The sequence below is a fragment of the Halorubrum shenae genome (genome assembly GCF_051194165.1).
In the GTDB taxonomy this organism is placed as follows: Archaea; Halobacteriota; Halobacteria; order Halobacteriales; family Haloferacaceae; genus Halorubrum.
On the sequence record NZ_JBLZNI010000014.1, the window covers coordinates 1 to 55626 of the forward strand.

Sequence of the window (55626 nt, forward strand, 5' to 3'; positions counted from 1 at the left end):
ATCCGGGAGTATACTCCCACACACTTTCAGCCCACGGACATCGTGTCCGTGGGCTGTGTTGCTATACAGCGAGCGGTCGTGCCGGGCCTCACACCCGACCGCGTTTCAGGTGACGGAATTCTCAATATTGAGTTGCGTCCCCATAAGTTTATGAACAGTCTTGTTGAAGAGAAAGTAACGATGACCGTTCCGACACGATCAACTCGCGAGTTCGCGGTGCGCGTGTCCGATCGTGGACGACCACCGGTCCTCGACGGGAATGTACCGGAGCGGGTGATTTCGGTGCTGTTCGGAACGGGGATGGAGAAGTGGCGACGCGAGTGGGGTCGAGCGAATGGGACGGTACCAGACCGTGAAGCGGTTGTTTCTGTAAGCGATCTCGCGCGCGGTACCGCGGCCACTACGCAACTCGTACCTGACCGGCGGCTCGCCTACACGGTGCTCGGCGCGGGGGCCGATGTCGAGCGGATCCTCGATGTGGTTGGAGATCACGTAGCGGACGCTCGTGGTGTCGAGCCTGCCGTGATTATCGATGACATCGAGCCGCTGTTAGCCGAGCGTGGTCGAGACGCAGTGATCGCGCTCGTCGACGGGGTGTGTGCCCAGTTCGATGACCACGAAGGGACGGTCGTGATTGGGTGCTCGTTTACACAGCGGACCGCACCGGTCGTCGCGTCACTGTTCGATCCTGTTGACGATGTAGACCGAATTGATCACTCGATCGCTGCGGTCCTCGATAAGTTTCGACGGGATGATCCGACGACATTCGGCTACGTTTGTCGCCACTGGGCCGAAGCGCGAGTCGGGATTGAGCAGTGCGAACGAAACTATCCGCAGGCGAAGCAGGTCCACGCCGCAATTTCCGAACCGGAGACGACGCCGCGGACACTCGGCATGACGCTGTCGGGACTGGTTACGCTTGGTGTCTTGGATACTTGGAGCGAGACCGTCGGTCCGACGCGATACGATCTCACCGCGTACAGCGGTGCGCGTCTGTGGGCGCTCGGGGCGACGGTCGCGGTCGGCGAAGATGACGGGGCGTTTGCCGAGTGACGGTAGGCGTCTTTCCGTTACTCTGGACTTTTCTCCTCGTCTTCTTCGGTGGGTGACGGAGTTCCGAGGTCGTGAGAGACCACAGTACCGTCGGGTTTGAGAGTCACCGTCCCAAGCGTTGCCGTCTCACCGGCTCGGAAACGGTCGGCCACGGACTCGAACACGGACTGGCGATCGAGTCGCTCCCAGACCGTCTCGGCGACGAGTGACTGGAACTCTTCCGGATCGGTCCAACCGGAGTCGACGTCGGACGGGACACCGACGACGAACTGGAACTCCTCCTCAGTGAGACGGATTCCGACCCCGAACGTGTCTGTACACATATCCGGACGTTCGGGTTCCGTTTCTAAAGTATCGTCGGACGCGTCGATACGGGCTTGGTGCCGGCGCTATCTTGAGGGCAAGTTGCGTACGCTCTCCGGTCGGAACGTCCCGAAACCGGTAACCGGGTGCGATTGGAACCCGAGAGTCACACGGATGTCGACGGACCCGCGCGTCTCGCCAACTATCGGTCTCGTGGTCGCGGTGACCGCTGTGAGCGGCGGGGCGATTCTCGTCCGCCTCAGCGATGCGCCGAGCGCTGTCGCCGCGTTCTACCGAGTGCTCTTCACGACGCTGCCGCTGGTTCCAGTCGCGCTCTGGCGCTACCGGACACAGCTCGCCGGTATGACTCGCAGAGACATCGGATTTGCGACGGTTTCGGGAATCGCGCTCGCGTTACACTTCGCCGCGTGGTTCGAAAGTCTCACCTGGACGAGCGTCGCCGCGAGCGTCACGCTCGTCCAAGCACAGCCGGTGTTCGTCGTGCTCGGTGCGTGGCTCCTGTTGCGAGAGCGCGTCACGTCGCGTATGACCGTCGGTATTATCGTCGCCGTCGCGGGAATGGCAGCGATGTCGCTCGGCGATCTCCTCGGTGGCGTGCTGATCGGCCCGCGGCCGCTATACGGGAATGGACTGGCGCTTTTCGGTGCCGTGATGGCCGCCGGGTACGTACTCGCCGGTCGGTCAATTCGGCAGCGGGTCGCACTGGTGCCGTACGTAGTGGTCGTCTACGGCGTCTGCACGCTCTCGCTTCTCGCGATCGTCCTCGTTGAGGGACACGGACTGACGGGATACCCACCGAGTGAGTGGGCGCTCTTCGTCGGTCTCGCCGTCGGTCCGGGGCTGTTGGGACACACCGTGGTCAACTGGGCACTCGCGCACCTGGAGTCGAGCGTCGTCTCCGTGTCGCTACTCGGAGAACCGGTCGGGGCAACAGTCCTCGCGTTCGTGTTCCTCTCGGAATCTCCGACGATGTTCACGCTCGTCGGCGGCGCTGTCGTTCTCGCGGGGATCACGCTCACCACGACCGGAAGTGAGACGTGACTCTTCCAGTCAGCGACTCCTCGAACGAGGGTGTGACGTTCTCGAAGCCGATATTTGCGGATTAACCTTCAAATGCGGTTGGCGCCTATATTCCGTATGCGTAGCCGTTCCACCGTGACGTACGTCGGAGACGATCCGGAGGTGCGGGAGCGCGTGGCACGTGCGGTCGAGGCGGCGTGGGATGGCTCGCAGGCTCCGGAGTACGGAGTGGCGGCCACAGAGGTGCTACTGGAGGCGGTCGAGGACCCCGATCTGCGACCGCTGGCTGACTCCTGCGGGATCGTCACGACGACAGAGGCGGCAGGGAATTCTTTGGTCGCTGATCAACTCAAAGCGACGCCGGACAGCGTCCCCGTCATCGTGATACTCGAGGCGGAGACCGCCGAGGGGTTTCGTCTCGCACTTCGGACCGGCGTTGACGACGTCATCACCGGTCTCCCACTCGAACAGGCGGCAGCTGGTTCCGAGCCCGATCCGCTCACCGAGCGTCTGGCCGACTCGGTGAACCCGGGGCGGGTCCGATTCGGGTCTGACGACGCCGACCGGCTCCGAGAGGTCCTTCTGGACTCCGGATCGACGCTGATGAGCACACAGTCAGACGAGGTCGACACGAAGATCAGCTGGACCATCGAGAACGTCGGTGAACACGCTGAACTCGATCGGATCGTCTGTTACCTCCAGGAGAGTGAGACGTTCGATCCCGCGTACGCGTGGTGTCCTGAGGGCTGCGACGCTGCACCGCGCTCGCTCGATGACTTTCCTGAGCCCGGTCGGCTCTCGACGTTCGAGAACGTGGTCCGGTCGTCGGTTCCGTCGGAGCCGGTGGAGTGTTCGCCGACCGAGAGCGACTCGTCCTCCGAGGAGGAAGGTAATTCCCGAGCGACTGTCCACGTTCCGCTCGTCGCCGATTGGGACCTGCTTGGCGTGTTGGCTTTCGAGACCGACGCGTGGCGCGCGTGGACCGACGAGGAGGTGGACCTCTATCGGACGTTCGCCGATCTGATCGCGTACACCATCGCGCGCAATGATCGGCGGCTGGAACTCCGTCGCCGAACGGAGCAGCTCGAGCAGTTCAGTTCGGTCGTCTCCCACGATCTCAGAAACCCGCTCAATGTGCTATCGGGGTACTTAGACATGGCAAAGCCCGATATTTCGCCGTCGACGTACGAGGCGATGGACCGATCGGTGACGCGAATGGAATCGCTTATCGACAACCTCCTGATGTTGGCGAAACGCGGGGAAGCGATTGGGGAGACCGAGCCGACCTCCGTGGCTGGCGTCGCCGAGGAGGCCTGGCAGACGGTCTGTGCACCCGACGCGACGCTAACGATCGCAGACGATCTCGGACGGATACCTGCTGACCCCACCCGACTTCGGCAGGTCTTCGAGAACCTCTTTCGAAACGCCGTCGACCACGCCGGTCCGAGCGTTGCGATCGAGGTCGGCTCACTGACCGGTGAGGCCTGCAACGGAATATATGTCATCGACGACGGACCGGGCGTCCCGCTCGACACTCGGGAGTCTCTTTTTGATTCTGGGTTCTCGACCGCAGACAGCTCGGGCATCGGGCTCGCCATCGTCGACCGGATCGTGGACGCTCACGGCTGGGAGATCGATGTCCGCAACGACGACGGCGCGGTGTTTGAGATCGCCTTCGAGACGAAGATGGCCCCGAAGCCTGTCTGAATCACCGGAGCGGTCACCACTCCGCAATGCGCGCCCTCGATCCTGGCGCTACGGTTCGAACCGATCCATCGTCCGGCGGTGTCGATCCCGAAACATCCCCTCGAACCCGACTTTCGCGAACGGGCCCGCGGCGTCCCCCAGTAGACCGAAGGGAAGCCGGTACGAGACGGTGTCAACGAGTAATGTCTTCTCTCCGTCGGCGTAGAACGCGTGCGTATGCTCCCATTTCCGGAACGGTCCGCCGGACATCTCGTCGACGAAGCGGGCGCGATCGCCGGGGAGAGTCTCGCCCGCCGGGTCGCGCTCGGTGATTCGGGAGGTCCACCGCTGTCGCGGCCCGACGCCGAACGGGTGCATCGACATTCGTATTTCGGATCCCTCAGTGAGTACGTCCGGATCCGGGGTCCCATCCGGCCCTTCGACGCCCTCTATCCGGAGGTTCATCCAACCGGGTGTGAGTTCGCGGAGCCCATCGATTGTGGAGTGAAACGCCCACACTTCGTCGATGGGGGCCGGCACGCGGGTCGTCCGTCGGTACGTCGGCATACCCTATTTAGGAGACGAACGGGCAAAAACCCCCACTTCGGCGGCTACGTATCGGATTCGATCTGAGCGCGCCCGGCCGACCGAAACCCGCATACGGCCGCAACACCATCGAATCTGTAATGGAGCGAGGCGCGATCAACGTCGCAGATCTGGCCGGGGCGTTCGATCTCCAAGCGACCGTCGAGAGCGGCCAGAGCTACCTCTGGAACCGCGCCGACGGGGGAACTTACGAGACTCTCCACGCCTATGGCGGCGACGCGTGGTACGAAACGGTCGTCGACCCGATTCCGGGAGTGATCGACGAGCGGATTCCCGTTCGAGTGCGACAAGAGGGGGGCGTTCACGACGGAACGCTCCACTGGGAGTCGTCGGTCGACGCGGTCCCTCTCTTGACACACCTGTTCCGACTCGACGACGACCTCGACGCCGTCCTCGACGCGACCCCGAACCTCCCGCTCCTCGACCGCGCGTACGAGGCCTACGAGGGGATGCGACTCACGCGCGATCCGGTCTTTCCGTGTCTGATCTCATTCATTTGCTCAGCCCAGATGCGCGTCGCGCGGATCCATGGGATGCAGCGTCGGCTCCGGGAGACGTACGGCGACACGGTCGCGCTCGACGACCAGGAGTATCACGCGTTTCCGACCCCGGACCAGCTCGCGTCGCGAACGGAGGCGGAGCTTCGCGACCTCTCTTTGGGGTACCGCGCCCCCTATGTGCAGCGGACTGCCGAAATGGTCGCCTCCGGTGAGGCGAATCCCCGCGAGGCAGCGAATCTCCCCTACGAGGAGGCGCGAGAGTCGCTGACGCGGTTCGTCGGTGTCGGCGACAAGGTCGCCGACTGCGTCCTGTTGTTCTCGCTCGGGTTCCTCGAGGCGGTTCCGCTCGACACGTGGATCCGGACGACGATCGAGGAGTACTACCCGGAGTGCGAGCGGGGAAACTACACTGATACGTCGCGTGCGATCCGAGAGCGACTCGGCGGGGAGTTCGCCGGCTACGCGCAGACGTACGTCTTCTATTACCTCCGCGCGGGCGGCGAGTAGGCCGTCGGGAGTCGCTCTGCCGGGACCGACGCTGTGTCGCCCCCGGACCTGTCTGCCGAACTTTCATGCCGATTGGCGTGATACTGGGTCTCGTGATGGATTGCCGAGTCGTCGTCGAGGCCGCCGTTCCGGTGTACGACGTGGAGACCGCCGACGAAGCGGTCCGGATCGCCATCTCGAAGACGGGCGAGATGCTCAACCCGGACCTCAACTACGTCGAGATCGAGACTGGGAGCCGCACGTCGCCCGGCGGCGATGAGCTTCCGCCAGCGTTCGTCGCTGCCGACGAAGCCCTCGTCGCGCTCGAACTGGAGATGGACGTGTTCAACGTTGACCGCGAGGAGCACGCGAGCCGCGTCGCCCGCAAAGAGATCGGGCAACGCCTCCGGAACATCCCGCTGAAGGTGCTCGACGTCGAGGAGATGAAAGACAGTTCCGTTGAGGAGTCGCCGACGGAGAACCCAGAGAATGGCGACTCGACGCCTGACGACGCGATCGACCGCGATGTCGACGAGGACGCGACCGACTCTCGGGGCTGACTTTCGGGATACACAACTTCGCGACAGGGCGCTCGGCAGCCTCCTGCAGACGACGTTGCTACTCGGTGTGTCACTATCCGGTCGCCAAGCAGCGACGAAGGCTCAGTCTGCGGTCGGGGCCAGCGGCTCCGACTCGGACTCGTCCATCGGCTCGGTGATTCCTTCGGTCAGCTTAAAAACAGCGGCTTTGTGGTCGGTCTTCGATTTGTGAATCGATGTCGGTTTGACGCCGAGTTCTTCGTAAGCTTCGAGGTCGGTGTTCTCGTCCCAAAACTCGCACTGCTTTCGTACTTCCGCGAGGAGGCCGTGAAGGTGGATAAGCTCCTGCTTCTTCATGAGTACCAGTTCTTTGCTACCGGAGGTTTATATTACTATCCTGAGTCACGTTACCATGGGTAGTCCCGAGATTCCCGTTTCGGGCGTGGAGACGCGTCTTTTCGCGTTATCGATCGGGAAGGTTTCTCGCATGTGCGCCTGAGAAGAGCGCGCGATCGGAGTTTAGACCTACTGGAACTGTTTGACCGCCTCGAGATCGCGTTCGGTCCGCATGAACTCCGTCAGTCGTCGCGTCGCGTGACAGTCGGGACAGCTGAAGTTCGAACGAAGGCGCTGTAGCTCAGCAGGGTTGTCCTGCCACTCCTTGTTGCACTCCGGACAGACGAGTCTGACAAACGCATCCACCATAGACCGACGTACACCCGGCCGGGTTAAAAACGTACGTGGCGGCCCCGATTTGAGGCGTCGTATTCCGGGAGAGCCGCTGACGGACGGTGACCGACTCGAATCAGGCGGTCAGTCCCTCGCTCGCGTCGAGAAGTTCCTTGTACCGATTTCGGATGGTGACCTCGGAGATGTCGGCGACCGCGGACACCTCGCTCTGGGTCACCTTCTCGTTCGAGAGGAGCGCGGCCGCGTACACCGCAGAGGCGGCGAGTCCGACCGGTGACTTTCCGCTGGTAATCCCGTCTTCGCTGGCGCTATCGAGCAGTTCCCGGGCGCGCCGCTGGGTCTCCTCCGACAGATCGAGCCGCGAGACGAACCGGGGGACGTAGCTCTTCGGATCGGCGGGCTGGATCTCCAGCTTGAGCTCTCGGATCACGTACCGGTACGTCCGGGTGAGCTCCATCTTTTCGACACGCGAGACGGCAGTGAACTCGTCGAGGCTCCGGGGGTTCCCGACCTGCCGCGCGGCGGCGTACAGTGCCGCGGTCGCGACGCCCTCGATCGAACGGCCCGGCAGGAGGTTCTCGCTCAGTGCGCGGCGGTAGATGACGGAGGCGGTCTCGCGGACGTTGTCCGGGAGGCCGAGCGCCGAGGCCATGCGGTCGATCTCGCCGAGCGCCTGTTTCAGGTTGCGCTCCTTGGAGTCACGGGTACGGAACCGCTCGTTCCAGGTGCGCAGCCGCTGCATCTTCTGGCGCTGGCTGCTGGACAGCGACTTGCCGTAGGCGTCCTTGTCCTGCCAGCCGATGTTCGTCGAGAGCCCCTTGTCGTGCATCATGTTCGTCGTCGGGGCGCCCACGCGCGACTTGCTGTCTCGCTCGCTGGAGTCGAACGCGCGCCACTCCGGCCCGCGGTCGATCCCGTCCTGTTCGACGACGAGCCCGCAGTCGGTACAGACCGTCTCGCCGTGTTCCGTGTCGCTCACGAGGTTCCCGTCGCACTCCGGGCAGGTCGTGGTCTGCTCGTCTACCGACTCCGTCTCGTCGGCCGTCGATTCGGTCGACTCCGCGGTTCGGTCTCGCTCTGTCTCGCCGTCGTAGCCGCGTATGTGTGTTTCTGACATGGTGTTCATGATGGGTTCACCGATCGAACTCCCAACAGAAATACTGGCGTCGGGAGTCGACGATTCATTAACTATTAGTAAGCACCCAGAGTATATAAATGTTTCTGCTGGTATATCAGTTCTGATAGATAAAAACGCCTTGAATCCCGGTATGAGCGTGTGCTACGGGTATCCACTTCTTTCGGTGACCTGTCGGTGAGGCGCTGTGAATTCACCAGAGATATATAAATGGTGGTGGCTGTACCGGTCCGGCCGTTGGTCTTACGTGATCCGAACGAGAAACGGGAGCCCGACCCGCTGGAGGACGTGTGACGCCATCATCCCGCGCCACGCGATCGTCGGCGCACCGCCTACCTCCACCGCTCCAGGCCGCTCCCGACCGAGTCGGTCGAAATCGCCCGGCCTCCGCGTAGTATCCGCCGCCAGACGACGAGCGTCGCCGCGTCCCCGACTGGATTGGGCCAGCCGCCGCAGCCAAAGACACTTATTTTCGGGTCGAGTCGTTCGAGGTGATGTCCCCGACACTACTACAGGGAGGGGCCGGTGCGCTCTTCTTCCTGTTCGGCCTCCTCATGCTACTCGCACATCTCGGTATCATCGTCTGGATCTACTCAGACGCCCAACAGCGGAGTGACCAGCCCGCGTTCCTGTGGGCGCTCGTCGCGTTCTTCGCACCGCTTTTGGGGATCGTGTTGTACCTACTGCTCGGCCGAAATCAGTACTGACCTAGATACCGTACAGCTCACCGTATTTCGCTTCGACGTAGTCGGTAAAGGCGTCCGCCGAGAACTCCTCGCCGGTCGCGCGTTTCACCAGTTCGTTCGTCTCGTAGCGAGAGCCGTGGCGGTGGACGTTCTCGCCGAGCCACTCGCGGAGGTCGTCGAACTCGCCCGCCGCGATCGCGTTGTCAAGGTCGTCGATCTCGCGTTCGGCGGCCTCGAAGAGCTGAGCGGCCATCACGGACCCGAGCGAGTAGGTGGGGAAGTAGCCGAAGTTGCCGTGGCTCCAGTGGATGTCCTGCAGGCACCCCTCGGCGTCGGTGTCGGGTCGGATCCCGAGATACTCCTCGTACTTGTCGTTCCAGACCTCGGGCACGTCCTCGATCGCGAGGTCGCCGCGGACGAGGTCGCGCTCGATCTCGAACCGGACGACGACGTGGAGGTGGTAGGTGAGCTCGTCGGCCTCGACGCGGATGAGGTTGTCCTCGTGGACCTGATTGAACGCCTGATAGGCGTCCTCGACGGTGGCATCCTCGGTCTGCGGGAAGTACTTATTAAACGTCGGGAGGAACAGCTCCCAGAACGCGCGGCTGCGGCCGACGTGGTTCTCCCAGAGCCGCGACTGCGACTCGTGGACCGAGAGGTCTCGCGACTCGCCGAGGGGGGTCCCGAACTGTTCCTGCGGGAGCCCGAGGTTGTACTGCGCGTGGCCGAACTCGTGGATCGTCGAGCCGACGGCCCCCAACGGGTCGGACTCGTCGAACCGGGTGGTCACCCGACAGTCGAACTGGTTGCCCGCGGTGAACGGATGCGAGGAGACGTCGAGCCGACCGCGGTCGAAGTCGTAGCCGACCAGTTCGAGGGTCTCGCGCGCCAGCGCCTCCTGGTCCTCCTCGGCGAAGGTCCCCTCGAAGGTGTCGACCGCGAGGTCGGCGTCGGACTCGCGGATCGCGTCGATCATGGGGACGAGCGTCTCGCGGAGTTCGGTCAAGATCGCTTCAGCGCGTTCCATCGAGAGGCACGGCTCGTAGTCCTCGAACAGCACCTCGTAGGGGTCTCGATCGGGATCGATATGTTCGGCGTACTCGCGTTTCAACTCGACGTGCTTCTCGAGGTAGGGCGCGAACGTCTCGAAGTCGTCCTCGGCTTTCGCCTCCTCCCACGCCTGCAGCGCCTCCGTGCCCGTCTCGGAGATCTCCTCGACGAGCTCGACGGGGACGGAAGCGGCGCGCTCGTAGTCGCGGCGGACCTCCCGAACGACCGCCGCCTGCTCCTCGGTGAGGTCGGCGTCGGCGAGCTCGTCGAGCAGGTCGCCCGTCTCCTCGTCGGTGATCATGTCGTGTCGGATCGACGAGAGCGTCGAGAGCTGCTTCGACCGAGCGGGGGTGCCGCCCTCGGGCATCATCACCTGCTGGTCCCACCCGAGCACCCCGGCGGCGCTCCCGACCGTGTTCCAGCGCTGTACCCGGTCCAGAAGGGCGTCGTACGCGTCGGGGGCGTCAGCTCCGTCGTCGATCGCGGCTTCCGTTGCCATACCGCATCGATCGGCTGCGTCGGTTAAGAAGGGACCGGACGCGGAAGCGGGCGTTCTCGCTCGTTTCGCGGCGGTGGACGGGCCCGCGGCGGTGGACGGGCCCGCCCCGAGCGCGACCTATTTCTGCCCGGCCGTCGAACCACCGGCAACGAATGGAGATCGACGAGGACACCATCGACCTGCGATCCGACACGGTCACGACTCCCTCCGAGGCGATGCGCGAGGCCGCCCGCGACGCCGAGGTCGGCGACGACGTGTACCGCGGCGATCCGACGGTCAACGAGCTGGAACGTCGCGCCGCCGAGGCGGTCGGCACCGAGGCCGCGCTGTACGTCCCCTCGGGGACGATGGCCAACCAGATCGCCGTCCACGTCCACACCGACCCCGGACAGGAACTCCTCTTAGAGCGCGAGTCTCACATCTACCGGTGGGAGCTGGCGGGCGCCGCGAAGCTCTCTGGCGCGCAGACTCGGACGATCGACGCGGGCGATCGCTGCGTTCCGACGCCTGATGCCGTTCGGGAGGGGCTCGTCGAGGAGGACCTCCACCGCCCCGGTACCGGGCTCCTCTCGCTCGAAAACACCCATAACTACCGCGGCGGGGTCGCGGTCCCGGTCGAGGAGATCGCGGCAGCGGCCGAGGTCGCCAGCGACGCCGACGTGCCCGTCCACCTCGACGGCGCGCGCGTGTTCAACGCCGCGGTCGCGCTCGGCGTCGACGCGAGCGACATCGTCGAGCCGGTCGACAGCGTCACCTTCTGTCTCTCGAAGGGGCTGGGTGCGCCCGTCGGCTCGATCCTCGCCGGCGACGAGGCGTTCGTCGAGGCCGCGCGCCGCGTCCGGAAGCTGTTCGGCGGCGGGATGCGACAGGCCGGGATGATCGCCGCGCCCGGCCTCTTGGCCTTGGAGAACGTCGACCGCCTCGCGGACGACCACGCCAGCGCCGAGCGACTCGCCGCCGGCCTCGACGCGCTTCCGGGAGTCAACGCGCCTGAACCCGACACCAACATCGTCGTCGCGCACACCGACGACGCGGGTGTTCACGCGTCCGACCTCGTGACCGCCTGTAAAGACGCGGGCGTCGGCTGCGTGGAGTTCGACGAGTACACGACGCGGTTCACCACCCACCTCGACGTCGACCGCGACGATATCGACGCCGCGATCGACCGAATTGGGGACGTGTTCGCGGAGCTTTCGTAGGTTCGGAACTCCGAACTGCTCCGTGATTGCTTATAACTGGCTTCTGAGCGCTACTGTCATCCTCTTCTTCAACCGTTGTTTGGTCCGAAATGACCGATGGGGGGTGCGTACTGACCACCGTGTGTCTTATCAGGTAAATACAGACTGTGAGTGTTGTCCGAGATACATCGCGCGTAGCTTGCACAGAATCATCTCCCAATTCGATCAGAGTGGATCGTTCAGTAGGAAGTCTCGATAGGTGTAGTCCGTACATGACTCAGCGACACCGTCCATGTTACAACTCGTGATGCTCGTTTTATCAGTAAATTCAATAATATATAGAATAATTAGGATCTATGGGACAGGAGTCATTAAACGTCTATCGTACCTGTAAGCCAGTCGTGGATGCCGAGTATGACCCCGAAAGCGACATATCGCCGGTAGAAGCCACTATAGAAGCTCTCGCAGAAGCAGCTGGGGTCGATACGCTTGAACTTCCACCGATCTATGACTTCGTGGATCCTGACGCCATCAATCATCTCTTCGGAAAGCACAAGGGCGCATCCGAAGCGGAGACGTTGCTTAGTTTCCAGGTCAACAACTGGAATGTGTTCATTCGGGATGACGGTCGTATTCGAATCTGTGATAACACTCAACTCACCGATCCGAAACCAGTCTTCAACTGAAGCGGTAGCGCGGAGTCCCCTTCCTCAAGGAGCGAGTAGGGAGGGGAGGAGCGCGTTCGTATCAGTCATAAACACTACTCCACGCACCAAGCAGCCCAAGCCATCACCGGCCGTCTCGAACGCCGGTCAAAGGGGAAGAAGGTCAGCAAACCGACGTTCACCGCACCCACGGTGGGGCGGGGAATCCGCCTCGGTTCTCTTTTGAATCCGGTCGGGTACTTCAGTCCGTAGCCGACGGCACGGTCAACGCCGATGTGAGCAGCCCAGACGAGCGCGACCCAGATGAGAGGCGACACGCCGAGCCACACCCCGACTGCTCCGACCGCGACCGGCGCGAGGTACGTGTGGAACGCGTTGTAGACGGTACTGCCGACCCGAGGACCAGCAAGGTACGCGAGCATTGCGACGTCAGGAGCGAGCGCAAGGACCACGAACAGCCACAGCGGACCGCCGATCGTGAAATACGACGCAGTCGCCACAGCGCCGATCGCGACTCCTTCCAAGCGAAGTAGATACTGTGGTTTCATGACAGTAATACACGGATCGAGAATAAATACTCGTAGTGACCCGTGATAGCGCATTTCACTAACTCGGGATTTCGATACGGCTGGCTTCGAAGAGTCGATCGATGAGCCGGTGGCTCAGTAGTGTAGGGCGACCGCCGCTACGGTGCGGACGTTGAAAGGTGACCGCCCCACGCGAACGCGAGACGACCAGTTGTGTCGCACACCGGCGGCCGGTCGAGTGAAGGTCGGCCGCTCCGGTACTTAAACCCTCGTTCACGCGGCTCCGATCGTGTCAGTCTGACCGCCGAGTCAGTCGGGCCGGTGAACCTCGCCGTCGCGCTCGTCGGCGTCCTTCCGGCGCAGCGCGGCGGCGGCGTTGCTGGCGTCGTAGCCGAAGAACACGTCCTTCGCGTACGTCTCAGCGACCTCGATGGCGTGGATCAGGTCGTCGACATCGACGTTGACCGCGTATAGCTCCAGCGAGAACGGAGTCTCCGGGGGCGCGCCGTGGACGTCGTAGTCGCCGCCGAGCCGCGAGCGGAACCCGCGGGCGATGGTCTCCAGCCAGTAGGTCGTCGCGTATTCGGTGTCGTACAGCGGGACCACGAACTCGTCGACGTGTTCGGCGAGCCGGTCGAGGTCGAGCCCGGCCCGCGCCCGCAAATGGCCGGGGTATGGGTCGGGGTACAGCGTGAGCAACGTCCGACCGGGGACGCGCTCGGCGGCCTCGGCGACGAACTCGGTGATGACGTCGGCACGCCAGTCGCTCCAGTCCTCGCGATCGCTCTCGGCGAAGAGCCGTTCACAGCGATCACAGTGGCAGAACCCCTCCCGCGGGAATCCAACGTCGTCGAGGCGCACGTCGTCGTTCTCGGCGGCGCAGTCCTCGATGATCTCCAAGAGCCCCTCGCGGTACTCCGGGTGGGTCGGGCAGATGTACGCCCAGTCGAAGTAATCGCGGTCGCGCGTCGCCGGCTCGCCGCGCTCGTCGACCGGGACGAGATCGGGATTCTCGCTCGCCGCGGCGTTGTCCCCGAAACACGACACCATGTTCACGGCGCTCGGCAGCGGGGCGGCCGCCCGCCCGGTGACGTCTTTGACCTCGTAGAAGCCGAGATCGAACGGCTCCATCTCGACCTCGTCGGCGTTGCGCGTGACGACCCCGTACATGTGGGCCGCTACGGGAGTGACGGATAAAAACGGCGGGCATCCGCGCGGGAGGAGTCGGTCTGCGGACAGTTCGGGTGCGGACCGCAAACGGTCGGGTGCGGACCGCGAACGGTTCGGCGCAGATTGCGCGTCGATACGGTTACTGGACTTCGACCGGCTCCTTATCGCCGGCGAACAGGAAGTACGCGAGTGCGACCAGTGACAGGACCACGACGAGCTTTACTTTCTTGCTCATGGACGACAGAACGCAGGGCGGGCGCTAAAATCTACCGGAGACCGTGGGGATCAGCGGCGAGGTCGACGCTGATCGCCGACGGGATCTGTCCCCGTCAGACGTCGATGTGGTCGGCGATGTCGGCCCGGAGGATCGTCGAGCAGTAGTCGCAGCGGACGCCGTCGGCGACGACGTCGAACCGGGTCTCGATCGGCTCGCCCGCGTTCGTGATACAGTTGCGATTCGGACACGAGAGCACGCCCGTCACGCTGTCGGGGCGGGTAACGCGGTTCTTCTCGACCACCTCGAAGTCGCGAACGATGTTGATCGTCGCCTCGGGCGCGATGAGCGAGAGCACGTCGACTTCCGACTGCGAGAGCTCTCGTTCTTCGACCTTCACGATGTCCTTGCGGCCGAGTCGGTCCGACGGGACGTTCATCCCGACCGAAACGCCGTATCCCTCGGAGCCGTCGATACCCAAGATCGCGAGCACGTTGAGCGCCTGTCCGCCCTCGACGTGGTCGATCACGGTGCCGTCGCGGATCTTCGAGACGCGAAGCTCGTGCTCGCTCATCGGTCCACCTCGGTTCCCTCGGCCGCCTCGACGTTCTCGAGGAGGGTGTCGAGCAGGGCCATCCGCACCGGGATCCCGTTGTGTGCCTGCTCGAAGTAGCTCGCGTGGTCGGTCTCGTCGACGTCGGGCGCGATCTCGTCGACGCGCGGAAGCGGGTGCATCACGGTGAGATCGTCGGACGCGGCTTCGAGCGTCTCGGCGTCGATCTGATACTCGCCGGCGACGCGGTGGTACTCGTTCTCGTCCGGGAACCGCTCCTTCTGGATCCGGGTGACGTACAGCACGTCGAGCTCGCCGAGTACGTCCTCCAAATCGGTGTGTTCGCGCACCTGCGCGCCGGTCTCGTGGAGATCGAAGCGGACCGATCGCGGGAGCCGCAGCGATTCTGGACTGATAAAGTGTTGGTTGGCGTCGAAGTTCGTGAGCGCAGCCGCGAGCGAGTGGACGGTGCGGCCGTACTTCAGATCGCCCATGATACCGACGGTGAGGTCGTCGAGGCCGTGGTTCTCGCGGATCGTGTGGAGATCGAGGAGGGTCTGTGAGGGGTGCTGGCCGGCGCCGTCGCCCGCGTTGACGACGGGGACGGAGACGTGTTCGGCGGCCAGCGTCGCCGCGCCCTCGCTCGGGTGGCGGAGCACCATCGCGTCCGCGTAGCCCTCGATGACGCGCACGGTGTCGGAAAGCGACTCTCCCTTCGAGACCGACGAGGAGTCGACGTCGCCCATCCCGATCGTGTCGATCCCGAGGCGTTTGGCCGCGCTGTCGAAGCTCATCCGGGTGCGCGTGCTCGGCTCGAAGAAACAGAGCGCGAGCACGCGCCCGGCGTGCCGGTCCGCGTAGGCGGCGGGGTCGTCGGCGACCTCGCGGGCCCGGTCGAGCACCGCCTCGATGTCATCCCGCGAGAGCTGGGTCGCGGTGATGAGGTGGTCCTGACGCATCGTCGAAGAAGGAGGTCGGCAGTATCTTGAATCCCTCGGCTCGGCCACCGACGAGGGTGGTCACGTCCGTGTGGATCGCCGCGAGCGACCGCTTCGAGATTCGCAGAACGCGTGGCGCGTCAGCACGGTTCGCGTCCCCTCGCCTCACCGGCCACGCTTATAAACCGATCCGCGTCCAACGAGCATCCATGAGTGAGAATGATCCGGCCGACCTGCTCCCGAACGACCGCGTGAAACAGAGCGCCCTCGACGGCGACGTGACGCAACTCCACCGCGGGAACCAGTACGGCGAAGAAGGCGACACCTTCGAGATCGACGGCGTGACGTTCGAACTCACCGAGGTAACGGAGCGCACCCTCGGCGACATGACTGACGAGGACGCGAAGCGAGAGGGGTCGCCGTCGCTGGAGGCGTACAAAGAGCGGATGGTCCACGCACACGGCGGGAGCTTCGACTGGGACGACGACGCCGACGTGGTGCGACACCGGTTCAGTCGGGCGGAGTGAGCGACGCCCGCGTCCCCGGCACGCCCGGTGTCACCCGCCGAACGCGCCGAGACTCGACTGCAGCTCGCGGCTCGGCACTTCTTCGGTGAGTTCGTACCCCACTAGCTCCCGGGCGTCGACCGCGTACGTCGACCCGCCGCGGTCGAGCACGAGTACGCGCCCCTTCCAGCCGCGCACCGTTCCGGCCGCCATCGTTTCCGCGACGGGGCGCTCGTCGAGGTCGAGCCCGTCGTCGAACTCGAACCGCTCGATCGGGTCGAACCCCGCCAGCAGCGACTCCCACGCTGCCGCGTCCACGTCGCGGCCGAACCCCGCGACCTTCGTCGGGACGCGCACGCGATCGACGAGGCCGTCGCGCTCGGCCAGTTCGGCCTCGACCTCGCGCGCGATCCGCCCGTCCGGGTACGTCCGGATGTGCGCCGCGCGGTCGGCGCCCTGCTCGCGGAGCCGCGTCTCCAGCCGCCACAGGCGCGTGACGCCCACCTTCAACACGTCGGGCGCGAACGCCGCGAGGTACACCGCGTGCTCCTCGTGGCAGTCCATCTCGTCTTTTAAACACGTCCCCGTACAGCGGGCGCAGACCCAGACGTGCCGGTGCGCGTCGCAGTAGGGGGCGTCGTCGGCGCTGCAGGCGATATGCTCGCCGTCGTGGACGGTTCCCGCACAGCGGCGGTCGCCGAGCCCGAAGGCGAGTTCCGTGCCGGGGGTCGCCTCGACGAACTCGACCGCGCCGCCGCTAGCGACCGTGAGCCCTTCGCCCGACTCGTAGCCGACGACCTGCACACGCTCGCGTAGGGGAAGCCGCGACTTAGGCGCGTCGTCGTCGGAACGGGCGGGAGCGGGCGGTTCCGTCGCCACGTGTGTTTAAGCCGATACTCGTGCGATCTGATCGCATGCTTAGCGCCGCGCTCTCGATTGGCGACGCCGACGTCGACGCCGGGATCGACCTCGCGCTGACGGTTCGCAATATCGGCGATGCGCCCGAAACACTACGGTTCAGGACCGGACAGCGCGCCGACTTCGCGGCCTATCGGCTCGACGGGGAGGCCGAGAAGGTCGAGAAGATAGAGGAGGTCGAGGCGGACGGGGAGGACCCCGTCTGGCGGTACGGCACCGGTCGGATGTTCACGCAGGTGCTCGGGAGCGAGACGCTGGAGCCGGGCAAGTCGACGACCTACGAGGCGACGTGGGGGGACCCGCCGTCGGGATGGTATCGGTTCGTCGGCGAAGTGACCGCGGAGGACTGCGAGCTGACTGCGACCGCGACCGCCGAGATCGACTGAGTCGCCTCCGGCTACTCCGTATCGTCGACGTGAACCGCGCGCTCGACCGCCTCTTCGAGGCGCTCGCGGGTGCGGTGGCTGGGCTCTGCCTCCGTCCGCACCTCGATCAAGTGCGAGCCGTCCGCGTCGCGAGCTCGGGTGTACGCGTCGGCGAGGTCGTCGTCGACTGTCTCCGTCTCCTCGGCCGTCTCCGCCGAGCGCGCGTCGATCCGGGCGTACGACAGCCCGTGTAAGTCGGCCAGCGGCTCGAACTCGATACCGTGCGGCGTTTTAAAAGCCTCCGTGAACTCCGGCTCGAACGACTCGATCGGGAGCTTGTGGAAGATGCCGCCGCCGTCGTTGTTGATCAGGACGATCGTCGCGTCCACGTCGCAGCGGTCGAGCGCGAGCAGCCCGTTCGCGTCGTGGTACAGCGCCAGATCGCCGACGACGAGCGTGAGGTCGTCGGTCGTCGCGGAGCCGGCGCCCAGCGCGCTGGAGACGATCCCGTCGATGCCGGAGACGCCGCGGTTGCCGAGGGCGGTGACGCTCGTCGTCGTCGGCCCGACGAAGCGATCGAGGTCGCGGACGGGCATCGAGTTGGAGACGAACAACGTCGCGGGATCGGGGAGCGCGTCGGCGACGACCCGGAGCGCGTCGCCCTCGTGGAAGGGGAGGGGGTCGTCAGTGTCGTCGGCGGTCGGGCTGTTCCCGTCTTCCTCCCGACCGAGAATCCCCCGCGCGGTACGATCGACGTCCTCCCACTGCGCGCGCCAGTCGCCGTCGCCGTCCCCTCCGGCGACGAGCCGTGACAGGCGAGCGCAGAGGCGGCTCGGCTCGGCGACGACGAGGTCGGTCGCCGCGAACTCCGCCTCGCGCCAGCGCCCGGCGGGGTCGACCTGATACTGGTCGGCCCCCGTCCCGGCGAGGTACTTCCGGAGGCGCTTCGAGGTGGGCGACGCGCCGAGGCGGAGGACGAGGTCGGGATCGGTCCAGTCGGCGGCGCCGTCGCCCGTGGCGTCGCCCGGCTCCCCGGCGATCTCCGCCGAGAGGTACGCGTCGTACGCGCCGATCACGGGCGCGACCCGGGTGTGGCCGCCGAACCGGACGCCGGAGAGCGGGTCGGCGAGGATCGGGAACCCCGTCGCGTGCGACAGCGCCGTGACCGCCTCGGCGTCGAGCCCCGGCGGGTCCGCCGGACCGGCGACGATCAGCCCGCGGTCGGTCGTCGACAGCTCGTTCGCGATCCGCCGGAGTCCCTCGTCGCCCGGCTCGGGCGATCCGGGCGTGATGTCGACGTACGGGCCGTCGCGGCCGGCCTCGGCGACCGGATCGAGGTCGGCGGGCACGTCGTCGGGAACCCGAGTCGGCTCCAGCGGCTTTTTAAACGGAACGTTGAGGTGGACCGGCCCGGGGTCGGCGCCCTCGGCGGTCCCGACGGCGCGGGCGACGGTAGTCCGGAGCGAGCGGAGCGCGCGGTCGTTCGGCGCGGGCTCCGGAAGATCCTTATAAAACCGCACGGCATCGCCGTATAGCTTCTCCTGGTCCGCGGTCTGGTTCGCGCCCGAGTCGCGCAGTTCCGGGGGCCGATCAGCCGTGAGCGCGAGCAGGGGAACGCGCGCCTCGCTCGCCTCCATCACGGCCGGGTGATAGTTGGCGGCGGCGGTGCCGGAGGTGCATATCAGCGGTGTCACCGTCCCGGTCCGGCGCGCGCGGCCTAACGCGAAGTAGGCGGCCGAGCGCTCGTCCAACTGAGAGAAGACGCGCAGGTCGTCGGTGCGCGCGGCGGCCATCGTCAGCGGCGTCGAGCGGCTCCCGGGCGAGGCGACGACGGCGTCGACGCCCGCGGCGACGAGCTCGTCGACGAGGGCGCGCGCCCACAGCGTGTTCCGGTTCGGCGCGGTCATTGCCACCGCTTGGGCGTCGGGATTTAAATACTCCCGCGGGTCGGTCGCGTCGGCGGTGAGTTCGCCCTCTCGACTGCGACCTCACTTCCGGTCAAAGCGTGCGCGAGCCAGTGTCACATCGCGTCGAACCGGAGAGAGCCGACCGTCGTCACTCCGCCGGCTCTGGCTCGCTCGCGACCGCTGCATCTGTCACGCATATCCGGTATGCCTCCACGTCCTCGTAGGTCGCGCCCCAGCCGCCGACGGTCCACCGTTTGTCGCCGTCGTCGACGATGATGGACGCGGTTCCAGTCAGCGCCATCACGACCGGGGTGCTGTCGTCATCTCCCTTGTCGTTCGAGACCTCCTCGGCGTCGACGACCTTCCCGGAGAGGGTTACGGACCGGTCACTGTCGGTCTCGCGGCCTTCGATTTCCACAGAGAGGGGCTCGGCGGCCCGAATCCGGTCACGGTTCTCGAGGAGGAACTGTCTGATGTCCGCGTACCTCTTGGGTGCGGCCGTCTCGCCCTCGTACGCGACGGGAGTCGGGAGCCACATGAAAAGCAGGAAGTGCCAGAAAAACACGTACGTGAACGACCGGTTGCGGAGGATCAAGCCGTAGTCTTCGATCGCGGACGGGTTCGGAGCGAACGCCGTCCGGCGGAGGTCGGAGGTGAGTACGAACGGAGCGGGCTGCGAGAGGTGGTGTGCGACGCTCACGGCATCCTCGTAGTCGGTGTCTTCGAGCGTCTCGTCGCCGTCGCGACTGAGGATCGTGACGTTGACCGTGACGCCGCGGTCGCGGGCGTCGGTGAGGTCGCTCCGTAGCGCGTCGAACTGGTCGGGCGTGAGCGTCGCGTGGACCTGTATCTCGGCCTCACGGACGAAGGTCCGGGCCGCCTCGACGACCGTGTCGAACCGCTTGACGATGCTGACCGTCTGGGTGTCGACGGTCGGCCGCTCGTATCGCTCCGTGATCTCCGAGGCGGCCGACTCGAACTGGCTCGCGCGTTCGGTGAGCCCGGAGACGATCGCTTCCGGATCGGTCGCGCGCGCCTGAAACGTCTCCTGCTCGTACAGCTCCACGTACCCGAAGTTGTCGAGGTCGCGGAGCACATCGTAGATCCGCGCGTCGGGCACGTCACTGGCCTGTGCGACTTCGGTCGCGGACGCGCTCCCTAGTTCGAGAAGCGTGACGTACGCGTTCGCCTGATAATAAGAGAGATCCGCCACCTGGAGCGTCTCCAGGAGTTCCTCGGTATCCATAAACACTCGTTAACCACCTCAGTGTATAAAAACCCCGAGACGAGCCGCCGAGGCCCGAGCAGTCGCTCTGGGGGCCGTTGGCTCCCGAGGTTCGCCCGCATCCGAGGCGTGTCGGGCACGTTGACGCGACCGGAATCGGCTCACTCTACGTCGGCATAGGGAACGGGACCGTCGAGGAGGGGATCGTCGGTCGACGCCATCCACGCCTCCAGTTCGTCGCGGAGTCGGTCGAGGACCTCGACGTGATCCGGATCCGGGTCGCCCGCCATCGCCTCCGTCTCGAACGGCTTCCGATCGGAGGCCAGGTTCTCCGACTCGTGGGGGTCGGTCTCGAGATCGTACAGCTCTTCGGTCGGGCGCTGTGGGACGTGGAACTGCTCGTGAACCTCCCGGCCCGAGGCCGTCGGTGCGACGTCCATCGGGACGAACACCTTGGGGAGCACAGAGAAGTTGCGGACGTACTTGTACCGCTCCGTTCGGACCGCTCGAATCGGGTTGTATCGGTCGTGCCACGTCATCTCGGCGAAGATCTGGTCGCGTTCCTCGTGTGGTTCACCCCGGAGGAGCGGCGCGAACGACTCGCCCGAGACGTCTGTGGGGGGATCGATCCCGAGCAGGTCGAGCATCGTCGGCGTGAAGTCGACGTTGGTGACGAGCGCGTCGTGGACTTCGCCGCCCTCGACGGCGTCCGGCTGGTGGATCAGGAGCGCGGTCTCGATTCCGGGGTCGTAGCAGGTGCCCTTCGCCCGCGGGATCGCCAGGCCATGGTCGGTCGTGAACACGAACAGCGTTTCCTCGGCCAGACCAGCGTTGACGAGCGACTCCCGGTACTGTCCGACCGCCGGGTCGAGCACCTCCTCGATCAGCGCCCCCAAGTCGGCGGCGTCCTCGCGGACCCCCGGCGCGTCCGGGAGGTACGGAAAGTCGTCGAGGTCGATCGCGTCTGGGTCGGCGTCGTCGTACGTCCCGTCCGGGAGGTACTCTCGTCGGAACGGCCGATGCGGTTCCTCGATGCCGATCGAGACGAAGAACGGATCGTCGTCATCTGCGCGTTCGGCGAAGAAGTCGTCGACGACGTCGACGAGGCCGAGCGCCCGCTTCGTCTCGCTGTCGACGTAGTCGTAGCCGAGCCGCTCGGGCTCGTCGGGGACCTCGTGTTGAAAGCCGAGCAGGGCCGTCTCGTAGCCCACCTCTCGAAGGTGCTTCGGAAGCGTCTGCCAGTCGTCACCGAGCGCCCAGCCCATGTGCGCGAGACCCATGACGCCGTTCTCGTGGGGGTAGTAGCCAGTCATCATGCTGGACCGGCTCGGAGAGCAATGCGGGGCCGAACAGAAGCTGTTCGCCATCCGGGCGCCGTCGACCGCGATCCGATCGATGTTGGGGCTGTCGACGTCGGCCCCGTAACAGCCGAGGTGCTGTCCAAGGTCGTGACAGTGAACCAGTACGAGATTCGGGCGGGTCGACGAGTCCGTAGTGGAACTTTCTTCTGCCGACATACCGTTAATACGCTCCGATACCCGGATAAATGGCCGTGATTACGTCCCGTATCACCTCGGTCCTAATTAGTAACTATCACGGTAATTAATAAGAAAATTTGAAGTAAGTGGGCTCTCAGTTTTTGAACCACATGTCCAACGATCGATCCAGTACTACACGGCGGAGCGTACTGAAGACGACCGGTACCGCGTCGGTACTCGGAAGCGTCGCGCTTGCGGGCTGTTCTGGTGACGGCTCCGACGGGAGTGACGGCTCCGACGGGAGTGGCGGCTCGGACGGGAGTGACGGCTCGGACGGGAGTGACGGCTCCGACGGCGGAAGCGGCAACAACCTCGAGATAACGGGCGTCTGGTCCGGCGGTGAACAGGAGTCGTTCACCAAGGTGATGGATTACGTTGAGGAGGCGACGGGCATGGGATTGGAGTACTTCCCCCGTGACACCGACACCCTGCTCACCGGGACGCTGATGGACTACGAGTCTGGTGTGGCCTCCGCCGACATCGTCGTGATGCCTTCGCCAGCACGGATCATCTCGGACGCGGAGAACGGCCACCTCGCGCCGGTGGGCGACGCGTGGGACGCCGAGAACTTCGCGGTCGACCCGGAGCGGGTGACTGTCGACGGCGAGGTGTACGCCGCGCCGTTCAAGATGGACCTCAAACCCGGCTTCTGGTACCGGAAGTCGTTCTTCAACGAGAACGACCTCACCGAGCCGGAAACGTGGGACGAGTTCATGACGCTGCTCGACGACCTCTCGGCGATCGACGGCGTCGACGCACCCATCGCCTCCGGGAACGGTACCGGCTGGCCGCTGAGCGATATCACCGAAGGGTTCTTCATGCGACAGGAGGACGGTGCGTCGCTCCAGCAGGGCCTCATCGACGGCGACACCGACTTCACTGACGACCGAATCGCGACGGCGTTCGACGAGATCAAGATGCTCCACGACGAGGGGCACTTCAGCCAGACGCGGGACTTCGGCGTCCAGTACGAGTACTTCTGGGACAACAGCCTCCCGCTGTACTTCATGGGCTCGTTCACGCCGGCGCAGGACGCGGTTGAGGACCCGTCCGACCTCGGCGTGTTCCGGTTGCCCGGTGTGGACGGGATCTCCTCGTCCGTCAACTGGTTCACCGTGCCGACGTACTCGGAGAACGTCGACGCCGCCCGCGACGCCCTGAGTTCGTTCGTCTCCGCCGAGGGGCAGCAGGTGTGGGTCGAGGACGGCGGGTTCATCGCCTCTAACACCGCGGTGCCCGACGACGCGTACGACATCGAGGTCATGGCGAACCTACCCGACCTCGCCGCCGAGGTGACGGTCGTCCCCGACCTCGACGACGCGCTCGGGAACCCGTTCCAGCAGGAGTTCTGGTCGCAGCTCAAGGGACTGTGGGCGTCTCCGGACACGGCGACCGAGGACGTCACCAGCTCCCTCAACGACGCGTACCAAGAAACGATGAATAACTGACGATGGAATCGACGTCAATCGCGGACGACCGAGGCGAGCGGCGCGGGTCGCTGGCGCAGATGTTCGACCCCGAAGAGATCCGTCGCCGCAACCTCGTCTCGCTGGGGATGGACGTGCTTATCCTCGTGACGATCGGGTTCCTCTCGATCCTATTTACCAAGGGATTCTGGCCGATCGTCATCGGCACGATCCCGATGGCGACGCTGCTGTACTTCGGCTGGGCCTCCTCGAAGGCGTTCTTCGTCGCGCAGGTGCTCGCGATCGGCGTGGCGCTTCTCGGCACCGCGACCGGTGTGCTGCCGTACTGAGACACCGACGAATACTTTTTTGGCGTTATCTTCTCGCGTAGTCGCGTCCGTTCGTGAGTCGTTTTGCGCGGTCGAGGGGCAGAAGGTAGTCGGCAGAGATGCGAGCGGGGGAACGAAAACGAGCGGAAAAACGAACGCGTGTGACGAGATCGGGTCAGTCGGCGACTGCGGCCACCATCCCCTGCTTGTAGTACCGCTGGAGGGTGACGAACAGCAGGATCGGGACGATCATTGTCAGGACTGAGCCGGCGGCGACGAGCCCCCAGTCGATCTGGAGGCGGCCCTTCATCAGCGGGAGCACCTGCGGGGCGAGCTGGTTCTCACGGGACCGCATGAACACGAGCGGGAAGAAGAAGGAGTTCCACACCCACGTGAACTGAATGACCGCCACGGAGACGAGCGCCGGCGCGGAGTACGGCAACACGATCGACTTGAAGATCTGATATCGGGACGCGCCGTCGACCCGGGCAGCCTCCTCGAGCTCCTTGGGGAGCCCCAGAAGGAAGTTCCGGAGGAACATGACGACCCACCCCATCCCCCAACCGATGTGGACGAGGATGAGTCCCATGTACGTGTCGAACAGGCCGGTCGTCCGCAGCGTGTTGTAGTTACCCATCGCCACTAGCTCTGGCGGCGCGGCCATGACCACGATGAGCAGGAAGAACAGCGCGGTCTTCAGCGGGAAGTCGAAGCGAGCGAACGGGTACGCGACCATCGTTCCGAGCAGCGTCACGGCGAGCACGGACGGGATCGTGACGATCGCCGTGTTGATCATCGCCTGTCGCATCGGTCCAGACTGGAACGTCCACGCGCGGGCGTAGTTCTCGAAGGTGATCGTCATCCCCTCAAAGTTCCACCAGCCCTGAATTATCTGATCGAGCGGACGAACGGAGGCCATGAACAACCCGATGAGCGGGACGAGCCACAGCAGCGCGATCCCGATGGCGATCGCGTAATGCAGCGCGCGCGCGCCGCTCGGGACCGCTGCGCGAACGCGCTCGATCGGGTCGCGGTCGGAGGTCGGTGCGGTCTCCGGCGGCTCGTGGTACACGCGTCCGCCGTCGGTTCTCCGTTCGGTGTCGGCGTCGGTCGGATCGTCTGAGTGGTGTGTGTCAGTCATTGCTGATCAGTCCATTGACGCGATGTACCACGCCATCGGGAGCGCGATCACGAGTTCGATGAGCGCGACGACCATCGCTTTACTGTACTCAATGGGGACCGAGAACGCCGCCTGATACACCTCAAGTCCAAGCACCGAGAACACCCCGCCTGGACCGCCGGACGGGCCCCCGGCCGCGTAGACGATGGCGAAGATCCGGATCACCCAGATCATACTCATGATCACGACGACCGCCGTTACTGGCTTGACGAGCGGCCAGATAATGTCTTTAAACCGCCGGAACCGCCCGGCTCCGTCGACCCGGGCGGACTCCAACAGCGCGGGATCAATCCCGGCGAGCGCCGAACTGTACAGGAGCATGCTGAACCCGGTCTGTACCCAGACGCCGCCGAGGATGAGCGCGTAGATCGCGATCTGCGGCTCCTGAACCCAGTTCCGGACTTGTCCCCCGAGACCGATCGACCGGAGCAGCCCGTTGAACGCGCCGGCCTGCGGGTCGTAGACGAAAAGCAGCACGAGCCCGATCACGACGGTCGGCGTCGTGAAGGCCAGGAACACCATAGAGCGGAGGATGCTCCGACCGCGAAGGTCGGCGAACAACAGCGCGAGTCCGAGTCCGAGCAGCGTGCTGAGCGGGACGTGGACCACCATCCAGATGAGGTTCTGCGGGAGCGCCCCCATCGGATACTTTAATGATCGGAGGTTGCTCCAGTTGATGATCGCGTCGTCTTGGAAGGTCGCGATCCACGTCTCGAAGCCGGCGAACCGCGCGATGTCGAACCCGTCCCAAATAAAGAAACTTCCGACGGCCGAGTACAGCATCGGTCCGACGGAGAAGATGGCAAACAACGTGAGACCGGGAAGCATGAACACGAGGATCGCTTTGAGCTTCTCTCCGTTGACATCGCGGTCGAGCCGGTCCTCGAGATATGATTCGACGGACATGGTACTACGCCACCAGCTCCCCGTCCTCGTCATAGAGGTACACGTCCGCCGGATCGAACGTGAGGTGGACTCGGTCCCTCGACTCCGCGTCGGTCTGCGGGACCTTGACGATCACGACGGAGTCGCCGACGTTGACGTTGACCAAGACGTACTCACCGAGCGGTTCGACCGTCTTGACCGTGCCCGGCACGGTCCAGTCGGTATCGGGAGGCTCGGTCGACACGTCGATGTCTTCGGGACGGACGCCGAGAGACACGGTCGGAGACGATGTTTCCGACGGCATCGGGAGGGTGCTGCCCTCGTCGAGTTCGACGGTGCCGTCACGGTTCGTTCCCGCAAAGAGATTCATCGGCGGTGAGCCGATGAACTTCGCGACCCAGGTGGTCCGCGGCCGCTGGTACAGCTCCTCCGGATCGGCGACCTGACGGATCGTCCCGTCGTTCAACACGACGATTTTGTCTCCCATGCTCATCGCCTCTTCCTGATTGTGCGTGACGTAGACGGTCGTGATCCCGAGCTGGTTCTGAATCCGCTTGAGCTCGGAGCGCATCTCTAAGCGGAGCTTCGCGTCGAGGTTACTGAGCGGTTCGTCGAGGAGGAACACGGAGGGCTCGCGAATGATGGCCCGCGCGAGCGAGGTCCGCTGGCGCTGTCCGCCGGATATCTCTCCCGGATCGCTATCCATCTGATCCTCGATGTGTAACAGCTCTGCGACCTCAGCTATTCGCTCATCGCGCTCCTCCGGCGGAACCCCCCTGACTTTCAGCGGGTACTCGATGTTCTCCCGGACGGTCATGTGCGGGTACAGTGCGTAGTTCTGGAACACCATCGCGACGTTACGATCGGCCGGTGGCATCCTGTCGACGCGGTCGTCATCGAAGTATATCTCGCCTTCAGACAGGTCCTCGAGCCCCGCGATCATCCGGAGCGCAGTCGTCTTCCCACAGCCAGAGGGCCCGAGAAAAACCACGAACTCACCGTCATCCACCTCCATGTCCAGCTTGTAATTGGCGACGGTGTCACCCCCGTCGAAGTACTTGCTTACCGATCGCATGCTAATGCGGGTCATCGACTACCAGCCGGTATTCATTTATTACACTTATAATTAATCATAGAATATGGATATATATCCAGCCGATGGATCGCGTTAAACGTTCTCTTTTCGGCTAATTCAATAATTACTTAGCAATCCTTTCACTAAATGCGAAAGATGAGTCACGCCCTCTTCGACTACACGGCTTTTCTGCAGGTCTCCGGCGAACTCTTTCGGGCGGTCCAGCAACGGCAGCTCTTCGACGACGACAAGCGGTTCGTCGACGCAGAACCGCGTGTCCCTCCGGATCTGCTGTTCGAACGGTATCTGGCGGCGCAAAAGGAGCCCGACTTCGATCTTGAGTCGTTCGTCGAGGACAATTTCAGGCTGCCGGAGCTGGTCGCAACCGAACCGAATCTTGCGGCATCTCGGTCGATGGAGGACCACGTCTCGACACTGTGGGGGCCGTTGACCCGATCGTTCGATGACGTCGACTCGGCGGGCTCGACAATCATCTCATTACCGAATCCGCATGTCGTCCCCGGCGGACGCTTCCGCGAGATGTACTACTGGGACAGCTACTTCACTGCGGAAGGACTGGCAGCGGCCGATCGAACCGACTTGGTTGGGGGAATGGCAGAGAACATCGCGTCGCTTCTGGACCGATTCGGCTTCGTCCCGCTCGGGAACCGAGCGTACTACGACAGCCGGTCACAGGTCCCGTTGTTTTACCGCATGCTCCGCGTGTTGGAGCGCGACGAGGGGTTCGACGCTGTCGCCCCCCACGTGGACGCGCTCCAGACGGAACACGACTTCTGGATGGACGGGAGAGACCGCGTTGCCGGCGGCGATGGACCGACGGCGCACCGTCGAGCCGTCGGGATCGCCGACGAAACCGTACTCAACCGATACTGGGACGACCGCGCCCGCCCGCGACCGGAGTCATACTCCGAGGACCGCCGCCTCGCGGAGCGAGTCCCGGTCGACGATCGGCCAGCGCTGTTCCGGGACATCCGGGCCGCCTGCGAGTCCGGGTGGGACTTCAGCTCGCGGTGGCTGGCGGGCGACGACCTCACCACGATCCGGACGACTGACTTGGTGCCAGTCGATCTCAATGCCGTCCTTTTCGGTATGGAATCAGCTCTCGCGGAGTGGCTCCCACGGGTCGGGCGGACGAAGGCCGGCGAGCGGTACGCGGACCTGGCCGAGCGCCGTCGGGAGGCGATAAATCAGTTCTGTTGGGACGAAGACGCCGGCTTTTATGTCGACTACTCGTGGGTCGACGGGTGTCAGGCCGACCGGCTCACGCTCGCCGCCGTCGCGCCGCTTTTCACTGGGGCCGCGACCGAAGATCGGGCGGCAGCGGTCGCCGATCGGCTCCGCCGGGACTTCCTCCGACCCGGCGGACTGGTGACGACGCTCGAAGAGACCGGAGAGCAGTGGGACGCACCGCTCGGCTGGGCGCCGCTTCACTGGATGGCCGTCATCGGGCTGCGCCGGTACGGCCACGACGGCTTGGCCGACGAGATCGCGAGCCGTTGGATCCAGCTCGCGCGGAGTACCTTCGGGGAGACCGGCAGAATGGCTGAAAAGTACAACGTCCACACGGCCGGGAGTGCGACCGATCCGGGTGAGTACGAGCTCCAGTACGGGTTTGGCTGGACCAACGGGGTCGTCACGGCGTTGTCGGCACGGCAGTAGCCGACTTCGGATCGCTGTCGGATGACATGCGTCACGGTTCTGCAACGCTTATGAACGCCGAACGACTGCTATAGAACATGAGCGACGACGACGCCGTCGACGTCGAGGTCGAGTCCCCCGACGACGCCGCGGCCGACGCGGCGAGGACGAACGGCACCGCGGACGCGACCGCCGAGGGAACGAGCGACGAGTCGACCGACACAGACGACGCCCGCGACGGCGAGGCACTGGCCGCCGACGTCGCCGAACACGACGAGGCGCTCGCACGAGAGGTCGCGGCGCTGGAAGCGGACCTCGCGGAGACGCGCGAGGAACTGCTGGAGTCCGAAGCGGAGGTCGAGGAGCTGACGAGCAAGCTCGCCCGGGTCAAGGCCGACTTCAGCAACTACAAGCAGCGCGCCAAGCGGAAGCAAGACGAGATCCGCGAGCGCGCCTCCGAGGCGCTCGTCGAGCGCATCACGCCGGTCCGCAACGACCTCCTGCGCGCGCTCGACCAAGAGGAAGGGAGCGACCTCCGTCCCGGCGTCGAGTCGACGCTGGAGAAGTTCGACGAGGTGCTCGCCGACGAGGGCGTCGAGCCCATCGCCCCCGACCCCGGCGAGGAAGTCGACCCGGCCCGCCATCAGGTGATGCTCCGGGTCGAAAGCGACCAGCCCTCGGGATCCGTCCACGAAGTGTACGAGCCCGGCTACGAGATGGGCGACCGCGTGGTCAGCGAGGCGAAGGTCACCGTTAGCGCCGACGAGGAGTAGTCTCGGAAAGCCAACCGCTACACGTTCTCAACTGTGCGCCCGTACGCCGTCGCCAACTCGTCGAGCCCCGCGTCCGACTCCGCGGCGTGCGGCACCGACAGCGGCGAGACAGAAACCTCGCCGTCGACGACCGCCCGGCGGTCGGTCCCGACCGGGTCGGGGACGTCGTTATCGTTCATCTTCCCCCAGATCGGGTCCGAGAACGTCACACGGCCGTTTCCGTCGTGTGCCGCCTCCATCCCGTACCACGGTGACGGCGTGGTGACGCGCATCGGCGCCGGCCGATCGGGCTCACCGTCTGGGTCTGCGATCGGGGCGTTGACGTTGAGGTAGTCGACGCGGTCGAACGCGTCCGACGCGGTCGCCTCCCTGACGAGATACCGGGTCGCGCGGGCCGCGTTCGCGAACTCCGCCGGCTTCAGCTCCCGTTTCCACCAGTCTTCATCGCCCGGGACGTACATGGAGGTCGCCACCGCGGGCACGTCGAAGAAGGCCGCCTCGACCGCGGCGGAGACGGTTCCCGATCGACCGAGCGTGTACGCGCCAAGGTTCGCCCCCTCGTTACAGCCCGCGACCACGAGGTCCGCGTCCGGGACTAAGGCGTCGAGGCCCGCGACGACGCAATCGACCGGAGTGCCGTCGACGGCGTAGCCGAGTTCGTGGTCCGCGATATCGACGCCGTCTGAGAGCGTGCGCCCAGTCGACGACCGATCGCCGGTCGGGGCGACCGCAACCACGTCGTAGTCGGCCGATAAGGCGTCGTAGAGCGCTCTGAGGCCGCCGGCGTCGATCCCGTCGTCGTTCGTCAACAATACGCGTTCGACGGTCATAGCGACTTCTCGGGGATGTTCGGTCAAAAGTCCACCGTCGTGAGCAGGGAGCGGGGGGATCGCCCGCCGAGGGGCTGGCGAGCCAGCCGCGCCGAACGGAAAGGCCCACGTATCCCGGGGTCGATCGACCGGTATGGGATTCGGGGACACGGCGAAGAAGATCCAGACGCTCGCCGACAGGGCCGAGCGCACGTACCAGAAGATCAACGAGCTCCGCAGCGAGGTCGAGGAGACGCAGACGACCGTGGTCGACACCTCCGAGCGGGTCCAGCGGCTCGAAAACGAGATGGCCGAACAGCGGGCCGTCCTCGACGCGGTCGCGACCGAAGTCGGCGTCGACTTAGAGAGCGTGAGCACCGAGGCGCACATCACCGACGCCGAGGAGGCGGCCGCGGTGAAGGGAGGCGACGCCGGGGACGCCGAAGGCGACCCTGAAGAGCTCGCAGACGACGTCGAGGAGTAGCTGAAACGCTCCGGTCAGTCGTCGTCTTCTCTCCGCTCCTTACTCTCCTCGCTCGCCCGCGAGACCACATCGGCCGGCACGCCGGCGACCGTCGTTTCGGCCGGTACGTCCTCGGCGACGAGCGAGTTGGCGGCGACGCGGGCGCCCTCGCCGATCGTGACGCCCGGGAGGACGACCGCGCCTGCGCCGATCATCGCGCGGTCCTCGACGACCACGTCGCCGAGACGGTACTCGTCTTGGAGAAACTCGTGGCAGAGCAGCGTGGCGTCGTAGCCGACGATGGCATCGTTTCCGACCGTGATCCGCTCGGGCCAGAACACGTCCGGGGTGGACTCCAACCCCCACGAGACGCCGGCGCCGACGGTCACGCCGATCCGGCGCAACAGCCAGTTTTTCAGCCGGAGGCTCGGACAGATCCGGGCCAGTACGATCACGACGTAGTTGCGGACGACCGCGAGCGGCGACTTCGCGTCGGGCCACGACCACAGGGAGTTGCGGGGCCCCGGCGTCGGAAAGCGATCGAGGCCGTTGCTTCGGGGCGGTTCGGTATCGTCGCGCGTCGCGTCCGCGTCGTCGCGTGTCACGTCGCTTCGTTCGGACGGCGGATATAAAAGGGTCGTTGACGGGGCGCGCTACTCGCGCAGCTCCGCCATATGCTCGATCCGGCGCTCAACGAGGTCGGCCGTGCCGATGTCGTGGCGGATGCGGACCCGGTCGCCGGCGGCGGCGAGCGCGTCCTCGGCCTCGGCCTCCGCGGCCGCGATGGAGTCGCCGCGGCCGACGACCGCGAACGACCGGGAGGTCGTGGTGTAGAGCCCGTCGTCGCGCTCGTCGACGCTGGCGTAGTAGAGGAGCGCGTCGCCGACGCTCTCCTCGTCGACCGCGATCTTCGCGCCCGAATCGGGGTCGGTCGGATACCCCTCTGGTACGGCGTACTTGCAGACGGTCGCCTCGCCGGAGAAGGAGAGCTCCGGGAGGTCATCATCGTCGCGTGCCGCCGTGAGCACGTCGAGGAAGGCGGTCTCCAACACCGGGTGCGTGTTCATCGCCTCCGGGTCGCCGAAGCGCGCGTTGAACTCGACGACTTTCGGGCCCTCGGCGGTGAGCATGAACTGGCCGTAGAGAACGCCCTTATAATCGGGGAGCGCGTCGACGACCGCCTCCAACACGTCGACCGCGTCGTCGTAGTCGCCCTCGGCCATGAACGGCAGCGAGAGACCGGTAGCGGTGTACGACCCCATCCCGCCGGTGTTCGGCCCTTCGTCGCCCTCGTAGGCGCGCTTGTGGTCCTGCACCGCGGGCGTCGTGCGGAGCTCGCCGTTCGCGACGAACGCCTGGATCGTGAACTCCTCGCCGACGAGCCGCTCTTCCAACACGACGCGGTCGTAGTCGGAGTCCCGGAGGTACGCTTTGGCCTCCTCGGCAGTCACCTGATCGCCGATCACCTTCACCCCCTTCCCGCCGGTGAGGCCGGCCGGCTTCACCGCGAGGTCGGCGTCGGAGGCGTCGATGTACTCGCAGGCGGCCTCGATGTCGTCGAACACTTCGTAGTCGGGACAGCCGGGGATGTCGGCCTCGTCCATGAACTCGCGCTGGTACGCCTTGTCCGTCTCCAGCCGCGCCTCCTCGGCCTGCGGGCCGAAGGCGTACACGCCGGCCTCGTCAAGCGCGTCGGCGACGCCCGCCGCGAGCGCGGACTCCGGTCCGATAACCGCGAGGTCAGCGTCGACCGCGGTCGCGTAGTCCGCGACGGCCTCGGCGTCGGTCTCCTCGATCGTCTCGAACCCGTCTGCGAGCCGACGGATCCCCGGATTCCGGTTGCTCGCACAGGCGTACAGCGCGCAGTCATCTGCGACGGCGCGGGCGATCGCGTGCTCGCGTCCGCCGCCCCCCACTAGGAGTACGGTTTCCGTCATGTGCGACCGATCACTACACGGTAGTGTAAGCTTTACCCTATATCTGCGCATGGATATACACGATTGTGTGTGTCCTGCCCCACCGACCCTTGTGAGACGGGTTTTTGCCTCGCCGGGTCGAACCGTACGTATGTCACAGCCGACCGAGCGGAACCGCCTCGACGGGGAGGCGAGTCCGTATCTCCAGCAGCACGCCGACAACCCCGTCAACTGGCAGCCGTGGGGCGAGGAGGCCTTCGAGCGCGCCCGCGAACACGACGTGCCGGTGTTCGTCTCGATCGGCTACTCGTCGTGTCACTGGTGTCACGTGATGGCCGAGGAAAGCTTCGAGGACGAGTCGATCGCCGCGGCCCTCAACGAGAAGTTCGTCCCCGTCAAGGTCGACCGCGAGGAGCGACCCGACGTCGACAGCACCTTCATGACCGTCTCACAGCTCGTCACCGGCGGGGGCGGGTGGCCCCTCTCGGCGTGGTGTACGCCGGAGGGCGAGCCGTTCTACGTGGGGACCTACTTCCCGCCCGAACCGCGCCGGAACCAACCGGGGTTCCGCGACCTCTGCGAGCGCATCGCCGACTCGTGGGCGGACCCGGAACAGCGCGAGGAGATGCGGCGGCGCGCCGACCAGTGGGCCACGAGCGCCCGCGACGAGCTCGAGTCGGTGCCGGAGCCAGACACCGCGGGCAACGCCACCAGCGCGGACGCCCCGGGTCCCGACCTCCTGAACGATGCGGCCGCCGCCGCGATCCGCGGGTACGACGACGAGTACGGCGGGTTCGGGAGCGGCGGCGCGAAGTTCCCGATGCCCGGCCGGCTCGATGTCCTGCTCCGGGCGTACGCGCGAAGCGGGCACGACGCCGCCCTCACGGCCGCGACGGGCACCCTCGACGGGATGGCCCACGGCGGGATGTACGACCAGATCGGCGGGGGGTTCCACCGGTACGCGGTCGACCGCCAGTGGACGGTCCCGCACTTCGAGAAGATGTTGTACGACAACGCGGAGCTCCCGATGGCGTATCTCGACGCCTACCGACTCACGGGCGACGCCTCGTACGCCCGCGTCGCGAGCGAGACATTCGGGTTCCTCGACCGCGAACTCCGCCACGACGAGGGCGGATTCTTCAGCACGCTCGACGCCCGGAGCCGACCGCCGGCGAGCCGGCGCGGGGACGCGGGCTCCGACGAGAGTGATGCCGGCGCCGACGAGAGCGACGGCGATGAAGACGACGCCGCCGACGTCGCCGACGTGGAGGGCGCCTTTTACGTCTGGACGCCCGCCGAGGTCGACGCGGTCCTCAACGAGCCCGCGGCGTCGCTCGCGAAAGACCGGTACGGAATCGTATCGGGCGGGAACTTCGAGCGCGGCACGACCGTTCCCACGATCGCGGCGTCGGTCGCGGAGCTCGCCGACGACCACGATATGTCGACCGAGTCGGTTCGAGAGTCCCTGACGGAGGCCCGCGTCGCGCTCTTCGAGGCGCGCGAGTCGCGGCCCCGTCCCGCCCGCGACGAGAAGGTGCTCGCGTCGTGGAACGGCCGGGCGATCTCCGCGTTCGCCGCGGCCGGGCAGGTACTCGGCGAGCCGTACGCCGACATCGCGAGCGACGCGCTCGCGTTCTGCCGCGAGCGCCTGTACGACGAGCAAACCGGGGCACTCGCGCGGCGCTGGCTCGACGGCGACGTGCGCGGGCCGGGGTACCTCGACGACCACGCGTTCCTCGCGCGCGGTGCGCTCGACGCGTACTCGGCCACCGGCGACCCGGAGGCGCTCGGGTTCGCACTCGATCTGGCGAAGACGATCGTCTCGGAGTTTCACGACGCTGATGACGGGACGATATACTTCACCCGAGAGCCGGGCCAGGAGACCGAACAGGGCGACGACACCCTCTTCGCCCGGCCACAGGAGTTCACAGACCGGTCGACCCCGTCGAGCCTCGGCGTGGCGGCTGAGACGCTCGCGCTCCTCGACGGGTTCCGGACCGACCGCGAGTTCGCGGAGATCGCAGAACGGGTCGTGACGACCCACGCGGACCGAATCCGCGCGAGCCCGCTGGAGCACGTCTCGCTGGTGCGCGCCGCCGACCGCGTCGCATCCGGCGGGATCGAGGTGACGGTCGCCGCCGACGCGGTGCCGGACGCGTGGCGCGAAACGCTCGGAGAGCGCTACCTGCCGGGCGCGCTCGTCGCCCCGCGCCCGCCGACCGGAGACGGACTCGCGGAGTGGCTCGACCGGCTCGACATGGCGGACGCGCCGCCGATCTGGGCCGACCGCGACGCGGTCGACGGCGAGCCGACCGCCTACGTCTGTGAGGGGCGTACCTGCTCGCCGCCGGAGACCGACCTCGACGCGGCGCTGGAGTGGCTGGCGGCGCGCCGCAGATCGGAGTAGCGTCGCCGGAACGTCCGTCGTTCGAGCGGGAGACGGCACGTTTTACGCGCCTCGGTTCGGAGGCCGACCATGGAGCGGCACAATCTCCTCTATCGCTTATACGACGAGTTCGACGCGGAGACCCTCCGGGAGTACCAGTCGCTCGTGGACCTGTTCCCGCCGGTCGACTCGCGGGTAGCGCTGGAACACTGGGAGGACGCAGGCGAGGAACTTGAGCGGCTGAAACGCGAGATTCGGGAGGCCCTACCCGCGGGCGCCACCTTCGCGGAGGTCGCGGCCTACGCCGACCGCGAGGCGGCGTTCACCGCGCTCGACCTCCACGCGCGCTACGACCGCGCCGTCAACGCCCTCGTGTTGGACGTCGACGAGACGCTCCGGTCCGCGGGCGGCACGGACAACGAGATCCCCCGCGAGACGCTCCACATGCTGACGGAGCTGCACGACGCCGGCGTGCCGGTCGTCATCTGTACGGGCCAGACGCTGGAGAACGTGAAGGGGTTCATGATCCAGGGGCTCGGCAACGAAATCGTCCACTCGGGGAACTTCTCGATCGTCTACGAGTCCGGCAACGGCGTGTTCACGCCGGGGCACGGCTCGCACACGAAGCGCCTGCTGTACGAGGACCTCGACGAGCCGGTCCGCGGGACCTTCGACGCGGTGCGGTCGCGCGTGCTCCCCGACGCGCCCGAGAACGTCCGTCGCGGCTGTCACCTTCAAGGCAACGAGTTCAACGTCACTCTGAAGCCGAACTTCGAGACCGGCGGCGCGGACGCCGAGGTCGTGATCGACGATGGCCTCGTCCACCTGATCGGCCTGCTCGGCGAGGTGATCGTCGATCGGGTGTCGGACGGTCTCGACGTCGGCGATATCGACCTCGCCGCCCGCGGCGCCGCGTGGGCGCGCGCCCACTACGCGGCGGCCGACCCCGAGATCGGGGAGGTGATCGAGGCGACCGCGGTCGACGACCCAGCCGAAGCCGGAGAGATTCCGGAACCGGTCGCCGCGCTGTTCGACCGGATAGACGTCGGCTACTACCACGCTGACGCCGCGGAGATCACCTCGCTGGAGCTGGACAAGGTCGCGGGCGTCGAGGCGGCGCTCGACGTGCTCGACGTGCGGGACCCGTTCCTGCTGGTGATGGGCGATAGCAAGTCCGACCTCCGCGTGATGGAGTGGGTCGCCGAGCACGAGGCGGGAATCGCCGCGGCCCCGGAACACGCCTCCGCGGACGTGCTCTCGCACGTGCTCGACCGGGACGAGCTGGTGTTCGCGCGGGGACAGTCCGCGACGATGCTCCGGACCGTCTACGTCCTCAACCTACTGGCTCGAGTCGAGTAAGCCGCGGCGTAATTATATATCCGCGTCACGATCACACTTCCATGCACGATTTTGTCGTCGTGGGAGCGGGGCCGCCGGGGTCGCGGTTCGCCCGGCGCGCGGCCGAGAGCGGCCACGACGTCGTCGCCTTCGAGAAGGGGTCGATCGGGACCCCGCTGGCCTGCTCGGGACACGTCTCCGACGACGTGTGGGGGTACGTCCCGGACGAGGCCCGCGAGGAACTCCTCCAGAACCGGGTGTACGGCGCGCGCTTCCACGTCGGCGGGCCGGACTCACATGCCTACCCGTTTTATAAATCCGAGCCCGTCTCGAACGTGATCGACCGCGTCGGGCTCGACCGCACGCTCGCCGACTGCGCACGCGAGGCCGGCGCCGACGTGCGGGAGAACCACACGGTCGTCGGCGTCGACGAGCGCCCGGACCGGGTCGTCGTCGAGGTTCGGACGCCCGCGGGCGAGGTGGAGACCGTCGAGGCGCGGATGGTCGCCGGCTGCGACGGCCCGACCTCTCGCGTTCGGCGGTCGCTCGATCTCCCGGAGCCGGACGAACTGCTCCACGGGGTGCTCGCGTTCGACGACGCGCCCGACGACGGCGACCTCGTCGACGTCCACCTCACCGCCCCGACGTTCTTCGCGTGGCGGATCCCTCGCGGCGACGCGGGAGTCGAGTACGGGCTCGCCGCGCCGCCGAGCGACGACGTGTCCGCGATGTTCGACCGACTCACCGACGCCTACGACGTGACGACGGACCGGTTCTGTTCAGGGGCCATCCCCGTCGGCCCGCCGGAGCGGGTGACGACCGACCGGGCGTTTCTCATCGGCGACGCCGCCGCCCAGACCAAGCCGTTCACCGGTGGCGGAATTCTCTACGGAATGACCGCGGCGGACGTGGCTGCCGAGACGATCGACCCGAGAACCCCGGCGACGCTCACCGACTACGAGTCGGGGTGGCGGGACGCGATCGGCACCGAGATCCGGCTCGGCTCGGCGATCCGTCGGTGTTACTCCCTCCCCGAGCCGGTCCAGCGGGCCGGGCTGTGGGCGCTGTCGGGCGAGATCGGCGTCCACATGGATCGACCGACCTCCTTCTTCTCGCCGGGGCACCTCAAAAAGCTGCTCTCGCGGAGCGACCCCGCGGACGCGCCGCGATAATCAGTGGCCGCGGGGGGAACTACTCCTCGACGATGTCCGCGAACGAGACGTTCTCCCGGACGCTCGTGATCTCGACGGTCGGCTCGTCGCCCGGTGCGGAGTCCGGAACGATGACGACGTAGCCGCGCTCGATCTTCGCGATCCCGTCGCCCTTGTCGCCGAGCGTCTCGATCGTCACCTCACGCACGTCGCCCTCGGAGACGGGTGGACCGGAGGCTCCGGTGTTGCCGGCCGGTCCCGCTGTCGTCGACGCGGGGCTCCCGCCGGCGCCGTTACCGGCGACGGGTCGGTCCGTGACGCTGTCAGACGCCGCGGGTGGTGACTCCTCCTCGGTCGGTTGATCGCGCTGTATCAGTGCGATGCGGTACGTTTCGCCGGAGGTGACCCCTCCGTGTTCGATCTCGGACGACGGAATCGTGACGACGTGGTCTCCGTCGCGCTCCTCGACTTCTCCAGTGAACAGGCACGCGAGCGACTCGGTAATCTCGACCATAAGACAGATACAGCGTACCCGAATGAAAAACTCCCTATCTGCGGGCGACCGAAACTCGGTCCCCTCGATCCTTTTGAAGACGCCGATCCACGCTTGAGCGCGGCGGATTCAGGGTCGCTTCAGCGCGCCCTCGGCGTCGAAGAGGCTGTGGCTGTCCTTGGGCTCTCCGGGGTGCTCGCGGGCCGCGTCTGCATCGAACTCGACGCCGAGGCCGGCCTTGTCCGGCACTTCGATTGTCCCGTCTTCGACCTCGAAGTCGTGTTTCACGATCTCGTCGCCCCACGGCACGTCGCGGCTCATGTGTTCGAGCACTTCGAGGTTCTCGATGCCCGCACAGAGGTGGAGGCCGGCGGCCGTCGAGACGCCCGCGTTGGGGTTGTGCGGGGCGAACGTCATGTAGCGGGATTTCGCCATCTCGGCGGCGTGTTGAAGCTCGGCGAGGCTCCCGTAGTTGGTGAGGTCCGGTTGGATGATGTCACACGCCTGCTTCCGGATCAGGTCCTCCATCGTGGCGTTATTATAAATACGCTCCCCGGTCGCGACGGGCATGTTCACCTTGTCGTTCACGTCGGCCATGACCTCGCGATCCTCTAACTCGACCGGCTCTTCGAGGAACATGATGTCGTACTCTTCGAGGGCGTTCGCGACCTCGATGGCCCCACGCCGCGAGAAGCGTCCGTGGCAGTCGAGCGCGATACCCACGTCCCAGCCGACGGCGTCGCGGACGGCTTCGAGGAGCTCGGCGACCTCGTCGATCTGGGCGTTCGTGAGCGAGTACTCGTAGTGCGCGAAGGGGTCGCACTTTAACGCGGGGTACTCCTGCTCGTGGACCGCCTTCTTCGCGTGGTGCGCGTAGTTCTCGGGGGTGCGCTCGCCGATGTGCCACCCGTTGGCGTACACCGGGATCTCGTCGTGGACCTTCCCGCCGAGCAGCTTCCAGACCGGTTCGTCGTAGTGCTTCCCGGCGATGTCCCACAGCGCGATGTCGAACGCGGAGGCGACCGCGTTGATGAGCTTCCCGCCACGCCACGCGAACGGATACCGCGTCAGGCGGCGGTTGATCTGCTTGCGGTTCAGCGGGTCCTCGCCGATGAGGTAGTGTTTGTGCGACTCAGCGGTCGCCTCCAGCGCCGCCGTCAGTCCCTCGCCACTGAGCGCCTCGCCGACGCCCGTGATCCCCTCGTCCGTCTTGACTTGGACAAAGAACCAGTTGCGCCAGTCGGCGTCGACGACGAACGTCTCGACCTCGGTTATCTCCATATGCGAATTTTTACTCGAAATGTAATACCATTTTCGGAGTATCCGGTAGAAAAGCGGAAATGGGTGGGATAGAAACGACGAGTGATGCCACGAAACTACGAGTCGCTCCACGACCCGAACGCGGAGTACACAATGCGAGAACTCTCCGCCGAGACGATGGGGACAACGGGCTCGCGCGGCGGCGGGCGCGATGTCGAGATTACGGACGTGCAGACGACGATGGTCGACGGGAACTTCCCCTGGACCCTAGTCCGGGTGTACACGGACGCGGGTGTCGTCGGCACCGGAGAGGCCTACTGGGGCGCCGGCGTGCCGGAACTCATCGAGCGCATGAAGCCGTTCGTGATCGGCGAGAACCCGCTCGATATCGATCGGCTGTACGAACACCTCATCCAGAAGATGTCCGGCGAGGGCTCCATTGAGGGAGTCACCGTCACCGCGATCTCCGGGATCGAGGTGGCGTTACATGACGTGGCGGGTAAAATCCTCGACGTGCCCGCTTACCAGCTGCTCGGTGGCAAGTACCGCGACAAGATGCGCGTCTACTGCGACTGCCACACCGAGGAGGAGGCAGACCCGGAGGCGTGCGCCGACGAGGCCGAGCGCGTCGTCGACGACCTCGGCTACGACGCGTTAAAGTTCGACCTCGACGTGCCGAGCGGTTTCGAGAAGGACCGCGCGAACCGCCACCTGCGTCCCGGCGAGATACGGCATAAAGCGGAGATCGTCGAGAAAGTCACCGAGCGCGTGAAAGACAAGGCCGACGTCGCCTTCGACTGCCACTGGACGTTCTCGGGCGGCTCCGCACAACGCCTCGCGGACGCCATCGAGGAGTACGACGTGTGGTGGCTCGAAGACCCCGTGCCGCCGGAGAACCTCGAAGTGCAGGAGGAAGTGACGAAGAACACGGTCACGCCCATCGCGGTCGGCGAGAACCGCTACCGCGTCACGGAGCTGCGCCGACTCATCGAGAATCAGGCGGTCGACATCGTCGCGCCCGATCTGCCGAAGGTCGGCGGGATGCGCGAGACCCGCAAGATCGCGGACGTGGCGAACCAGTACTACGTGCCGGTTGCGATGCACAACGTCGCGTCACCGATCGCGACGATGGCGGCGACCCACGTCGGCGCCGCGATCCCGAACTCGCTCGCGATCGAGTACCATTCCTACGAGCTCGGGTGGTGGGAAGACCTCGTTGAGGAGGATGTCATCGAGGACGGCTACATCGAGGTGCCCGAGAAACCGGGGATCGGTCTCACGCTCGACATGGACACCGTCGAAGAACACATGGTCGAAGGCGAGACGCTCTTCGACGAAGCGTAGGCCGGAGTCAGGCTCACAGCACGGAGCCGTTTATCAGCGGTCGTCGTCGACGACGCGGTTCATTTTAAGCAGTAGTGGGAGCCACGCAAACTTTCAATTTGGCGGACGGACCGGTTGTCGCGGAGGGCGGCGAGTTCCACGGGGAGCCCGCAGAGCGAGTGGAACTGCGCTTCCAACCTGCCTTTAAATATGTCGAGAGCGTAGGGGAACGCGAAACAGTGCAGGCAGCACACAACGCCGTGTACGCCGCCCACGACCTCCCGCTATGACCGGGAGCAAGGGGCAGCCAACCGACGGAGACACCGGATCGGTCCCTCGAGAGCGGCGCGCGGTCGTCGCCAAGCGCGTCGAGTCCGGATCGGCGGAGTTGAGCGAGATCACCCAGCTCGCGGCCGCCGCGGGCTACGACGTGGTCGGCGAACTGACCCAGACCCGCACCGAGGACGCCGCGTTCATGTTCGGGAAGGGGAAGGTCGCGGAGCTCCGCGATCTGGTCCGCCGGACCGACGCCACCGCCGTGGTTATCGACAACGACGTGGGGCCGTACCAGACGTTCAACATCGGCGGCGAGCTCCCCGAAGGCGTCGAGGTGATCGACCGGTTCGCGCTCATCCTCGAGATCTTCGGCCAGCGCGCCAACACCCGGAAGGCGCAGCTCCAAGTCGAACTCGCCGGGCTGCGGTACGAGCTCCCGCGCGCCGAGGCGAAGGCGAGCCTCGCGAAGCGCGACGAGCGCCCGGGGTTCATGGGGCTCGGCGAGTACGACGAGAGCGTCGAGCGCGACATCAAACGCCAGATCTCAGAGATCCAAGACGAGCTGGAGTCGATCGCGGCCAAAGAGGAGGCGCGCCGCGAGCAGCGCCGCGACTCCGGGTTCGATCTGGTCGCGCTCGCGGGCTACACCAACGCCGGTAAGTCAACGCTGATGCGCCAGCTCGCGGCCGAGATCGACGTCGACGAGAACGCCGAGCGTCACCCCGACCTCGACACGACCGCCGAGTCGCAGGACATGTTGTTTACCACCCTCGGGACGACCACCCGTCGGGCCGAGATGGAGAAGCGCGACGTCCTCCTCACCGACACGGTCGGGTTCATCGCGGATCTCCCCCACTGGCTCGTCGAGTCGTTCGAGTCGACGCTCGACTCGGTGTACCGCGCCGACCTCGTGTTGCTCGTCGTCGACGCCAGCGAGCCGGTCGAGGAGATGCGCGAGAAGCTCGTCACGAGCCACGACACCCTTTATGAACGCAACGAGGCCCCGATCGTTACCGTGTTCAACAAGGTCGACCGGCTGGCGCCGGGCGAGCTGGCGGACAAGCGCGCTGCGCTCTCGGGAGTCGCGCCGGAGCCCGTCGCGGTCTCGGCGAAGACCGGCGCGGGCGTCGCGGAGCTTCGCGACCGCGTCGAGGCGGAGCTACCCGACTGGGAGCGCGAGCGGCTCGTCCTCCCGCTCTCCGACGACGCGATGAGCCTCGTCTCGTGGATCCACGACCACGGCCACGTCGAGGAGGAGACGTACGCGGACGACCAGGTCGCGCTCGACTTCGAGGCGAAGCCGTCGATCGTCGCGCGAGCCCGATCGAAGGCGACCGGGCTCGCGCCCGCGGAGTCGACGTAAGCTCTCTTCCCGCACGCCGGAGTTTCGGACAAAGTATACATTCCTTCGATTGCGAAGTAGTCTCATGGATAACGCCGGAGTCGACGGCCGGCAGACGGGCTGGGCCGCCGGCGACGAGATCGTCGAGCCGCCCGCTGCGTTCAGCGATGGGGCCGTCGCGAGCGACCCGGAGATATACGAGGCGTTTGCCGAGGAGGGGCCCGAGGCGTGGCGCCGCGCCGCCGACTTACTCGACTGGGAGCGCCCCTACGAGACGGTGCTGGACGACGGCGACCCGCCCTTTTACGAGTGGTTCCCGGACGGGCGGCTCAACGCCGCGGCCAACTGCGTCGACCGCCACCTCGACGAGCGCCGGAACCAGCTCGCGATCCGGTGGTTCGGCAAGCGCGGCGAGCGCCGGTCGTACACCTACTTGGACCTCCACCGCGAGGTGAACGCGTTCGCGGCAGGGCTCCGCGATCTGGGTGTCGAGGAGGACGACGTGGTGACGCTGTACCTCCCGATGGTCCCGGAGCTTCCCGTCGCGATGCTCGCGTGTGCCCGGATCGGCGCGCCCCACAACGTCGTCTTCGCGGGGCTGTCGGCGGAGGCGCTCGCGACCCGGATCGACGCCGCCGACTCGGAGTTCCTCGTCACCTGCGACGGCTACTACCGCCGGGAGGACGCGTTCAACCAGAAGTCGAAGGCGGATAACGCCCGGCTCCGGGCTGACAGCGATCTGTCGGCGACGGTGGTCGTCGACCGCCTCGGCGACGCGCTCGACGTGTCCCTCGGCGACGACGAACACGAGTACGAGGCGATCGTCGACGCACACGACGGTGAGACCGTCGAGCCGGTCGCTCGCGACGCCACCGACCTCCTCTTCGTGATGTACACCTCCGGGACCACGGGGCGCCCGAAGGGCGTCGAGCACGCGACCGGCGGGTATCTCGCGCACGTCACGTGGACCACCCGGAACGTGCTCGACGTGCGCCCGGACGACACCTACTGGTGTGCGGCCGACATCGGCTGGATCACGGGCCACTCCTACGGCGTGTACGGCCCGTTGTCCGTCGGAACCACGAGCGTGCTCTACGAGGGGTCGCCCGACTACCCCGATCGCGACCGCGTGTGGGACCTGATCGAGCGCAACGCCGTCAGCGTCTTCTACACCTCCCCGACCGCTATCCGCTCCTTTATGAAGTGGGGCGCGGAGTACCCCGACGCCCACGACCTCTCGGCGATCCGCTTGTTGGGCACCGTCGGCGAATCGATCACGCCGAAGGCGTGGCGCTGGTACCGCGAGCACGTCGGCGGCGGCGAGGCGCCGGTCGTCGACACGTGGTGGCAGACCGAGACGGGCGCCATCTCCCTCGCGACGCTCCCGGGAATCACGCCCATGAAGCCCGGAAAGGTCGGTCCGCCGCTGCCGGGGATCGACGCGCGCGTCGTTGACGAAGACGGCGAGCCGGTCGATCCCGGCGAACCGGGCTACCTCACGGTCGCCGCCCCGTGGCCCGGGATGCTCCGCGGACTCCGCGAGGGGGACGAGCGGTACCGCCGGGAGTACTGGCTGGAGACGGAAGACGGCTGGCGGTACCGCACCGGCGACGGCGCCACCGTCGACGAAGACGGCTACGTGTCGATCCTCGGCCGCGTCGACGACGTGATCAACGTCCGGACCCACCGGTTCAACACCGCCGAACTGGAGTCGGTGATCGTTGGGGTCGACGGCGTTACCGAGGCAGCGGTCGTCGGCGACGACGACGGACGGATCGTCGCGTACGTGACGACTCGGGGCGACGTGGACCCCGACGAACCCCTCCGCGACGTGATCGGCGAGCGGTTGGCCCGGTCGGTCGGCGACGTGGCCCGTCCCGACCGGATCGTGTTCACCCCGGACCTCCCGAAAACACGGTCCGGGAAGATCATGCGCCGCCTGCTGGAGGACATCGCGCGCGGCGACGAGTTCGGCGACGTGAGCGCCCTCCGAAACCCCGAGGTCGTCGGCGAGATCGAGTCGGCGGTCCGCGAGGAGTGACTGAGTTCGCCGTTTGGTACTCGTGTTCCCGACCACCGCTATTTCGGATAGACAAATAGGAACGAAACAATTTCAGCGGCTCATCGATAGATAGTCGGGGAGTAGGCGAGACGAGAAACGGTATCCGGTAGAAACCCTCTCATACGGCCGTCTCAGGGGAAAGATTTACTTCGCATTTCTGTGTAGATACGAAACACATGGTCGAGGGACTGAGCGCCGACGCGTACGACGCGCTCGTGACCGCGGCGGAGACGTACCGCGCCGCCCTGGTCGTCCGCTTCGGCGGCGAGGCCGGGCTCCGGACCGGAGAGATACCGCGCGTCGCCCCGCATCACCTCAGCGAAACGGACGGCGACGCGGACCTCTCACTCCTCGCGGTCCCGTCGGAAGGCACAGAAGCGGGGGACGAGCCGGCCGACGGTTCCGAGTCGGAGACTCCGCCGCGAGACCGCCGCGAGATCGACCGCGAGACGGCCATTCCGGCGTCGTTAGCGGCGGAACTGCGGCGGTACGCGGAGAGCGCCGATCTCGGCGAGTCGGAACCGTTCGTCGACGTATCGCCCCGTCGCGTCCAAATGATCGTGAGCGAGACCGCGGAGCGCGCGGCGGCGCGATCCGACGGCCTCGTCGATCCCGACGTGACCCCGAGAGTTCTCCGGCGGACCTTCGCGCGGCGGCTTCTCGCCGACCGCGGCGTCGACCCCCACGCCGTCCGCGAGGCCGGTGGCTGGGAGACGATGGCGACGCTCGACGACTACCTCGGGCCGCTCGACGGGGACGCGATCGTCGAGGCGCTCGCCGGCGACCGGACCGGGTCGTCGGGCGGACCGGAGCACGGGTCGGGGCCCGCGGTTCTCGGCGGGTTCGAAGCGCTCGCCGACGGCGACGATCGATCGACGCCGCTCGCGACGGTCCCCGACGGCGTGGTCGCGTCCGACCGCTGGGCCGAGGCGTGGGTCGTTCGCGGGACGAGGGACCGGAACCGCGTCGAGATCGCGGGCGCGGCCGGCGTCGACCGAGAGACGCTCGTCGATCGCGGCGTCAGCGCCGACGGTCCGTGGCGAGACGCGGTCGAAGCGGGGGAGCCGGTCCCGACCGAGGGATCGCCCGCGACCGCGGGTCGACCGGCGATCGCGGTCCCCCTTCGGTACCGGGACGTGACGCACGGCGCGCTGTGTGTGGTCGCTGGCGGGGAGCCACCCGCTACTCCCGTCTCGTCGGTCGAACGGAGGGAGATCGCGGCGCTCGGTCGGTGCCTCGGATGGGCGGTGACCGCGGGGCGCTGGCGTGACCTGCTCCACTCCGACGCCGTGACTAAGGTGGAGTTTCACACCGGCGACGAGGGGGCGTTTCTCGCCCGCGCGAGCGCGGCGCTCGGCTGCCGACTCGAGCTGGCCTCGACGGTTGCCGTCGACGACGACGCCTCCCGCTTTTACCTCTCCGTTGAGGGGACGCATCCGCAGGCGTTGGCCGACGCGGTCGCGGGCGCGTCCGGAGTCTCTGACCTCCGCGTGATCGAGACCCGCGAGGACGGCTGCGACGTGTCCGCACGCGTCGAGGGCGGGTCCGCGGTCCGGACGCTCACCGAGCACGGCGCAACCGTTCGCGACGCGACCGCGGAGAACGGAACGGTCCGCGTCGTCGCAGACCTCCCGGGTGGCGCCGACGTCCGCCCCGTCGCCGACGGGTTCCGGGCCGCGTTCGCCGACGCGCGGCTCGCGAGCAAGGAGTCGGTGCCGCGGTCGCCCCGGAACGAGGATTCGCTGCGGGAAGGGGTCACAGACCGGTTCACCGACCGGCAGTGGGCCGCGCTGTCGGCCGCGTACCACGGCGGGTACTTCGACTGGCCGCGGGGGAGCACCGCCGAGGAAGTCGCCGACGCCATGGACGTCTCGTCGCCGACGCTCCACAACCACCTCCGGAAGGCCCAGCGCACGCTGCTCGACGAGCTCTTCGAGGACGGACCGCGAGCCCGACGCGTCGAGCGAGGGTGAATCGGCCCTGAGCGACCGGAACGCTCCGAGTCCCCCCGGATCTATCACGATTTTTCGTATTTAGCGCCAGCGTTTATATGGTGAGATTGGATGGGTATGCTCGTACCATGACAGAGGGAGACGGTCAACTGGAAGCGAGATTGGCAGAACAGGAGGTGTTCGAGCCGCCGGAGTCGTTCGTCGAGCAGGCGAACGTCTCGGATCCCGGCGTCTACGACGAGTTCGACGAGAACTGGCCGGGGTGCTGGGAGGCGGCCGCCGACCTGCTCGACTGGGAGACGGAGTACGACCAGGTGCTCGACGACAGCAACCCGCCCTTCTACGAGTGGTTCACCGGCGGCGAGCTGAACGCGTCGGCCAACTGCCTCGACCGACACCTCGATGACCGCGGCGACGAAGCCGCTATCGAGTGGGTCGGCGAGCCCGTCGACGAGGACGACCGCACGTACACGTACGAAGAGCTTCACCGCGAGGTGAACGAGTTCGCGGCCGCGCTCCGCGAGCAGGGCGTCGAGGAGGACGACGTGGTGACGATGTACATGCCGATGATTCCGGAGCTGCCGATCGCGATGCTGGCGTGCGCCCGCATCGGCGCGCCCCACAGCGTCGTTTTCGCCGGGTTCTCGGCGGACGCGCTCGCGACGCGGATGAACTCCGCTGACTCGGAGTTCCTCGTCACCTGCGACGGCTACTACCGGCGCGGCGACCCCCTCGACCACCTCGACAAGGCGAACCAGGGGCTCGCCGGCGTCGAGCACGACACGACCACGGTCGTCGTCGACCGGCTCGGTCCGAACGGCGACGACTTCGATCACGACCTCGGCGACGACCAACTCGACTACGACGACCTCGTCGCGGACCACGAGGGCGCCGAAGTCGAGCCGGTCACGCGCGACGCCGAGGACATGCTGTTCTTAATGTACACCTCCGGAACGACCGGACAGCCGAAAGGCGTGAAACACACCACCGGCGGCTACCTCTCGTGGGTGTCGTGGACCTCGCAGTCGGTCCTCGACATTAAGCCGGATGACACGTACTTCTGTTCGGCCGACATCGGCTGGATCACGGGGCACTCCTACATCGTCTACGGGCCGCTCGCGCTCGGGACGACGACTATGATGTACGAGGGGACGCCGGACCACCCGGAGCGCGACCGCCTCTGGGAGATCGTCGACGAGTACGACGCGACCCAGCTGTACACCGCGCCGACCGCGATCCGCGCGTTCATGAAGTGGGGCGAGAAGTTCCCCGACCGCCACGACCTCTCCTCGCTGCGGCTGCTCGGCACGGTCGGCGAGCCGATCAACCCCCGCGCGTGGAAGTGGTACTACCAGCACATCGGAGACAAGGAGTGCCCGATCGTCGACACGTGGTGGCAAACCGAGACCGGCGGCATGATGATCACGACGCTGCCCGGGATCAAGGACATGAAGCCGGGCGCCGCGGGGCCGCCGCTACCGGGCCTCGACGTACAGATTCTCGACACGCTCGGTGACGAGGTAGAGCCCGGAAAGGCCGGCTACCTCACCGTCCAAAAGCCGTGGCCCGGGATGCTCCGGACGCTGTACAAGAACGACGAGCGCTACATCGACGAGTACTGGGCGGAGTACTCCGACACCGACAGCGACGACCCCGAGGACTGGGTGTACTTCCCGGAGGACGGGGCGAAGATCGACGACGACGGCTACATCACCGTGCTCGGGCGCGTCGACGACGTGCTCAACGTCTCGGGCCACCGGCTCGGGACGATGGAGATCGAGTCCGCCATCGTCGGCGTCGAGGGCGTCGCCGAGGCGGCCGTCGTCGGCGGCAACCACGACATCAAAGGCGAGGCCGTCTACACGTACGTGACCACCGAGGACGGGTACGAGGGCAACGACGAGCTGCGTGACGCGATCATCGCGGGCGTCGAGGACGCGATCGGCCCGATCGCCCGCCCGGAACAGGTCGTGTTCACCCCTGACCTGCCGAAGACGCGGTCGGGGAAGATCATGCGTCGCTTACTCGAAAACATCGCAGACGGGAAGGAGCTGGGTAACACCAGCACCCTCCGGAACCCGGAGATCGTCGAAGAGATCCAGCAGAAGGCCGAAGACGAGTAGCCGGCCGACGGCTCCGTTTTCCAGGTGACAAACAAGAGACGACGCGTGCGACACCGCGAATAAATATCACGATAAAATCGGATAAACACACCACAATGATGCACACCACAACACATGACAGATAATAGCATGCACAATACTGACGACGCGGCGACCGATGGGGGCCGCGCAGCGAACGACGCGGCGACCGATGGGGGCCGCGCAGCGAACGATGCGGCGACCGATGGGGGCCGCGCAACCGACGACGCGGCGACCGACGGGGGAGTCGCCGCGAGCGCCGCACAGCAGCACAGTAACACTGACTACCTCACCGAAGAGGTGAACCTGCTAAAACCGAGCACCGCGTACATGCGGGATCACCTCAGAATCGTCTGGACCGGGTTCATCGTTTGGGCACTGATCGTCTTCGGCCCGGTCACGATGACGATGCTCTCGCCGGGCGTGATGACGACGACGATGCCGGTGCTCGGGTTCCCCTGGCATTACTTCTTAGTCGCCTTCGGCGCGCCGACGGGGGCGCTGATCTTGGCGGCCGTCTACGCTCGCCAACGCGACAAGTTAGACGATAAGTACGGCATCAACCACAGCACGGCGGCTGAGCCAGACGGCTCCGGTACCGCAGCCGACGGAGGGCAGCAGGAATGACGATCCCGTTGCAAGCCGAGGCGCTCGACATATCCTTTAAACTCCTGCCGGCGATCATCGTCTTCCTGATGATGGCCTCGTTCCTCGTTATCGGCTTCGTCTTCAAGGTGGCTGACACCGAGGGCATGTGGGTCGCGGGCCGGGGCATCGGCAACATCGAGAACGGGATGGCCATCGGCGCCAACTGGATGTCTGCCGCCTCGTACCTCGGCCTCGCAGGGCTGGTCGCGCTCGCTGGCTTCTACGGGCTCGCGTTCATCGTCGGTTGGACGACCGGCTACTTCGTCCTGCTCATCTTCCTCGCGGCGCAGATGCGCCGGTTCGGGAAGTACACTGCCCCGGACTTCGTCGCGGACCGATTCAACTCTCCGATGGCACGCGCGCTGGCCGCGTTCACCACGCTGCTCATCGCGTACGTCTACTCCGTGGGCCAAGCTCGCGGGATGGGGCTGGTCGGTCAGTACGTGTTCGGACTCGACATCATCCCGATGATCATCGTGATGATGACCATCACCGTCGGCTACCTCGCGCTCTCGGGGATGCTGGGCGCGACGAAGAACATGGCCGTCCAGTACGTCATCCTCATCGTCGCGTTCCTCGCGGGCGTCTACGTTGTCGGCTTCTCACAGGGATACTCGACCGTGCTCCCGCAGATCGAGTACGGCGCCCTGTTCAGCGAGCTCGGGCGCCAGTTCAGCGAGCCGTTCATCGGCGGAAACAGCTACTACCTGTGGGTGGCGACGGCGTTCTCACTCATCGTCGGCACGTGCGGCCTCCCGCACGTTCTGGTCCGGTTCTACACCGTCGAAAGCGAGCGGACCGCCCGCTGGTCTACCGTGTGGGGGCTGTTCTTCATCCTCCTCCTGTACTGGGCCGCGCCGGCGATGGCGGCGTTCGGCGTCGACCTCTTCGCCGCCGTGAACGGCATCTCGTCCGAAGCGGTCTTCAGCGGCGAGCAGGCGATGTCCGGCGCGGAGGGCGACGTCATCGTCGTGCTGGCCGCGCAGTTCGCCCAGTTGCCGACGTGGTTCGTCGGATTGGTCGCCGCCGGTGCGATGGCGGCCGCGATCGCGACGACGGCGGGGCTGTTCATCACCGCCTCCTCCGCCGTCGCCCACGACATCTACGCCGAGCTCATCAACCCCGACGCGACGCAGCGGCAGCAGGTGCTCATCGGCCGGGCGACCATCGTCGCCATCGGCGTCCTCGTCACGGTGACCGCGTTCAACCCACCGGCGCTCATCGGCGAGCTCGTCGCCTACGCGTTCTCGCTCGCGGGCGTTGTCCTGTTCCCGATGTTCTTCCTCGGGTTGTGGTGGGAGAACACCAACCGGCAGGGGGCGCTGGCAGGGATGACCGTCGGCCTGCTGCTCTGGTTCACCTCGATCATCAACAGTGTCCTGCCGGCGTACGTCGGCTTCCTCGCCGACATCGCCGGCGGCTCCGGACAGGCGCTCGTCCCGATCTACGCCCAATACGTTCCGCCGATTGGCGCCGCCTTGGTCGGGACGCCGCTCGTGTTCCTCGTCACCATCGCCGTCTCGATGGCGACCCCGGAACCCCCGCTGGAGACCAAGCGGATGGTGCGCCAGTGTCACAGCCCCGAACCGATGGGCCAACAGCAGAGCGCCGAAGACGTCGTCGCCGACGGCGGTGAAGAGGTGGCGACAGATGGCGGCCGCGCAGCGGACGACGGTACCGCACCGACTACCGACGACGAATCTACGGAGGAGCGATAATGTACGAACGCATCCTCGTCCCCACGGACGGCAGCGAGGTCGCCGAATCGGCTGTTAATCACGCGCTCGACCTCGCGGAGAAGTACGACGCGGAGGTCCACGCGCTGTACGTGGTCGACATCGACTCGGTCAACCTCAGCCTCGGCACCGAGCAGGTCGACCGCCTGAAGCAGGGCCGGTTCAACGAGATGGAGGAGGTGAAAGAGAAGGCCGACGAGGCGACCGGCACCGTCGCCGATCGCGGCGCGGAACGCGGTGTCGACATCGTGGAACACATCTCCGGCGGCCGCCCGCACAAGGTGATCGCCGACTACGCCGACGACCACGAGGTCGACCTGATCGTGATGGGGAGCCACGGGCGCGCGGGCGTCCGCCGAGCGCTCCTCGGGAGCGTCACCGAGCGGACGCTGCGCTCGACCCACGTCCCGGTCCTCGTCGTCGACTACATGGAGGAAGACTGAGACGGACGGGGCCGCCTCGATCTCACGTTCGCCGCGAACAGTTCGTTCGACTACGCCGAGACGCCTTCCTTCCGCCGTGACACGCGCGACGAACGGGTCGACCGCGAGCGGTGTCGCGTCCGGAACACCGACGTACACGGCAGCCAACTCTCACCGTATGACCCACTCTGACAGCACGGACCCGACCGACACCGACCCGGAGAGCCTCGCCGATCGCCTCCGCACACACGTCAGCGAGAACCGAGGCGGGATGCTCTCCGACCTCGTGTTCGCGATCGTGTGGGTGACCGGCGTCTCCCTGCTGTACGACTTCGCGTTCGCGAACTCGCCGCAGTGGGTGCTGTACATGTTCATGCTCGCCGGGATCCCCGCGTACTTCGGGTTTTTCATCTCACTGGAGATCGCGAAAAAGGGGCAGTGAGCAGCCGGGTCGTTCAGCTTCCGATCGCTCGGATATCGTCCACGTCGAGCAGCGACTCGGCGGGGTCGAGCGCAGTCCGGTAGGTCGCCCGCGCCACCGTGTCGACGGCGAGCGGGCGGCGCTCGCCGAGCCGGTCGGCGATCGGCGGCACGGACGCGATCAGCCGGAACAGCTCGTCGACCGCCCTCGGGAAGTGCGACTGGCCGGAGCCGTACACCGGGCCGGGGCGGAGCGTGACCGCGTCGACTGCGAGGTCCGCGATCGCGGTCTCCGCGCGGCGCTTCGCCGTGAGGTAGGCGTTCCGGACGCCGGGCGGCCTCACCGACGCCGAGAGGAAGACGAAGGTCCCGACGCCGGCGCGCTCGGCCTCGAGCGCGGTGAGGATCGCCGCGTCTCCGTTGACACGCTCGAAGGTCGTCCCCGCGGCGGGCGACTCGGTGATCGTCCCGACCGCGTGGACGACCGCGTCGACGCCGTCGAGGCGGTTCCGCCACGTGTCGGGCCGGAAGAGGTCGGCACTGGTCCAAGACACTTTCTCGGCCCACGGCGCGTCGATCGAGGGTCGACCGCCCCGAGAGACGCTCCGGACCTCGTTGCCGTCGCGGACGGCGAGCCGGCACACCTCGCGACCGATGAACCCGCTACCGCCGACGACGAGGAGGGTGGTCATACACGGTCATCGTGGCCGAGCGTCCTTGGCGTTTCGGTCGCACGACGGGTTGGGTGACACAATCGACAGACCGCTGCCAATACCACCTCTGGAGGCTCAAATCGGGACTTTAAGCGGGCACACAACACTTATGAGCCAGTCGGGAGTGGCTCTAGACGCGATGGCGACAGGCAAGGTTGACTTCTTCAACGACACTGGCGGCTACGGATTCATCGAGACTGACGAGGCTGACGAGGACGTGTTCTTCCACATGGAAGACGTCGGCGGCCCGGATCTCGAGGAGGGACAGGAGGTAGAGTTCGAGATCGAGGAGGCCGATAAGGGGCCGCGCGCGACGAACCTCACCCGGCTGTAATCCTCGGCTTCGACGCCCTCGGATAGCTCTCGAAACGCGTCCCGCGTATATGACACGCTCCAGCGGCGGCGCCGACGTTTTGGTCGCCGAGCGAGGATCTCTCGATATGGACGCTGCCGATTTCGACGCGACCGACCTCGATACAGCCGACCTCGACGCGTTCGTCGCCGAGAACCTCGATCGCTACGCGGAGACGCAGGGCGTCCTGCCCGAGCGACTCGCGGAGTTCGGCGACCGCTATCGGTCACAGGGGTACCTGACGCGCGATCGGCTGTACGAGATCGCGTACGAGTCATCGACGCGGAGCGCGTATCACGTCGAGAAGAACCCAGAATCACGGTGCCGTGAGGTGACCCGTAACGCCCGCGCCGTCGACGGCGACTTCTCGGCGATCCATCTGATCACGGGGCTGTCGGGGTTCAAGGCCCCGACCGCGTCGTGCGTGCTGGCCGCGCTCGACGGGGACCGCCACGCCGTCGTCGACACCCGCGTCTGGGCCTCGCTGGAGCGGCTCGGCTACCTCGACGAGCGCAAGGAGAGCTTCGACGCCGCCGACTACGTGACGATGATCGAGCCGATCCGCGAGATTGCCGGTGAAACGGGACACAGCCCGGTCGACGTGGGCTACGCGTTGTTCGCGTACGACGACCGCGTGCGAGAGGGGACGCTGCATTAGCGTCCGCGCTCGGCACAATTTATACGTGGACGGCGATCGATCGCTCGGGCCTTTAAATAGGGTACTCGACGCCGGTCGCCTCCGTCGAGTACTCCCAGAGCCGGTTGGCGTCCGCGCGGTCGTAGGAGGCGTCGTTCGACCGACCGACGGTCGGGTGCCCGCGCATGTTCATCAGCCCGCCCGGCTCGATGTACGCGCCCCCGTCGACGTCGACGGTGGCCGCGTACAGCATCGGTTCGACTCCGATCGCGGCGTCCTGTCCGAGAAGGGCGTTCGCGGCCTTCATCCCGACTTTCATCAGGGGGTTGCCGCTCTCCGCCGCGGTCCGCATCTGCAGGTTCGTATCGCTGTAGCCGGGATGGCAGGCGACGCTGCGGACGTCGAGTGCGGCGTCCTCCTCGCGGTTCGCGGCGTCGATCCGGTGTTGAAGCTCGTAGGCGAACAACAGGTTCGAGAGCTTGCTCCGACCGTACGCCTTCCACTTGCCGTACGACTCCTCCCAGTTGAGGTCCGAGAAGTCCATCTCGCCCTGCTCGTGGGCGCCCGACGACTGGGTGACGACGCGGGCGACGCCGGACTCCGTCCGGCTTCCAGCGGCGCTGCGCGCCGGCCCGACGCCGTCGACCCCCTCGGCATCTCTTAAAAGGGAGAAGAGCCGCCCGGTGAGCGCGAAGTGGCCGAGGTGGTTGACGCCGAACTGCGTCTCGAAGCCGTCCTCGGTCTCGCTCCGAGGGATCGCCATCACGCCCGCGTTGTTACAGAGGACGTCGATCGCGTCGTAGTCGGCGGCGAGGTCGTCCGCGAACGTCGCCACCGAGTCGAGCGACGCGAGGTCGCACTCGCGCACGTCGAGGTTGCCGTCGACCTCGCCGCCGGCGTTGGCGCGGATCTCGTCGGCCGCCGTCTCGCCGCGCTCGACGCTCCGGCACGCCATCACGACGGCCGCGCCCTTCGCGGCGAACGCGCGCGTCCCCTCGTAGCCGAGCCCGCTGTTCGCGCCGGTGACGACCACCGTCTTTCCGTCCAGTCGCGGCATGTCCCCGGCGGTCCAATCTGTCATAAGCTATCACAGGGGCGTCACGGTGAGAAATCTGTCGGCGGGATCCGACGTCGCCGTTCGTGCGATACGTTCTCGATCAGGGCGACGAGACGCCGCCTGACGGCGGGATTCACTTTCACCGTCCTGCCGGTGCGTTTTTAGGTGCTTCAGCGGAATGTATCTACACCGAATGACGTCCTTCCAGTCGACAATCGGCGACGAGGAGGGGATCGCGGAGGAGCTGGCCGAGGGCCAGCGCGAGATCTCCATCGCCGAGTTCTTCGAGAAGAACAAACACATGCTCGGGTTCGACTCGGGCGCCCGCGGGCTCGTCACCGCCGTCAAGGAGGCGGTCGACAACGCTCTCGACGCGACCGAGGAGGCCGGGGTCCTCCCCGATATCTACATCGAGATCGAGGAGGTGGGCGACTACTACCGGCTCGTCATCGAGGACAACGGGCCGGGCATCACGAAAGAACAGCTTCCGAAAGTGTTCGGGAAGCTCCTGTACGGGAGTCGTTTCCATGTCAGGGAACAGTCACGTGGCCAGCAGGGAATCGGGATCTCAGCCGCTGTACTGTACTCTCAGCTGACTTCCGGCCAGCCGGCGAAGATCACCTCGCGCCCGAAAGGGCAGTCGCGGGCGCAGTACTTCGAGCTGATCATCGACACCGACACGAACGAACCGGAGATCAAAGCCGATCGGGAGACGACGTGGGACCGCCCCCACGGCACCCGGATCGAGCTGGAGATGGAGGCGAACATGCGCGCTCGCCAGCAGCTCCACGACTACGTGAAACACACCGCGGTCGTCAACCCCCACGCCCGAATCGAACTGCGCGAGCCGGGGCTCGACGAGCCGCTGAAGTTCGAGCGCGCGACCGACGAGCTGCCGGCGGAGACGAAGGAGATCCGTCCGCACCCCCACGGGGTCGAGCTGGGCGCGCTGATCAAGATGCTGGAGGCGACCGAGTCGTACTCGGTGTCGGGCTTCCTCCAGGAGGAGTTCACGCGGGTCGGCAAGAAGACCGCCGACAGCGTGATCGACAGCTTCCGCGACGTGTACTACGGCCGCGAGCTCGCCTGGTCGCCGCCGCGGGCCCACGACGACCGCGACGTCGCGGCCGCGGTCAGCGAGGCGGTCGCCAACAAGGGCAAGGCGGCGACGAGCACCTTCGCCGACGGCGTCGCTGAGACGGTCGCAACCAACGACCGACTCTCTCGGTCCGAGCTCGCAGAGGTCGTCGGCAACGTCGCGGAGACCGTCGAGGACGACACGGGCAAGACCTTCGGCGGGACCGTCCGCGAGAACGCGGTCGACGCCGGGTGGCGGGCGATCACCGGGACCGGCGACGGAGAGTCGGGCGACGACGAGGACGGCGGGGGAGAAGCCTCTGAGTCGCCGCTCGTCTCAGACGTCTACGCCCTCGTCGACGACGCG

53 protein-coding genes and 2 pseudogenes (1 of these 55 only partly in view) are annotated in these 55626 nt (G+C 66.3%); 31 read left to right on the forward strand and 24 right to left on the reverse strand.

Annotated elements, in window-relative coordinates:
• Positions 1-180: 180 nt before the first annotated feature.
• The gene (locus tag ACNS88_RS13765) at positions 181-1053 is read left to right on the forward strand and encodes a DUF7504 family protein (RefSeq protein ID WP_435098816.1); all 873 of its coding nucleotides are present in this window, start codon (positions 181-183) and stop codon (positions 1051-1053) included.
• Between the two features lie 17 nt (positions 1054-1070).
• Here ACNS88_RS13765 and ACNS88_RS13770 read toward each other — a convergent pair whose 3' ends face one another.
• Positions 1071-1376 carry a DUF8124 family protein gene (locus tag ACNS88_RS13770; RefSeq protein WP_435098819.1) on the reverse strand — a complete coding sequence of 102 codons (306 nt, stop codon included), beginning with the start codon at positions 1374-1376 and terminating at the stop codon, positions 1071-1073.
• Between the two features lie 154 nt (positions 1377-1530).
• Here ACNS88_RS13770 and ACNS88_RS13775 point away from each other — a divergent pair, with 154 nt between their 5' ends.
• Both ACNS88_RS13775 and ACNS88_RS13780 read left to right on the forward strand, forming a co-directional pair.
• The gene (locus ACNS88_RS13775; protein ID WP_435098822.1) at positions 1531-2418 is read left to right on the forward strand and encodes a DMT family transporter; all 888 of its coding nucleotides are present in this window, start codon (positions 1531-1533) and stop codon (positions 2416-2418) included.
• A 96-nt stretch (positions 2419-2514) separates the two neighbouring features.
• A complete protein-coding gene (locus ACNS88_RS13780; RefSeq protein WP_435098825.1) occupies positions 2515-4104 on the forward strand; it encodes an ATP-binding protein in 1590 nt (529 codons plus the stop codon).
• 48 nt (positions 4105-4152) lie between these two features.
• Here ACNS88_RS13780 and ACNS88_RS13785 read toward each other — a convergent pair whose 3' ends face one another.
• Positions 4153-4650 carry an SRPBCC family protein gene (locus ACNS88_RS13785; protein ID WP_435098828.1) on the reverse strand — a complete coding sequence of 166 codons (498 nt, stop codon included), beginning with the start codon at positions 4648-4650 and terminating at the stop codon, positions 4153-4155.
• 119 nt (positions 4651-4769) lie between these two features.
• On the opposite strand from ACNS88_RS13785, the gene ACNS88_RS13790 reads away from it, so the two are divergent.
• Together ACNS88_RS13790 and ACNS88_RS13795 are read left to right on the forward strand one after the other, a co-directional pair.
• Entirely contained in the window at positions 4770-5696 is a 927-nt protein-coding gene (locus ACNS88_RS13790) for a DNA-3-methyladenine glycosylase family protein (protein WP_435098831.1), read from the forward strand.
• A 95-nt stretch (positions 5697-5791) separates the two neighbouring features.
• On the forward strand, positions 5792-6235 hold the full coding sequence (locus tag ACNS88_RS13795) for a DUF555 domain-containing protein (protein ID WP_435098980.1): 444 nt from the start codon (positions 5792-5794) through the stop codon (positions 6233-6235).
• Between the two features lie 102 nt (positions 6236-6337).
• On the opposite strand, the gene ACNS88_RS13800 is transcribed toward ACNS88_RS13795, so the two are convergent.
• From ACNS88_RS13800 to ACNS88_RS13810, 3 genes are all read right to left on the reverse strand, one after another.
• Positions 6338-6571, reverse strand: a complete 234-nt coding sequence (locus tag ACNS88_RS13800; RefSeq protein WP_435098834.1) for a UPF0058 family protein — start codon at positions 6569-6571, stop codon at positions 6338-6340.
• A 168-nt stretch (positions 6572-6739) separates the two neighbouring features.
• Entirely contained in the window at positions 6740-6919 is a 180-nt protein-coding gene (locus ACNS88_RS13805) for a DUF7836 family putative zinc-binding protein (protein ID WP_435098837.1), read from the reverse strand.
• Positions 6920-7019: 100 nt separating this feature from the next.
• Positions 7020-8021 carry a transcription initiation factor IIB gene (locus tag ACNS88_RS13810; protein WP_435098840.1) on the reverse strand — a complete coding sequence of 334 codons (1002 nt, stop codon included), beginning with the start codon at positions 8019-8021 and terminating at the stop codon, positions 7020-7022.
• Positions 8022-8533: 512 nt separating this feature from the next.
• On the opposite strand from ACNS88_RS13810, the gene ACNS88_RS13815 reads away from it, so the two are divergent.
• The gene (locus ACNS88_RS13815) at positions 8534-8746 is read left to right on the forward strand and encodes a PLDc N-terminal domain-containing protein (protein WP_435098843.1); all 213 of its coding nucleotides are present in this window, start codon (positions 8534-8536) and stop codon (positions 8744-8746) included.
• Position 8747: 1 nt separating this feature from the next.
• On the opposite strand, the gene ACNS88_RS13820 is transcribed toward ACNS88_RS13815, so the two are convergent.
• The gene (locus tag ACNS88_RS13820) at positions 8748-10274 is read right to left on the reverse strand and encodes a carboxypeptidase M32 (protein WP_435098846.1); all 1527 of its coding nucleotides are present in this window, start codon (positions 10272-10274) and stop codon (positions 8748-8750) included.
• A 152-nt stretch (positions 10275-10426) separates the two neighbouring features.
• Here ACNS88_RS13820 and ACNS88_RS13825 point away from each other — a divergent pair, with 152 nt between their 5' ends.
• Positions 10427-11473: a threonine aldolase family protein gene (locus ACNS88_RS13825; protein ID WP_435098849.1), complete on the forward strand. Its 1047-nt coding sequence runs from the start codon at positions 10427-10429 to the stop codon at positions 11471-11473.
• 335 nt (positions 11474-11808) lie between these two features.
• Entirely contained in the window at positions 11809-12138 is a 330-nt protein-coding gene (locus tag ACNS88_RS13830; RefSeq protein ID WP_435098852.1) for a HalOD1 output domain-containing protein, read from the forward strand.
• Positions 12139-12350: 212 nt separating this feature from the next.
• Here ACNS88_RS13830 and ACNS88_RS13835 read toward each other — a convergent pair.
• The 4 genes and pseudogenes from ACNS88_RS13835 to pyrB all read right to left on the reverse strand — a co-directional run.
• Positions 12351-12719, reverse strand: a pseudogene (locus ACNS88_RS13835) (DUF4260 domain-containing protein); the annotation flags it as partial.
• Positions 12720-12953: 234 nt separating this feature from the next.
• Complete coding sequence (locus ACNS88_RS13840; protein ID WP_435098855.1) at positions 12954-13814, reverse strand: glycoside hydrolase family protein; 861 nt, start codon at positions 13812-13814, stop codon at positions 12954-12956.
• A 329-nt stretch (positions 13815-14143) separates the two neighbouring features.
• Positions 14144-14602 carry an aspartate carbamoyltransferase regulatory subunit gene (gene pyrI, locus ACNS88_RS13845; RefSeq protein ID WP_435098858.1) on the reverse strand — a complete coding sequence of 153 codons (459 nt, stop codon included), beginning with the start codon at positions 14600-14602 and terminating at the stop codon, positions 14144-14146.
• Positions 14599-15540 (reverse strand): aspartate carbamoyltransferase, encoded by a 942-nt coding sequence (pyrB, locus tag ACNS88_RS13850; RefSeq protein ID WP_435098861.1) that lies wholly within the window; start codon positions 15538-15540, stop codon positions 14599-14601. The genes pyrI and pyrB overlap by 4 nt, the downstream gene beginning before the upstream one ends.
• 188 nt (positions 15541-15728) lie before the next feature.
• Between pyrB and ACNS88_RS13855 the strand changes: the two genes are divergently transcribed.
• Positions 15729-16046 carry an ASCH domain-containing protein gene (locus tag ACNS88_RS13855; RefSeq protein ID WP_435098864.1) on the forward strand — a complete coding sequence of 106 codons (318 nt, stop codon included), beginning with the start codon at positions 15729-15731 and terminating at the stop codon, positions 16044-16046.
• 30 nt (positions 16047-16076) lie between these two features.
• Here ACNS88_RS13855 and ACNS88_RS13860 read toward each other — a convergent pair whose 3' ends face one another.
• Positions 16077-16829, reverse strand: coding sequence for a DUF2797 domain-containing protein (locus ACNS88_RS13860; RefSeq protein WP_435098867.1), 753 nt, complete (start codon positions 16827-16829; stop codon positions 16077-16079).
• A gap of 110 nt (positions 16830-16939) precedes the next feature.
• Between ACNS88_RS13860 and ACNS88_RS13865 the strand changes: the two genes are divergently transcribed.
• Positions 16940-17329: a BsuPI-related putative proteinase inhibitor gene (locus ACNS88_RS13865; RefSeq protein WP_435098869.1), complete on the forward strand. Its 390-nt coding sequence runs from the start codon at positions 16940-16942 to the stop codon at positions 17327-17329.
• A gap of 11 nt (positions 17330-17340) precedes the next feature.
• Here ACNS88_RS13865 and menD read toward each other — a convergent pair whose 3' ends face one another.
• The 3 genes from menD to ACNS88_RS13880 all read right to left on the reverse strand — a co-directional run bounded on the left by menD (position 17341) and on the right by ACNS88_RS13880 (position 21957).
• The gene (menD, locus tag ACNS88_RS13870; protein ID WP_435098871.1) at positions 17341-19215 is read right to left on the reverse strand and encodes a 2-succinyl-5-enolpyruvyl-6-hydroxy-3-cyclohexene-1-carboxylic-acid synthase; all 1875 of its coding nucleotides are present in this window, start codon (positions 19213-19215) and stop codon (positions 17341-17343) included.
• Between the two features lie 148 nt (positions 19216-19363).
• The gene (locus ACNS88_RS13875; protein ID WP_435098873.1) at positions 19364-20461 is read right to left on the reverse strand and encodes a TrmB family transcriptional regulator; all 1098 of its coding nucleotides are present in this window, start codon (positions 20459-20461) and stop codon (positions 19364-19366) included.
• Between the two features lie 140 nt (positions 20462-20601).
• Positions 20602-21957 (reverse strand): sulfatase family protein, encoded by a 1356-nt coding sequence (locus tag ACNS88_RS13880; RefSeq protein ID WP_435098875.1) that lies wholly within the window; start codon positions 21955-21957, stop codon positions 20602-20604.
• 131 nt (positions 21958-22088) lie between these two features.
• Here ACNS88_RS13880 and ACNS88_RS13885 point away from each other — a divergent pair, with 131 nt between their 5' ends.
• Entirely contained in the window at positions 22089-23426 is a 1338-nt protein-coding gene (locus ACNS88_RS13885; protein WP_435098877.1) for an ABC transporter substrate-binding protein, read from the forward strand.
• A 2-nt stretch (positions 23427-23428) separates the two neighbouring features.
• Entirely contained in the window at positions 23429-23734 is a 306-nt protein-coding gene (locus tag ACNS88_RS13890) for a hypothetical protein (protein ID WP_435098879.1), read from the forward strand.
• A gap of 154 nt (positions 23735-23888) precedes the next feature.
• On the opposite strand, the gene ACNS88_RS13895 is transcribed toward ACNS88_RS13890, so the two are convergent.
• From ACNS88_RS13895 to ACNS88_RS13905, 3 genes are read right to left on the reverse strand one after another with little or no spacing between them, the layout of a single operon-like run.
• On the reverse strand, positions 23889-24854 hold the full coding sequence (locus tag ACNS88_RS13895) for a carbohydrate ABC transporter permease (RefSeq protein WP_435098881.1): 966 nt from the start codon (positions 24852-24854) through the stop codon (positions 23889-23891).
• Positions 24855-24860: 6 nt separating this feature from the next.
• A complete protein-coding gene (locus ACNS88_RS13900) occupies positions 24861-25799 on the reverse strand; it encodes a carbohydrate ABC transporter permease (RefSeq protein WP_435098883.1) in 939 nt (312 codons plus the stop codon).
• Between the two features lie 4 nt (positions 25800-25803).
• Positions 25804-26853, reverse strand: coding sequence for an ABC transporter ATP-binding protein (locus tag ACNS88_RS13905; protein WP_435098982.1), 1050 nt, complete (start codon positions 26851-26853; stop codon positions 25804-25806).
• A 156-nt stretch (positions 26854-27009) separates the two neighbouring features.
• Between ACNS88_RS13905 and ACNS88_RS13910 the strand changes: the two genes are divergently transcribed.
• Entirely contained in the window at positions 27010-28533 is a 1524-nt protein-coding gene (locus ACNS88_RS13910; RefSeq protein ID WP_435098885.1) for a trehalase family glycosidase, read from the forward strand.
• Between the two features lie 77 nt (positions 28534-28610).
• Entirely contained in the window at positions 28611-29285 is a 675-nt protein-coding gene (locus ACNS88_RS13915) for a nucleotide exchange factor GrpE (protein ID WP_435098887.1), read from the forward strand.
• A gap of 17 nt (positions 29286-29302) precedes the next feature.
• Here the strand turns inward: ACNS88_RS13915 and surE are convergent, their stop codons facing one another.
• Entirely contained in the window at positions 29303-30115 is an 813-nt protein-coding gene (surE, locus tag ACNS88_RS13920; RefSeq protein WP_435098889.1) for a 5'/3'-nucleotidase SurE, read from the reverse strand.
• Between the two features lie 133 nt (positions 30116-30248).
• Here surE and ACNS88_RS13925 point away from each other — a divergent pair, with 133 nt between their 5' ends.
• Positions 30249-30578 (forward strand): DUF5798 family protein, encoded by a 330-nt coding sequence (locus tag ACNS88_RS13925; RefSeq protein ID WP_435098891.1) that lies wholly within the window; start codon positions 30249-30251, stop codon positions 30576-30578.
• A 14-nt stretch (positions 30579-30592) separates the two neighbouring features.
• On the opposite strand, the gene ACNS88_RS13930 is transcribed toward ACNS88_RS13925, so the two are convergent.
• The gene (locus ACNS88_RS13930; RefSeq protein WP_435098893.1) at positions 30593-31162 is read right to left on the reverse strand and encodes an acyltransferase; all 570 of its coding nucleotides are present in this window, start codon (positions 31160-31162) and stop codon (positions 30593-30595) included.
• A 48-nt stretch (positions 31163-31210) separates the two neighbouring features.
• Positions 31211-32494, reverse strand: a complete 1284-nt coding sequence (gene purD, locus ACNS88_RS13935) for a phosphoribosylamine--glycine ligase (protein WP_435098895.1) — start codon at positions 32492-32494, stop codon at positions 31211-31213.
• Positions 32495-32624: 130 nt separating this feature from the next.
• Here purD and ACNS88_RS13940 point away from each other — a divergent pair, with 130 nt between their 5' ends.
• From ACNS88_RS13940 to ACNS88_RS13950, 3 genes are all read left to right on the forward strand, one after another.
• A complete protein-coding gene (locus tag ACNS88_RS13940) occupies positions 32625-34880 on the forward strand; it encodes a thioredoxin domain-containing protein (RefSeq protein WP_435098897.1) in 2256 nt (751 codons plus the stop codon).
• Positions 34881-34949: 69 nt separating this feature from the next.
• Positions 34950-36218: an HAD hydrolase family protein gene (locus ACNS88_RS13945; protein ID WP_435098899.1), complete on the forward strand. Its 1269-nt coding sequence runs from the start codon at positions 34950-34952 to the stop codon at positions 36216-36218.
• 41 nt (positions 36219-36259) lie between these two features.
• On the forward strand, positions 36260-37369 hold the full coding sequence (locus ACNS88_RS13950; protein WP_435098901.1) for a geranylgeranyl reductase family protein: 1110 nt from the start codon (positions 36260-36262) through the stop codon (positions 37367-37369).
• Between the two features lie 19 nt (positions 37370-37388).
• On the opposite strand, the gene ACNS88_RS13955 is transcribed toward ACNS88_RS13950, so the two are convergent.
• On the reverse strand, positions 37389-37862 hold the full coding sequence (locus ACNS88_RS13955) for a TRAM domain-containing protein (RefSeq protein WP_435098903.1): 474 nt from the start codon (positions 37860-37862) through the stop codon (positions 37389-37391).
• Between the two features lie 108 nt (positions 37863-37970).
• Positions 37971-39122: a mandelate racemase/muconate lactonizing enzyme family protein gene (locus ACNS88_RS13960; protein ID WP_435098905.1), complete on the reverse strand. Its 1152-nt coding sequence runs from the start codon at positions 39120-39122 to the stop codon at positions 37971-37973.
• Positions 39123-39206: 84 nt separating this feature from the next.
• On the opposite strand from ACNS88_RS13960, the gene ACNS88_RS13965 reads away from it, so the two are divergent.
• The 10 genes and pseudogenes from ACNS88_RS13965 (at position 39207) to ACNS88_RS14010 (ending at position 51445) form a co-directional block, all read left to right on the forward strand.
• Complete coding sequence (locus tag ACNS88_RS13965) at positions 39207-40445, forward strand: mandelate racemase/muconate lactonizing enzyme family protein (RefSeq protein WP_435098907.1); 1239 nt, start codon at positions 39207-39209, stop codon at positions 40443-40445.
• A gap of 107 nt (positions 40446-40552) precedes the next feature.
• Positions 40553-40714, forward strand: a pseudogene (locus ACNS88_RS13970) (DUF2209 family protein); the annotation flags it as partial.
• Positions 40711-42063 (forward strand): GTPase HflX, encoded by a 1353-nt coding sequence (hflX, locus tag ACNS88_RS13975; protein ID WP_435098909.1) that lies wholly within the window; start codon positions 40711-40713, stop codon positions 42061-42063. The pseudogene ACNS88_RS13970 and the gene hflX, both read left to right, overlap by 4 nt.
• Before the next feature lie 64 nt (positions 42064-42127).
• Positions 42128-44083, forward strand: coding sequence for an acetate--CoA ligase (gene acs / locus ACNS88_RS13980; protein WP_435098911.1), 1956 nt, complete (start codon positions 42128-42130; stop codon positions 44081-44083).
• A gap of 197 nt (positions 44084-44280) precedes the next feature.
• The gene (locus ACNS88_RS13985; protein WP_435098913.1) at positions 44281-46077 is read left to right on the forward strand and encodes a bacterio-opsin activator domain-containing protein; all 1797 of its coding nucleotides are present in this window, start codon (positions 44281-44283) and stop codon (positions 46075-46077) included.
• A gap of 107 nt (positions 46078-46184) precedes the next feature.
• Positions 46185-48179 carry an acetate--CoA ligase gene (gene acs, locus ACNS88_RS13990; protein WP_435098915.1) on the forward strand — a complete coding sequence of 665 codons (1995 nt, stop codon included), beginning with the start codon at positions 46185-46187 and terminating at the stop codon, positions 48177-48179.
• 114 nt (positions 48180-48293) lie between these two features.
• Positions 48294-48824, forward strand: a complete 531-nt coding sequence (locus ACNS88_RS13995) for a DUF4212 domain-containing protein (protein ID WP_435098917.1) — start codon at positions 48294-48296, stop codon at positions 48822-48824.
• A complete protein-coding gene (locus ACNS88_RS14000) occupies positions 48821-50563 on the forward strand; it encodes a VC_2705 family sodium/solute symporter (RefSeq protein ID WP_435098919.1) in 1743 nt (580 codons plus the stop codon). The genes ACNS88_RS13995 and ACNS88_RS14000 overlap by 4 nt, the downstream gene beginning before the upstream one ends.
• Positions 50563-51024 (forward strand): universal stress protein, encoded by a 462-nt coding sequence (locus ACNS88_RS14005; RefSeq protein WP_435098921.1) that lies wholly within the window; start codon positions 50563-50565, stop codon positions 51022-51024. Before ACNS88_RS14000 ends, ACNS88_RS14005 begins: the two co-directional genes overlap by 1 nt.
• A 157-nt stretch (positions 51025-51181) precedes the next feature.
• The gene (locus ACNS88_RS14010) at positions 51182-51445 is read left to right on the forward strand and encodes a DUF8119 family protein (protein ID WP_435098923.1); all 264 of its coding nucleotides are present in this window, start codon (positions 51182-51184) and stop codon (positions 51443-51445) included.
• Positions 51446-51458: 13 nt separating this feature from the next.
• On the opposite strand, the gene ACNS88_RS14015 is transcribed toward ACNS88_RS14010, so the two are convergent.
• Positions 51459-52115, reverse strand: a complete 657-nt coding sequence (locus ACNS88_RS14015; protein ID WP_435098925.1) for an SDR family oxidoreductase — start codon at positions 52113-52115, stop codon at positions 51459-51461.
• A gap of 160 nt (positions 52116-52275) precedes the next feature.
• Between ACNS88_RS14015 and ACNS88_RS14020 the strand changes: the two genes are divergently transcribed.
• Positions 52276-52470, forward strand: coding sequence for a cold-shock protein (locus tag ACNS88_RS14020; protein WP_092565973.1), 195 nt, complete (start codon positions 52276-52278; stop codon positions 52468-52470).
• Positions 52471-52576: 106 nt separating this feature from the next.
• The gene (locus tag ACNS88_RS14025; RefSeq protein WP_435098928.1) at positions 52577-53146 is read left to right on the forward strand and encodes a hypothetical protein; all 570 of its coding nucleotides are present in this window, start codon (positions 52577-52579) and stop codon (positions 53144-53146) included.
• 52 nt (positions 53147-53198) lie between these two features.
• Here ACNS88_RS14025 and ACNS88_RS14030 read toward each other — a convergent pair whose 3' ends face one another.
• Positions 53199-54206, reverse strand: coding sequence for an oxidoreductase (locus ACNS88_RS14030; protein ID WP_435098930.1), 1008 nt, complete (start codon positions 54204-54206; stop codon positions 53199-53201).
• A 169-nt stretch (positions 54207-54375) separates the two neighbouring features.
• Here ACNS88_RS14030 and ACNS88_RS14035 point away from each other — a divergent pair, with 169 nt between their 5' ends.
• A protein-coding gene (locus ACNS88_RS14035; RefSeq protein WP_435098932.1) for a DNA topoisomerase VI subunit B crosses the window boundary here: on the forward strand, positions 54376-55626 show its 5' portion. The gene runs 1200 nt beyond the window's last position; the window shows 1251 of its 2451 coding nt (coding positions 1-1251); its start codon is at positions 54376-54378; its stop codon lies off the right edge, out of view.

What these genes read in the sequence shown, in the direction of transcription:
- ACNS88_RS13765 (WP_435098816.1), top strand. Translation starts at nt 181, where the DNA reads ATGACCGTTCCGACACGATCAACTCGCGAGTTCGCGGTGCGCGTGTCC.
- ACNS88_RS13770 (WP_435098819.1), bottom strand. Translation starts at nt 1,376, where the DNA reads ATGTGTACAGACACGTTCGGGGTCGGAATCCGTCTCACTGAGGAGGAG.
- ACNS88_RS13775 (WP_435098822.1), top strand. Translation starts at nt 1,531, where the DNA reads ATGTCGACGGACCCGCGCGTCTCGCCAACTATCGGTCTCGTGGTCGCG.
- ACNS88_RS13780 (WP_435098825.1), top strand. Translation starts at nt 2,515, where the DNA reads ATGCGTAGCCGTTCCACCGTGACGTACGTCGGAGACGATCCGGAGGTG.
- ACNS88_RS13785 (WP_435098828.1), bottom strand. Translation starts at nt 4,650, where the DNA reads ATGCCGACGTACCGACGGACGACCCGCGTGCCGGCCCCCATCGACGAA.
- ACNS88_RS13790 (WP_435098831.1), top strand. Translation starts at nt 4,770, where the DNA reads ATGGAGCGAGGCGCGATCAACGTCGCAGATCTGGCCGGGGCGTTCGAT.
- ACNS88_RS13795 (WP_435098980.1), top strand. Translation starts at nt 5,792, where the DNA reads ATGGATTGCCGAGTCGTCGTCGAGGCCGCCGTTCCGGTGTACGACGTG.
- ACNS88_RS13800 (WP_435098834.1), bottom strand. Translation starts at nt 6,571, where the DNA reads ATGAAGAAGCAGGAGCTTATCCACCTTCACGGCCTCCTCGCGGAAGTA.
- ACNS88_RS13805 (WP_435098837.1), bottom strand. Translation starts at nt 6,919, where the DNA reads ATGGTGGATGCGTTTGTCAGACTCGTCTGTCCGGAGTGCAACAAGGAG.
- ACNS88_RS13810 (WP_435098840.1), bottom strand. Translation starts at nt 8,021, where the DNA reads ATGTCAGAAACACACATACGCGGCTACGACGGCGAGACAGAGCGAGAC.
- ACNS88_RS13815 (WP_435098843.1), top strand. Translation starts at nt 8,534, where the DNA reads ATGTCCCCGACACTACTACAGGGAGGGGCCGGTGCGCTCTTCTTCCTG.
- ACNS88_RS13820 (WP_435098846.1), bottom strand. Translation starts at nt 10,274, where the DNA reads ATGGCAACGGAAGCCGCGATCGACGACGGAGCTGACGCCCCCGACGCG.
- ACNS88_RS13825 (WP_435098849.1), top strand. Translation starts at nt 10,427, where the DNA reads ATGGAGATCGACGAGGACACCATCGACCTGCGATCCGACACGGTCACG.
- ACNS88_RS13830 (WP_435098852.1), top strand. Translation starts at nt 11,809, where the DNA reads ATGGGACAGGAGTCATTAAACGTCTATCGTACCTGTAAGCCAGTCGTG.
- ACNS88_RS13840 (WP_435098855.1), bottom strand. Translation starts at nt 13,814, where the DNA reads ATGTACGGGGTCGTCACGCGCAACGCCGACGAGGTCGAGATGGAGCCG.
- pyrI (WP_435098858.1), bottom strand. Translation starts at nt 14,602, where the DNA reads ATGAGCGAGCACGAGCTTCGCGTCTCGAAGATCCGCGACGGCACCGTG.
- pyrB (WP_435098861.1), bottom strand. Translation starts at nt 15,540, where the DNA reads ATGCGTCAGGACCACCTCATCACCGCGACCCAGCTCTCGCGGGATGAC.
- ACNS88_RS13855 (WP_435098864.1), top strand. Translation starts at nt 15,729, where the DNA reads ATGAGTGAGAATGATCCGGCCGACCTGCTCCCGAACGACCGCGTGAAA.
- ACNS88_RS13865 (WP_435098869.1), top strand. Translation starts at nt 16,940, where the DNA reads ATGCTTAGCGCCGCGCTCTCGATTGGCGACGCCGACGTCGACGCCGGG.
- menD (WP_435098871.1), bottom strand. Translation starts at nt 19,215, where the DNA reads ATGACCGCGCCGAACCGGAACACGCTGTGGGCGCGCGCCCTCGTCGAC.
- ACNS88_RS13875 (WP_435098873.1), bottom strand. Translation starts at nt 20,461, where the DNA reads ATGGATACCGAGGAACTCCTGGAGACGCTCCAGGTGGCGGATCTCTCT.
- ACNS88_RS13880 (WP_435098875.1), bottom strand. Translation starts at nt 21,957, where the DNA reads ATGTCGGCAGAAGAAAGTTCCACTACGGACTCGTCGACCCGCCCGAAT.
- ACNS88_RS13885 (WP_435098877.1), top strand. Translation starts at nt 22,089, where the DNA reads ATGTCCAACGATCGATCCAGTACTACACGGCGGAGCGTACTGAAGACG.
- ACNS88_RS13890 (WP_435098879.1), top strand. Translation starts at nt 23,429, where the DNA reads ATGGAATCGACGTCAATCGCGGACGACCGAGGCGAGCGGCGCGGGTCG.
- ACNS88_RS13895 (WP_435098881.1), bottom strand. Translation starts at nt 24,854, where the DNA reads ATGACTGACACACACCACTCAGACGATCCGACCGACGCCGACACCGAA.
- ACNS88_RS13900 (WP_435098883.1), bottom strand. Translation starts at nt 25,799, where the DNA reads ATGTCCGTCGAATCATATCTCGAGGACCGGCTCGACCGCGATGTCAAC.
- ACNS88_RS13905 (WP_435098982.1), bottom strand. Translation starts at nt 26,853, where the DNA reads ATGCGATCGGTAAGCAAGTACTTCGACGGGGGTGACACCGTCGCCAAT.
- ACNS88_RS13910 (WP_435098885.1), top strand. Translation starts at nt 27,010, where the DNA reads ATGAGTCACGCCCTCTTCGACTACACGGCTTTTCTGCAGGTCTCCGGC.
- ACNS88_RS13915 (WP_435098887.1), top strand. Translation starts at nt 28,611, where the DNA reads ATGAGCGACGACGACGCCGTCGACGTCGAGGTCGAGTCCCCCGACGAC.
- surE (WP_435098889.1), bottom strand. Translation starts at nt 30,115, where the DNA reads ATGACCGTCGAACGCGTATTGTTGACGAACGACGACGGGATCGACGCC.
- ACNS88_RS13925 (WP_435098891.1), top strand. Translation starts at nt 30,249, where the DNA reads ATGGGATTCGGGGACACGGCGAAGAAGATCCAGACGCTCGCCGACAGG.
- purD (WP_435098895.1), bottom strand. Translation starts at nt 32,494, where the DNA reads ATGACGGAAACCGTACTCCTAGTGGGGGGCGGCGGACGCGAGCACGCG.
- ACNS88_RS13940 (WP_435098897.1), top strand. Translation starts at nt 32,625, where the DNA reads ATGTCACAGCCGACCGAGCGGAACCGCCTCGACGGGGAGGCGAGTCCG.
- ACNS88_RS13945 (WP_435098899.1), top strand. Translation starts at nt 34,950, where the DNA reads ATGGAGCGGCACAATCTCCTCTATCGCTTATACGACGAGTTCGACGCG.
- ACNS88_RS13950 (WP_435098901.1), top strand. Translation starts at nt 36,260, where the DNA reads ATGCACGATTTTGTCGTCGTGGGAGCGGGGCCGCCGGGGTCGCGGTTC.
- ACNS88_RS13955 (WP_435098903.1), bottom strand. Translation starts at nt 37,862, where the DNA reads ATGGTCGAGATTACCGAGTCGCTCGCGTGCCTGTTCACTGGAGAAGTC.
- ACNS88_RS13960 (WP_435098905.1), bottom strand. Translation starts at nt 39,122, where the DNA reads ATGGAGATAACCGAGGTCGAGACGTTCGTCGTCGACGCCGACTGGCGC.
- ACNS88_RS13965 (WP_435098907.1), top strand. Translation starts at nt 39,207, where the DNA reads ATGCCACGAAACTACGAGTCGCTCCACGACCCGAACGCGGAGTACACA.
- hflX (WP_435098909.1), top strand. Translation starts at nt 40,711, where the DNA reads ATGACCGGGAGCAAGGGGCAGCCAACCGACGGAGACACCGGATCGGTC.
- acs (WP_435098911.1), top strand. Translation starts at nt 42,128, where the DNA reads ATGGATAACGCCGGAGTCGACGGCCGGCAGACGGGCTGGGCCGCCGGC.
- ACNS88_RS13985 (WP_435098913.1), top strand. Translation starts at nt 44,281, where the DNA reads ATGGTCGAGGGACTGAGCGCCGACGCGTACGACGCGCTCGTGACCGCG.
- acs (WP_435098915.1), top strand. Translation starts at nt 46,185, where the DNA reads ATGACAGAGGGAGACGGTCAACTGGAAGCGAGATTGGCAGAACAGGAG.
- ACNS88_RS13995 (WP_435098917.1), top strand. Translation starts at nt 48,294, where the DNA reads ATGACAGATAATAGCATGCACAATACTGACGACGCGGCGACCGATGGG.
- ACNS88_RS14000 (WP_435098919.1), top strand. Translation starts at nt 48,821, where the DNA reads ATGACGATCCCGTTGCAAGCCGAGGCGCTCGACATATCCTTTAAACTC.
- ACNS88_RS14005 (WP_435098921.1), top strand. Translation starts at nt 50,563, where the DNA reads ATGTACGAACGCATCCTCGTCCCCACGGACGGCAGCGAGGTCGCCGAA.
- ACNS88_RS14010 (WP_435098923.1), top strand. Translation starts at nt 51,182, where the DNA reads ATGACCCACTCTGACAGCACGGACCCGACCGACACCGACCCGGAGAGC.
- ACNS88_RS14015 (WP_435098925.1), bottom strand. Translation starts at nt 52,115, where the DNA reads ATGACCACCCTCCTCGTCGTCGGCGGTAGCGGGTTCATCGGTCGCGAG.
- ACNS88_RS14020 (WP_092565973.1), top strand. Translation starts at nt 52,276, where the DNA reads ATGGCGACAGGCAAGGTTGACTTCTTCAACGACACTGGCGGCTACGGA.
- ACNS88_RS14025 (WP_435098928.1), top strand. Translation starts at nt 52,577, where the DNA reads ATGGACGCTGCCGATTTCGACGCGACCGACCTCGATACAGCCGACCTC.
- ACNS88_RS14030 (WP_435098930.1), bottom strand. Translation starts at nt 54,206, where the DNA reads ATGACAGATTGGACCGCCGGGGACATGCCGCGACTGGACGGAAAGACG.